This window comes from Halorubrum marinum (assembly GCF_048381195.1).
GTDB lineage: Archaea > Halobacteriota > Halobacteria > Halobacteriales > Haloferacaceae > Halorubrum.
Window position 1 is genome coordinate 1 of the sequence record NZ_JBLWMM010000004.1, and the last position, 57,671, is coordinate 57,671.

Here is a 57,671-nt window from a genome sequence, read left to right on the forward strand (position 1 = left end):
GCTCTCTGAGCGCGAACCGCGAGGTTGGGGAGGCGTGAGGTGCGGTTGCGGTGCGGTACGGGTGGGACTCAAAGGGGCAGTCACCGGCGCTACGCGCCGGTTGCAAGCGAGAGCTCCGCTCTCGCCCTGCCGCGACGACTCGCGCGGCTTGCTGTGCTCCTCGCTCAGTCGCTATCGCTCCTTCGCTGCGGTGCTTGCTGCGCCGTGCTTCGTCCTCGCGGCTGGGGCTTTGGAGGTGTTCACCGCAGAATCATCACCAGTCACTTATAAGCGCTCGATCCCGTACCAAACCACGTATCGGCCGAACCTATTCGGGCCTCGCTTCCCTACACCGAGCCGATGAAGGTGGGGCTCATCTCGGACGTCCACGCGAATCTGCCCGCGCTCGAAGCCGTTCTTGACGACATGCCCGCCGTCGACCGGATCGTCTGCGCCGGCGACGTGATCGGGTACAACCCGTGGCCCGCCGAGTGCGTCGAACGCGTGCGCGAGGTCGCGACCATGACCGTCCGCGGCAACCACGACCGCACCGTCGAGACACCGGAGCGCTACCGCGCCAACCGGATGGCCGAGGCGGGGCTCGAACACGCGAAGGCGACGCTGTCCGACGACCAACTCGCGTGGCTCCGCGGGCTCCCGCGGACCACCGAGTTCGCTGGCGGGCGGTACCTGCTCGTCCACTCACACCCCGCGGCCGAGCGCGAGGACGCGTACGTCCACCCGGAGGAGTTCTCGAACTTGGACCGACACATGGGCGAGTACGACGGAATCGTCCTCGGACACACCCACGTCCAAGGAAAACGGGAGGTCGCGGGCGGAATCGTCGTCAACCCGGGGAGCGTCGGGCAGCCGCGCGACGGCGATCCGGACGCGGGATACGGCGTGCTGGACACCCAGACCGGCGAGGTCGAACTCCACCGAATCGCGTACGATATCGACCGGGTCAGCGAGGCCGTCGCCGACGCCGGACTTCCCGAACGTACCGCCGCGCGGCTTTATAAAGGCGAGTGAAGAGAGACGAGCGAGTGACACGCGAGCGGCGGGAGTCGGCGACCCGCTACGGCCACAGTCCGACGAGGAGCAGGACGTTCCTGACCGCCGCGCCGAGTGAGAGGAGCCCGACCCCGGCGCACATCACCGTCGCGACGAGCCGCCGCGTGCCGCCCGCGACGGCGACGGGGATTCCGATGACGACCATCCCGGCCGCCTTGGTGAGCAGCATCCCGGGAACGAGACCGTAGCGACCGATCAGCGCGCTCCCGACCGGCGACCCCTCGACGTACTCGCTCCCGGCGATCGCGGCGTACGTGGAGCAGACGTCGGCGGTAATACCGGCCGCCAGGAGGACGACGGCCGCGGCGAGTCGGGTTGGCACTGCCACAGCGCACGCGACGGACCGGCATAAGTCTCCGGGGACCGGCCGAACAAAGAGGCGGTGGCGACGGTGACGTGGCTGGCCGCCAAGCGCGCACAGCACGAATCCATTTAAACCGACGCACGCCGTAACACGCACAATGAGTGCGACTGACGACGAGTACGAGATCGCGGTGGTCGGCGGCGGTCCGGCGGGGCTCACGACCGCGCTGTACGGGGCGCGACTGGGCCACGAGACGGTGCTGATCGACCGCGGCGGCGGCCGCGCGGCGATGATGGCCGACACCCACAACGTGATCGGTGTCACGGAGGAGACCTCCGGCAACGAGTTCCTCGCCACCGGCCTCGAACAGGTACAGTCGTACGGCGGCACGTTCGAGCGCGGCTTCGTCACCGACGTCGAACGCACCGACGCCGACCGGTTCCGCCTGACGACGAACGACGCCGAGATCCTCGCGGACCGCGTCGTGCTCGCCACGGGCTTCTCCGATAAGCGCCCGGACCCGCCGCTGCCGCGGACCGGCCGCGGACTCCACTACTGTCTCCACTGTGACGCGTACATGTTCGTCGACGAGTCGGTGTACGTGATGGGTCACGGCGAGGCGGCCGCCCACGTCGCGATGATCATGTTGAACGTCACCGACGAGGTCGACGTCTTGACTCGCGGCGCGGAGCCGACGTGGAGCGACGAGACCGCGGCGCAGTTGGAAGCACACCCGGTCGATATCATCCACGAGGAGGTGACCGGCGTGGAGAACGACCCCGACTCCGGCTGGCTAGAGGCGCTGGAGTTCGGGGACGGAACCCGGCGCGAGTACCGCGGCGGCTTCCCGATGTACGGCTCCGACTACAACACCGCGCTCGCGGAGGGACTCGGCTGCGACCTGACGGAGGGCGGCGAGATCGACGTGGACGACCACGGTCGCACCAGCGAGGACGGCGTGTTCGCCGTCGGCGACATCACGCCCGGGCACAATCAGGTGCCGGTCGCGATGGGACAGGGCGCGAAGGCCGGTCTCGCGATTCACAAGGAGATCCGCGAGTTCCCGCGTTCAAAAGAGGATATCGCCCGCGACGGCCCCGTCGAGCCCGACGAGGTCCCGGCGATTTCGCCCGAGCTCATGGCGACCGCGATCGCTCACGAGGGGCACGCGGGGGGGCCGCGCAAAGAGGTAGACGCCGCGGTCGAGGCCGATCGGTCGGCGGCCGACGACGATTGAACGGCGGCGGACCCGAAACCCGACGATCGAATGCTGACGGAGGGGCGACATCCTCCGATCCGACGGTCGATCCCGCGGCGGTTCGAGCCCGTTGAGAGCGTGCGCTTCCGACGGAACGAAAGCGAAATCATCCTGCGAACTCGCATCGCCGTTACGAGCGGCATAACAATCCCCGCTTCGGTCCCCCGTCTGATCGATGGGGAACCGCCGTAGTACCGTCGAGTTCGCACGTCCGACGTTGAGCACCCGCGGACGATGAGGGATCGACTCCGAGAACTGATCAATGGGCTGATACCGACCGGGTCCGTGGTCCAGCGGACCGTTAAAAGCGGAATTTGGGTCTCAGCAACGAAGGCGGCTGTCCGGTTGTCGCAGGTGCTGATGCTCGTCGTTCTCGCCCGCCTGCTGGCCCCGCGAGATTTCGGACTGATGGGAATTGCCTTGCTGACCCTCTCTGCAACGCGTCGATTCACCGATATCGGTATCAACGCGGCGCTCATCCAGGACTCGGACACGGACGTCGACCGGTATCTCAACACAACCTGGTCCCTCGAAATCGCCCGTGGATTTCTACTTTTCGGGGGGTTGTTCGTCGCCGCGCCGTACATCGCTGGCTTCTTCGACGAGCCGCAGGCGACGAGTCTCATTCGTGTCCTCGGACTGATCCCGCTGTTGTACGGAGTCCGCAACCCCGGTGTCGTGTACTTCGAAAAGGACCTTTCCTTCCACAAGGATTTTATCTTCAAATCGGGCGGAAGCCTGGCACAGTTCGTCGTCGGGGTCGGCTACGCGGTGTACTCGCCGACGGTCTGGGCGCTCGTGTTCGCGACGGTGAGCAAAACGCTGGTAAAGCTCGTGCTGTCTTACGTCCTCCACGGGTACCGGCCGTGGCCCGCCTTCGAGCTTGACGTGGCACGAAAGCTGATCGATTACGGAAAGTGGATCACCGGTGCTTCGATTGTCAGCTTTATATACAGCGAGGGTGACGACGCCTTCGTCGGGTGGTTCCTCTCCGCCACAGCGCTCGGGTTTTACCAGTACGCGTACCGCCTCGCGGATCTGCCCGCCTCCGAGGTGTCCGGAGTCATCTCCAAGATCACGTTTCCCGCGTACTCACGGCTGCAAAACGATATCGATGATCTCCGCGCCGCGCTGCTGCAAACGACGAGGCTGACGGCGTTCATGGCGTTCCCGCTGTCGTTCGGGATCGCGTTGGTCGCTCCGAGTTTCGTACCGGCCGTCCTCGGACCGGAGTGGAACCCGATGATTGTCGCGATGCAGATTCTCGCGATGTACGGACTGTTTCACGCGATCACGCGAAACTTCGGTGCGGTTTGGAAGGCGTTGGGTCGCCCCGACTACATCGTCAAAACCGGCTTACTTCGTATCGTCTGTATCGCAGTCCTCATTTGGCCAGCTACCGCGAGATGGGGGATAGAGGGAACGGCCCTCGTCGTCGTCGGAGTGTACGTCTTCCCGATGTTGCCGATCGACGTCTACCTCGCCGCACAGTTGGTCGAAGCTCGTCCCGCTCAGATATATTCGGAGTACGCGTACCCGTTCATCGCCGCGTCCGTGATGTTTGTGACGCTCCGATACGTCGCCTTCGCTACCGACCTCTCGTCGCTCGGCGAGTTCGTACTGCTCGTTCCGGCAGGAGCAGTCATCTACTTGGCCGTCGCGTTCCTCCTCGAACGTCGCTTCGACTGGGGGATACAGCACAATCTGCGAACGATACGAGACGGAATGAAGAGCTGATGGCAGTTCCGGATCCGGAAATCCGATCAGCTGTCTCAGAACTGATGCCGGAGTCGGTGATAGAGACGAACCCCGACCCGCGCCGGGTGCAGGACCGGGCTCTCTTTCACCTGTTCGAGATCCGTTTTGGCCTGGTTCCGTAAGGCGGGAACGCGTCCGGGCTGAAGCATTTCGTTCGATTCGTTACAGAATACGGGCTTTCCGGTCTGAGAGCGGATCTCGTCCGCCTGTTCGGCGTCGCTTTCGATGAACAGCGCCGCACCGGTGGCGTCGTACACGTCGGATTTGAACTGAGCGTGATTGCCGCGTTCTCGACGAGTCTCCATGTCCGGTACGTCCATCATCACCAGTTCGTCGTATTCGATCCCGTGCTCGTCTAACCACGCTTCAGTTTCGGGACGGTACTTCTCAAGTCTGGCAGTAACGAGCCACCCGATCCGTTGGTTCGGAACGACCTCGGGAGCTACGGTCGACAGAAACTCTCGGTAATTCTCGCCGTCGTCGTTTTCCGCGGGCGTTGGGTCCCGACAGAGAACGCCGTCGATATCCACGCAGGCGTTTTCCAACGCCGGATGATGGAACAGGTTCCACTCGAAAACGCGAGGCGACGGAACGACCTCCGCCCAGTGATCGACGTGCTCGTCGGCCCACGGTGCGATGTATACGGCTCCGTACTCCACGTCGAACGGAAACTCGTAGGACTCGAGTTCCGACTTCGTCTCGATCATCTGAGTTCCCGAGAGGACGGAGTCGTCGACGACGAGGGCCGATTCGAACTCATTGAACGGCCGGACGGTGCCGTACCGATTTCCCGTCATCAACACCCGTTCGTTCTTGAGCCCATCGACGCTCATCATGGGAACGTCCAGTCGAAGGCTCAGCAGGTTCGCGGCGAGGAGGCCGCTCCGCGGAATGCCGACAACGAGATCGATCGTTCCAGACAGTTCCCGTGCGAGTTGATGAACGCTGGCTTTGAGGTCCGTGATGCTCCTGTATTCCATACGCAAAAATACCATATCATTCTCTAATAAAATGACCCGGCTAACGGCTCAAACCGGTCGGCTCTCGATGAGCAGCCCGAAGAGAAATGACAGAGAGCGTATTTACTACGAATCCGCCGGTACAGTGCCTGAAACAGGTTAACCGACATCGAGAACACCTGTTAGAAGCCGTTTAATACGCCTCGACTGAGCGGTCTCCCTCGGTGGCTCCACGAAATTACGTGCTACGGTATAAACGGGACACATCCGGATTTGAGCGCTTCTGTCGTTTGTGTTCGTTCCAGGTATGTGCGTAGTGGCTCGATCGGAGAAGCGTATGCCCCGGCCGGGACCCCCGCGAGCGAAGCGAGCGGGGGGTCGGCTGGGCACGAACGAAGTGAGTGCCCCGGCCGGGATTTGAACCACGGTCGCTCGCTACGCTCGCTCTCTGATTCAAATCCGTCGGCGATTTCTCTCACTTCGTTCGAGAAATGCGCCGGCCGGGATTTGAACCCGGGCCATGAGCTTGGAAGGCTCAGGTCCTACCACTAGACCACCGGCGCGCATCTACACGTAGGCCGAACTGTTTTGATAAACGTTCCGTGTTGGGTCGCGACACCGCCGCCGCTCGCTCACTCGGAGCTGACTACCGCGTAGCAGTTGCCGCTCGAAACGTCGACGTCGACCGGTTCAAGGCGGCTCGCGGCGAGGTCCGCGTCGAACTCGTCAGGCGAGTAGATGTGATAATACCGCGGGACCGTCTCGCCGCCCGGAAGGGTCCAGTCGACCGTCGTGTCGAACCCCTCTACGCGGTCGAAGCGGTCGTGAGCGGTGCTCCAGACGCTCACCAACGCGACGCCGTCGGGTGCGAGCGCCCGCGCGAGTTCGTTCAGGCTTCGGACCCGCGCCGCCCGCGGCGAGAGGTGATGGAGCGTCGCGACGTACACGGCGAGTCCGACACAGTCATCGGCGATCGGGAGCGCGCCGGCGTCCCCGTGAACGAAGTCGGCGGCGTCGGCGAATCCCCGCTCGCGCGCTCGCACTGCGGCCTCCCGAAGTAGCTCGCGGCTCACGTCGACGCCGACGACCGTCTCCGCCCGCTCGGAGAGCAGCTCTGTGTGTCGACCGTTGCCGCAGCCGAGGTCGAGCGCGCGGTCCGCCGATCTCCCGTCCAGGAACGACGCCACTTCAGGCCACGCGTACTCACGCGTCTTCGAGAAGTGGGCGGCGATGCGGTCGTACGTCGACCGGAGATCGGTCGGTGTCGACGCGTCGGGGCCCTCGTCGTTCATGCTCGACCCTCGGCGTTCATGTTCGACCCTCGGCGTTCATGTTCGACCCTCGGCGTTCATGTTCGACCCTCGAAGTCCATACTCGGCTCTCGGCACGTACAGATATAGCTCCGGTGACCGCGGTCGGCGCGGATCCCGCGGCAGTGAGGCTCGATATCGGGAGACTGCACCGGCGACCCGCCTAGACGAGCCCGATAGCGACGAACGTGACGAGCGTCAGCCCGAGGAGGATCACGACGTGTTTCACGCCGTCTCGCACGGAGCCCTCTCCGAGCTGTCCGGCGACGAGCCCGGAACAGATCGCTTGGACGGACGCCGCGTGGAAGAACAGCTGCTCGTAGGCGAACGCGTTGATATCGCCGATCCCGTCCGTGATTCCGCCGGGACCGCTCGCCACCCCGTCGTCCGTCGCTCCCGAGAGACCGCCGCCGGTTCCGGAGACAGCCGCCTCCTCGATGGCGGGGATGAAGGAGACGGACAGCGAGGCGATGATCCCGAGGAAGACGAGAAAGGAGATGTAGATCACGATGAGGTACGTCAGCATGACCTGTCTGCGCTCGCGGCGGAGCGCCCACGTCGCTCGCGCCTCGTCCGCGGCGATCCGGAGGACGGGACCGATGTCGCCGCTCGCGCGCATCGCGTTCGTGATGAGCGCGACGGCCCGCGACGCCATCGGCGACCGGATCCGACGCTCCAGCCGATACAGGGCGGTGGCGACGTCGGCTCCCCAGTCGATGTCTCGCCGGGTGCGTTCGAGATCCGCCGTCAGCCCCTCCAGGTTCGAGTCGGCGACCCGTCGCACGCTCCCGACGACCGAAGTGCCCGCCTCGTTGACGCTCGCCAGCCGGTCGAGGAAGTCGGGCACCGCGGACTCGACGCGTCGCATGCGGCGCTTCTGTACCTCGTACACGAGCGAGTAGCTCGCGAGCACGAGCGCGGTCGCGACGACGACGGGCGTGTCGATCTGCGCCGCCACCTCGACCGGCGACCCGCGCGCGATCGGGAACGCGAAGACGAGGAGTCCGATCAGCGCGAGCGGGACCGTAACGAAAAACACCGTCCGGGGCGCCGCGAGGACGCTCTCCACCGGCGACGTGAGCCACTCGCGGGCGCGGCGGACGCGCAGGTACGCGTCGAGGCGCTCGCGGCTCACCGCCCATCGGTCGGCGTCCCCCGCTCGTCCGGACGGATCGCTCGTGTCGCCTGCGAGTCCACCGTCGGGCCGGACGCCCGCGGCGACCGCGTTCGCCGAGGCGGTCCGGCCGTCGGCGTCGCTTCCCTCGTCAGCGCCGTTTTCGGCGTCGGCATCGTCTCCCGCGCCGGTGTCATCTTCGAATCGGGTCGCGGTCTCCGTTCCGCCGACGCCCTGCGTCACGCTGTCGACGTAGACGACGAAGCCGAACGTCGCCAGCGGCACCCCGAGGTACACGACGACTCGCAACAGCGGTAGCGTGTCGTCCAAGACGAGGCCGATCACGACGAGAATCGTGATGAAAAACAGCGGTCCGGCGACGAGCGCCGTGACGTACGCCTCCGCGAACGTCGAGAGGAGTTCGAGGTACTGCTGCTGTTTCGACTCCGCCTCCTCTTGGTAGAGTTCGTACTGATCGCTGAGAAACGTCGATATCGACTGGCCGGTGCCGAGCACCGACGCGAGGTTCTCCGCGAAGTCGGCCAGGTCCTCGCTGGGCGTCCGGCGCGCGGTGCGCTGGAGCGCGGTCAGCGCGTCGGTGCCGAACGCGTTCATGTCCCGAACCGCGACCGACAGCTCCGTGGCCGCCTCGCCGTACACGTCCTCGTTCTCCGCGAGGGTGTCCATCACGCGCGGGAACGCCATCCCCGACCGCGAGAGCGCGTACATGAACGCGACGGTCCGCGGGAGCGTGGCGTCGATTTCGGCGGCTCGGGCGTGTGCGCGCTGGTTCAACACCTCCCATCGGCCGTAGTAGGTGCCGACGGCGAGCGCGGACCCGAGCGTCGCCGATGCGACGGTCAACAGGAGAAACAGCTCGAACAGACCGAGCTCGGCGAGCCGGGCGACGCCCGCGAGGAATCCCACGGAGGCCGGGAGCGACTCGCGGATCGCGGCCTCGCCGATATCGAGCGCCGACAGCAGCGCCCCCGCGGCGTACACCCCTATGACGCTTCCGGCGACGCCGAGCACGCCGGCGTACAGGATCGTCCGCGAGGCGTACTCGCGGTGCGTGCCGCCCACGTGGGCGGCGTGCATCCGGTCGCGCTGGCGCTGGCGACGACTCCCGTCCCTGCCGACGTAGTCGCCGAACAGCGTCAGCGCGAGCCGGGCGACGAGCAGGTCCGCGCGCCGAGAGGCGAGCGGGAGCACGAGCGCCACACAGAGGCCGAGCGCGGTAAACAGCGGGACGTACGCGAGCATCACCGGGCTCCGACGTCCTCGTACGCGCCGGGCGCATCTGTCCGGCCGTCTGCGTCGTGTTCGCCCGTTCGGCCGTCGGTACCGGACGCGCCCGACTGATCGTCTGCCTCGCTCACGTCTGCCGTCTCGTCCCGGTCTTCGAGCCGGTCCATCACCCGATCAGGGTCGGCGTAGTACTCGTTGACGAGCGCCGTGAAGGTCCGGTAGTCGGTGATGTCGAGGTGCCGAAGGAGTTCGAGGAACCGCTCGCGGCGTCGGAACTCGGTGAGAAGTTGCGATCTGGACCAGCCGCGTTCGTCGGCGATCTCCGCCAATAGCGAGGAGTCGTTCCGGCGGAACTCGTCCGTCTCCGGCCGCCACTCGAACGCCGACGAGTAGTCGAGCTCGCCGGTTCGCTGGTCGATCCCGCCGATCTCGCCGATCGTCTTCGCGCGACGCACGCGCTGGTCTCCCGAGCGGGTGAGGGTCTGGATCGAGAGCATATCGAGCGACTGGACCATCGCGCGCGGCACGTTGATCGGCTCGTTCTCCAGCCGGTTTATCACCGTCTCGATCGAGTCGGCGTGCATCGTCGAGAACGTGGTGTGGCCGGTGTTCATCGCCTGGAAGAGAGTGATAGCCTCCTCGCCGCGGACCTCGCCCACGATGATGTACTCGGGGCGGTGGCGAAGCGCGGAGCGCAACAGGTCGTACATGTCGATGTCCGTTCCCTCGTAGCGTCGTTCGCGGGTGACGGAGGAGAGCCAGTTGTCGTGGTATAGGGAGAGCTCGCGGGTGTCCTCGATGGTGAGCACCTTCGCGCGCGGCGGGATGAACATCGACACCGCGTTCATCGAGGTGGTCTTCCCGGAGGCGGTCCCGCCCGCGAAGATGAGGCTCTTGTTGTGCTCGATACACAGCCAGAAGTACGCCATCTGCTCGATCGAGAACGTGCCGTACTCGACGAGGTCGACGGGCGTGAACGGCTCCTCGGCGTACTGTCGGATGGTGAACGCGGACCCGCGGGGCGTCACCTCCTCGCCGAGCGCGAGCTCCGCGCGGGAGCCGTCCGGCAGCGTCGTCTCCACGATGGGATCGCCGACGGAGACGTGTCGGCCGGACTGCTGGGCGAGTCGGATCACGTAGTTGTCGAGCGCCGCCTTCGCGAACGAGACGTTCGTCTCGATGTCCGTGTACTCCTCGTGATACGCGAAGATCGGGAGGTCGTAGCCGTCACAGGAGATGTCCTCGATGCGGCGGTCGTTGAGCAAGGGGTCGATCCTGCCGTAGCCGCAGAAATCGCGGTAGAGGTAGTACAAGAGGGCGTAGAAGGTGTCCATTCCGGCATCGACGCCGTACGCTTCGAGGAGTCCTTCGAGCTCCGAGCGCAGCGTCTCCTCGTCGGTCCGACCGGTCCCTCCGCGGTAGAGGAGGGGATCGCGGATGTCGTCGACGACGCGGTCGAGGAGCTCGCGCTCGAACGCGTCCAGATCGGGCTCGACCGCGTAGTACCGGTGTTTGCTCTCGGCGTCGTCGTAGGCGATCACCACGTACGCGTATGGGGCGTTCACCCAGTACCGGTCGACCTCTCGTTCGCCCGTTGGGACCGAGAACGACGCGAGCGGTCCGTCCTCGTCGGGGCGAAACGGACGCACGTCCACGTCCGACCCTTGCAGCATCTCCCACGTCCGCGAGAGCCGTCGCCGGAGGGCTTCGATGTGGTCTCCGATATCGCCGCGTGCGTCACTCGCCATCGTCGTATACGAGCCGTATGCGGCGCGGTGGTTTAAATTCCACCCGACGATTATCAGCATCGACATCGGGGATGACGAGCGACACAGCGCCGGGGTGTTGTCCCGACGCCCGTCACTCGCCCGACCCGGCGGGCCGTCGCTCCGAGTGCCCGGTATTCACTCCGAACGCCCGTTACGTTGATAGGCGCCCGTCGCAAACGATGTGGTAGGCAATGCGGCGTGACTACTTCGATCTGACCGTCGAGGGTGTCGGCGAGGGCGCCGACAGCCGAGGGCCCCCCTTGGTCCGTATCGACTTCCACGGACCGGAGGGGTTACTGCACGATCGCCTCTCCGGGAGCGACGGCGACCTCCTCGACGCGAGCGAGGTCGACGTGGCGTTCCGGTTGCGAGAGCCGCTCGCAAGCGCGGACGAACCGGAGGGCGTAGTAGCCGTGACGAACCGATACACCGGCGATTTCATCCTCGAACTCAACGAGACGGCCACCGACGTGCTCCCGTTTATCCACGCCGCACGCGACGTCGCCGGTGACGAGGACGCTCACTACCGCGTCGAGATCGACGTCAAGGGGGATCGACTCGTCGCGTACGAGAAGCACACGTTCCTCGTGTACGACCACGAGGGGAACCTCCTCCGCAACGAGAGCCTGATTCCGTCCGGCGTCGAGCTCTGAGGGCGTCGAGCTCTGCGGGACGTCAGGCGTCCATCGATACGCAGTTTGTAGCGCGTTTCAGGTCCGTACAAGGGATTCACGGGGAGATCCGGGTAGCGGAGACACAGACCGTCCCTTCAGAGACAGGGACGTAGCATAAGCCTCTTCCTCGCTTTTTTCCACCGAGTAGCAGTCAGATCACTCCCTCATGACTCCGCCTGACTCTCCCCGAGAAGAAGATGAAGATCTGCGTACGGCTGTCGCGTCGGACGCGTACACTTCGAAGATTCCCAGTGACGCTGATAGATCACCCACCGTCTGTGTCGTGGAAGCCGTTTCGGAGGCTATCGACACCGATTTGACCGAGTTGCAGCCCCTCTACGACGCGATCGATCCAGATGCCCTCGATCAGCTCATCGGACCGCCACACCGGTTTACGGGGGGCCGTATACGGTTCAGATACGAGGGATGTACCGTCACCGTTGACGCAGATGGGTGGATTGCTGTTTCGTCAGGACTGAACGACGGGGCGTGACGGGGGTGACAGTTCGGCCGGTCTCCGAATCGCGGTCATTTCCCTCTCGTCGGGTGAGACTTGGTGGAGTGTTCGAACATGAACGTGAGAATCTTGCGCTCGGCCGCGAAGATGTGTTCTGAAAAGGTAGCGGAGGTGATCCCGAACTCGTTAGCAACGTCTTGTCCCGTGCAGTCGCGCGGCCACTCGTAATACCCCATCTCGAATGCGGTCTGCAGGATATTCCGCTGTCTCTCAGTCAGACTGTCGAGAATTGGCTGCTGGACTGTAGAGGGAGTCACCATCGGCGTGTGCGTCTCTCTCGTTCGTTTAGCGACAAGTTCGAAATCGGGATACTCCTCAAGGAATCGTTCCGTAACTGCTGGCGGATCGTACCGCAACGGAATCTCGGCGACGATGCGTCCCCGGCCATCGACACCTTCGACGGTTTTGGGGAGCGATCCGAGTTCAGCGAGCCGATACGCGGGACAATCCCCCGAGACGATAAATTCGAATAGACCGCCGTCGTCGTATTCGCTGAGGAGTCTGGTTTCGACGGTCTCGTATGAGTCTGCGTGGCGCATAACTCGAGCGGGAGGCGCACCTAACACGTTGAAAAACTCCGCGTACTGTGCCTCCTGACGTGGGACGATATTCGCGAGTTCGACCCGGCAACGCTCTTGTCCGGACACGCCAACGAACGGATACACTTCGTTCTGCACCGTGAGTTCGACCTCGACCACTGAATCGGCCCGGTCGTCTCTCTGATCTGTTATACTGCTCATTGCAAACGATACCCAAGCAGCGTGTTAAGTCCTTTTGGAAATGATAAATCATCTTGTAGTTTCTGGGTGTCGCTACTCCGTCCGTACAGGAACAACAGCGGGCGATAGCGGGAGCGAGCGTTGCAGACCGGCGACGGTATCATCGTTACGCAACTGCGAGCGGGTGCGGCAGCTATTTATCAGAGACGAGGCGGTGGCGCGCCCCGGTAAGCGACCTCGAGGCCGCTCACCGACGGTGCGAGGGAGTCGCGGCCGCTTATCAACGACCGCGACGAGGCTGGGGCTTTGGGGGCTTTCAGCGCAGGGTCGTCGATCACAGAGGACCAGCCGACAGCAACGCCCGAATCCGATCGATAAACAACCACCGAACCGACAACCACCGAACCGATCTACTTCACCCACTCCCGCTCTCGACCACCGGACGATCGGCAACGAACGGTCGAATCAGTTGCGACGCGTCTGAGGAGTGGGATTTCACCGAATCCACGGCGCTATAGGCTCACGTTGTCGGTGACGAGCCGAACGTCGTCGCCCGGATGGAGGCCGAACCCGCCGTCGCCGCGTCCGTCGTTGACGTCGCACTCGACGTAGCCGTGGCTCCCGACGGTCACCAGCTTCTCGCCCGGACCGACCGCGCCGAACGTCTCGGCGACGGGGGTGAGTTCGCCGTTGACTCGGATCCAGTCGCGGTCCCGAAGCAACGCTCCCGGCACGTTCGTGATCACGTTGCCGAAGCGGTCGATGACGAGCACTTCGCCGTCGACGGCCACCGGGTCCCCCTCGTCGTCGCGCTCGACGCTCGGGTCGGGTAAGACGAGGTCGACGGGGTCGGCCGCCGGGGAGAGGTCGTCCATCGCCGCGAGCGCGTCGGCCACCGTATCGGGAGTCCGCGCGGCCGGATCGTCGTCAAGCGTCGCGTGGATCCGGGCCGCAGTCGGCGCGAACACGTCGCGGCCGTGGAACGTCGCGCTCGCGGGATTCTCGACCTCGACGACGAACGACTCGACGTCGGGGTCGGCGGCGTTCTGATCGTCGTCCGCAGACGAGGCGAGCGCTCGGGCCGGCGGCATCGCGAGCCCGTTATCGGGCGCGACGATGACGTGTGTACCGGCGCGGACGACGAGCGCGTCGCGGTCGGTCCCGACCCCGGGGTCGATGACGGCGCAGTGGACCGCGGGCGGGAACTCGGGGAGGACGAACCGGAGCCAGAAGGCCGCCGCACGCGGATCGCCACGCGGGAGATCGTGGGCGACATCGATCAGTTCGGCGTCCGTGTGTCGGCGGATGACCCCCTTCATCGCGGCGGGGTACGGCGAGCCGAAGTCCGAGGTGAGCGTGAGCATACGCGTACTGCAAGACGGCAGGCGGTTAAAAGGCGGTGGGGTACGGGCGAGGGCGTCGAGGGCGTGCGTGTCTGTCGGGAAAGCGGGTTCCGAGGGGCTACGCGTCCATCGGAGGGTCGGCGTTCGTGTCGGTCTCAGCGATCCGGCGGATGCGCTCGACGCCGTCGACCTCTTCGATGACGTTGGCGACGGTCTCCGGCACCAGCTCCTCCCAGTCGTGGCCGTGGATCATGCGCTCGCGGAGCTCGGTGCCTTCGAGGACGTCCCGACGGAACATCGGCGACCCCCGTACCTCGACGCCCGCCTCCTCGAACAGCCTGACGACGAGCGGGTTGTTCGAATACGCGATATCGAATCGCGGGGCCATGCTCTGGACGTGGCCCACCCAGACGGAGTTTCGGTCGAGGTCCTCAATGGGGACGACGTACGTGGTGATATCGATGTTCTCGACGGCCTTCGTCACCATCATGACGCGCTCGCCCGCGGTAAACGGGTTCCTGGTGGTGTGCGAGTCGCCGGCGGAGCCGATCCCCAACACCAGCTCGTCGACCTCCGAGGCGATCTCTTCGACCATGTGTCGGTGGCCGTTGTGGAACGGCTGGTACCGCCCGATGTAGAACCCGCGCATGGATCCACGTTGCGTGACCATCATTTATAAACCCAGTGGGAACCCACGTCTGCCGATATCAGACATCTTGGCCACTCTATCCCACGGTTCGTGAATACCAGACCGATCGACCGCGGGGAGAAAGTATATCAGTAGCCGACCCCTCGTTTTTCGTAGCGATACCCGATTCTATGAGTAACGAAAAGGACACGAACGACCCGCCCGCAGACGACCCCGAGACGCCGGACGAAACCGGCCCCGGGGCGTCCGACGCGGCGGGGAACGGTGAGGACGCTTCGGGCGACGGCACTCCCGCGTCCGGCGAGCGCGACGGTGACCGCCCCGACGTGCCCGCCGCCGACTCCGACGGTGTCGACACCGACGACACCGACTCGGACGCCGAGCGCGACACCGACTCGGACGTCGAGGGCGCCGACAACTCGGACGTCGAGGGCGCCGACGACTCAGACGACGTCTGGGACGACGGGGTCGTCGTCGACGACGCGCCGAGTCCGGGCAGCCCCGGACCGAACGGAGAGGAGGCACACGGCGCCGCCCCCGAAGGGGTCACAGAACTGAGCGACGATGGCGACATCGACGAACCGATAGACGACGGCGGCATCGACGACCTCGGCAGTTCGGTCGAGGTCGAGGGCGCGGAGATCGACGAGGACCCCGACGAGGACGACCTCCTCGGCGGCCTCAAGATCGACACCACGGCCGAGCTCGAAATCCCCGACCGCCTCGTCGACCAGGTGATCGGGCAGGAGCACGCTCGCGACGTGATCATCAAGGCGGCCAAGCAGCGCCGCCACGTGATGATGATCGGCTCGCCCGGGACCGGGAAGTCGATGCTCGCGAAGGCGATGTCCGAACTGCTCCCGAAAGAAGAGCTGCAGGACGTCTTGGTCTACCACAACCCGGACGACGGCAACAAACCGAAGGTCCGGACCGTCCCCGCCGGGAAGGGCGATCAGATCGTCGACGCACACCGCGAGGAGGCGCGCAAGCGCAACCAGATGCGGTCGCTCTTGATGTGGATCATCATCGCCGTCGTGTTGGGCTACGCGCTCATCATCGTCGGCCAGATCCTCATCGGCATCATCGCGGCCGGGGTCGTCTACCTCGTCTTCCGCTACCTGAACCGCGGCTCGGACGCGATGATTCCGAACCTGCTGGTGAACAACGGCGACACGAAGACCGCGCCGTTCCGCGACGCCACGGGCGCGCACGCCGGCGCGCTGCTCGGCGACGTCCGCCACGACCCGTTCCAGTCCGGCGGGATGGAGACGCCCAGCCACGACCGCGTCGAGGCGGGCGCCATCCACAAGGCGAACAAGGGCGTGCTGTTCATCGACGAGATCAACACGCTCGACATCCGCAGCCAGCAGCACCTCATGACGGCGATCCAGGAGGGCGAGTTCGCGATCACGGGCCAGTCCGAGCGCTCCTCGGGCGCGATGGTCCAGACCGAGCCCGTCCCGACCGACTTCGTCATGATCGCGGCGGGGAACCTCGACGCGATGGAGAACATGCACCCGGCGCTGCGCTCGCGGATCAAGGGCTACGGCTACGAGGTGTACATGGAGGACACCATCGAAGACACCCCGGAGATGCGGCGGAAGTACGTCCGGTTCATCGCCCAGGAGGTCGCGAAGGACGGTCGCCTGCCGGAGTTCTCGGCCGAGGCGATCGAGGAAGTCATCCTCGAAGCCAAGCGCCGCTCCGGCCGGAAGGGCCACCTCACCCTCTTGTTCCGGAACCTCGGCGGACTCGTCCGCGTCGCCGGCGACATCGCCCGCGGCGAGGACGCCGAGTTGACCACCCGCGAACACGTCCTGTCCGCGAAGGGGCGTTCTCGCTCCATCGAACAGCAGCTCGCCGACGACTTCATCGAGCGCCGGAAGGACTACGAGCTGCAGGTCTCCGACGGCTACGTCGTCGGCCGCGTCAACGGCCTCGCCGTGATGGGAGAGGACTCCGGGATCATGCTCCCGGTGATGGCCGAGGTCGCGCCCTCGCAGGGGCCGGGCGAAGTCATCGCCACGGGACAGCTGAAGGAGATGGCACAGGAGTCGGTCTCGAACGTCTCCGCGATCATCAAGAAGTTCTCCGACGAGAACATCTCGGAGATGGACATCCACATCCAGTTCGTGCAGGCGGGCCAGCAGGGCGTCGACGGCGACTCCGCGTCCATCACGGTCGCGACCGCCGTCATCTCCGCACTGGAGAACGTCGGCGTCGACCAGAGCCTCGCGATGACGGGATCGCTGTCGGTGCGCGGGGACGTGCTCCCCGTCGGCGGCGTGACCCACAAGATCGAGGCGGCCGCGAAGGCAGGCTGCACGCGGGTCATCATTCCGCAGGCCAACGAGCAGGACGTGATGATCGAAGACGAGTACAAGGACATGATCGAGATCATCCCGGTCTCGCACATCAGCGAGGTGCTCGACATCGCCCTCGAGGGCGAAGCCGAGAAGGACTCGCTGGTCTCCCGACTCAAATCGATCACCGGCTCGGCGCTCAAGGAGGGCGGCGTCTCCAGCCCCTCCAGCCCGAGTCCGCAGTAAGCGAGCCGTTCAACGGTTTCAACCGATTCGACCGCTCACTTCGATTCTCCAGTAATGCCGGATTGGGTGACGTTCGCGGCCGCGACCGTCGCCCTGACGCTGCTGTTACTGTTTCTTACTCGACGCTCACAGCAACTGCTGGAGCAGGCTCGGATCGTCGACCGCGGACACGACACGAGCGATCCGATCGCTGGCGATGAGACTGGAGCCGTCGCGGACCGCGAGAGCGACCGAGATAATCGCGGTGGTGGCGGTATCGACGGCACCAACGGCACCGACGACACCGACGACACCGTCGTTGCTGTCGAGCACGCTCCGACAGCCACCGAGGGAACTGAGGAGTCCGAGGCACCCTTCGCCGAAGGGGCCGCAGAACCCGGATTCCCTTCCCCCGAGCGGCCCGTCCTCACCACGGAGGCGCTCCTCGCGAACGCCGCGCTCTCACAGCTGTTCGCGCTCTCGGTACTCGTCGCGATCGCGTGGTGGACCGGAGTCCCGGCGGCCGCGTTCGGGCTCGGGGCTGGCGACCCGCTTCCGGTCTCCGCGGCTGTCGCGCTGGGCGCAGCCGCCGGCTCCGTCCTTTACGCTGGCAACGAGGTCGCTGCGGCGCTCGGCGCGCGGGTCGGCGTGTCGACCTCGGAACGCCTTCGCGAGGCGATGGCCCCGGACGACGCTCGCGGGTGGGGGGTGCTTCTCGGCGTCGTGCTGCCGATCGTCGCCGTCTTCGAGGAGGCGCTGTTTCGCGGGGCGCTAATCGGAGCGGTTGCGATGGGTTTCGCGGTCGATCCGTGGCTCCTCGCTGTCGCGTCGTCGGTCGCGTTCGGGCTCGGACACGGCGCGCAGGGACGGCTCGGTGTCGTCGTGACGGGGGCGTTAGGATTCGCACTCGCAGCGATTTACGTCTCTACCGGGAGTCTCCTCGTCGTGATCGTCGCCCACTACGTCGTCAACGTCGCGGAGTTCGTCGTGCGCGAGGGGTTCGGTTTCGACCCGCTGGGTGCCGGAGCGTGAGACTCGACGACGGACGACGGGATGCGGCCGCCGGACGCCGCACCCTTCCCACCCCTTTTTACTGTGGCGGGCGCTATGTCCGCCGATGAGCGGGAAACCTACCGTCGGCGAGTACATGACTCGCGACGTCGAGACCGTCGGACCCGACGAGACCGTCGCCGCGGTCGCGCGGCGGATGGCCGACAGCGACGGGCACAACGGGTTCCCCGTGACGGAAGGTCGGCGTGTCGAGGGATTCGTCTCCGCGGCCGATCTGTTGCTCGTGGACGACGACGCCCCCGTGTTCACGGTCATGTCGACCGACCTCATCGTCGCGCATCCCGACATGAAAGTGACCGATGCCGCCAGAGTCATCCTCCGATCAGGAATCCAGCGGCTTCCGGTCGTCGATGACGCCGATAACCTCGTGGGGATCATCTCAAACACCGATGTCGTCCGCTCGCAGATAGAGCGCGCGACGCCGAGCAAGGTGGGAAAGCTGATGCGGACTCTCGAACAGATACACGGCGTCACGCTCACCGAAGAACGCCGCGAAGTCCGGCTCACCGACCTCATACCGACGCAGGCGCGGGTGTACGCCGACGAGTTGGAGGGGCGTAAGTACGAGCTAGAGCGCGGGCTCGCGGAGCCGCTCGTCGTCATCGACAACGGCGGGAAGCTCCACCTCGCCGACGGGCACCATCGGGTGATGGCCGCTCACGAGGCGGGCATCGAGACGATGGACGCGTACGTGATCGTTCCGAACCACACGCTCGACCTCGGAATGGCCAAGACCGCGGAGAAGGAGGGACTCTACGACATCACCGATATCGAGATCGTCGATTACGCGCGCCACCCGCTCGTCGAGACGACGAAGCGGCTGCAGTGAGTGTGGGTGCAGTGAGTGTGGGTGCAGTGAGTGTGGGTGCAGCGAGTGTGGGTGCAGCGAGTGTGGGTGCAGTGAGGTTCCGCTTCGTCTGCTTCGGTCCTACCGACTTCCGTCCCCCCTCCGACGACAGATTTTTGTGAGTTGCCAGAGAACATATCAATATGGGAACTCGACTCAAATCGGCACTCTCCAGAGCAAAGTACGCGGCCGTCGGCGCTGCGGTCGGTGCCGCGGTCGGCGGACTGATCAGCCGGAACGCGGCGAGTACCGGCGGCGCGCTCGGCGGGCTCGCGGGCGCGACGCTCGCCGACGTCCGGAGCGATCCGGAGGGGTTCCTCTCTGCGCTTCGGTCCGGCGATGACGACGAGGCTCTCGACGCGGAGGACGGCGAGTCGGCGGCCGCCGCAGCCGCGGAATAACCCCGAGGGCGCCGGAGCGACACCCGGCCCTCGTCTCTTCTGACGTGACTCGAGCGGAGCGCGACGCGGACCGAACGGACTCCGGCGCGTCCCGAACTGGACGAAGCGACTCGTTCGGGAACGCATATACGACCGGCCCGAGTAGCGACGCGTAATGACTGACACCGACGCGGACGGGGACTCGGCCTCGGACGCCCACGGGGCGTCGGACGAGAACGCGGGCTCGACCGCCGGGTGGTTCGCTGTGGACGCCACGGAGGCCGACGGCGACGAGGCGTCGCTCCGCCGCCGGATCGCGGCCGGTTCGGCCGACGCACCGCGAGACTGGCCGCGGCTCGCGGTCGACGCCGGGTTCGCAGACACGGGCGACGACTACTACGACCGGCTCCACGCGGCGACCGTGGACGCGACGCGCGAGACGGTTCGAGAACGCGAGCGCGCCGACGACCAGCAGCTGGTCCACGCCGTGCGGGCGATGGACGACTGCGAGCGCACCGCGAACGAACTGGCCGAGCGCGCTGCCGAGTGGGCGGGGAGCCTGTTCGACGACGCGGCGCCGGGAATCGACGGTGCTCGCGCGGTCGCCGCCCGGGATCCGGACGGCGAACTCGAGCGACGGGCGGTGTCGCTCGCGGAGCGCGTGGTCGACCTCGCGGCCGAGCGCGACGCGCTCGCGGAGACGATCGACCGGCTCGCGCCCGCCGTCGCACCGAACCTCGCGGAGATGGCGGGACCCGAGCTCGCGGCGCGGCTGATCGCGTTGGCGGGCGGATTGGAGTCGCTCGCGAAGAAGCCCTCGGGAACGGTGCAGGTGCTCGGCGCGGAGGACGCGCTGTTCGCGCACCTCTCCGGACGCGCGCCCTCGCCGAAACACGGGATCATCTACACGCACGAGTACGTCCGCAACACCCGGCCCGACGACCGCGGCTCGGCTTCGCGAGCGCTCGCGGGCAAGCTGACGCTCGCGGCCCGCGTCGACCACTACTCCGGCGAACGACGCGAGACGCTCCACGAGGAGCTTCGCGAGCGGATGGCAACGATCCGGGCGCGGGCAGAGGCAGAGACGGATACGGATACCGAGACGGACGACACTGCAGCAGATCCGGAGGGTGACCGATGAGCGGGCCCGCGCTCCCCGCGGGCGTCGAGCGCCGCGAGTTCGACGGCGAAACGCGGCTGGCAACCCGGGGATCACCGGTGTACGGCGAGCCGACCGCGGACGGCTGGCGCGCGTGGGACCCCGAGCGCTCGAAACTCGGCGGGATGTTCGAACTCGGACTCGACACCGGCCTCACGGGCGGCGAGACGGTGTTGTACCTCGGGGCCGCGAGCGGAACGACGGTGAGCCACGTCGCCGACTTCGCGGGCCCGACGTACGCGGTGGAGTTCGCCCCGCGCCCGGCGCGTGACCTAGTCACTGCTGCGGAGCCCCGCGACCGGCTCTTTCCCCTTTTAAAAGACGCCCGAAAGCCCGAGACGTACGCGCACGTCGTCGAATCGGACGTCGACGCCATCGTGCAGGACGTGGCGACTCGCGGGCAGGCGGAGGTAGCGGTCAGGAATCGGCAGTTCCTGGCCGACGACGGACGCTTGGTGCTCGCGATCAAGGCGCGCAGCGAGGACGTGACGGCGGATCCGACGGCAGTGTTCGAGCGGTCGCTCGACGGGCTTCGAGCGGAGTACGAGGTCCTGGAGACGCAGCGACTAGACCGGTTCCACGAGGATCACCTCGGCGTGGTGGCGACGCCGAAGTAGTCGGTCGCGGCGGGCGACGGGGATCGTTCCGTCGCTCACCACGTCGGCGGCGTGAAGCCGGCGTCTTCGAGGATGGGCTTCCAGCGCTTCTGCACCGAGAGCCGAGAGACGTCCATCGCGTCGGCGATCGCGGACTGCGAGCGCTCCTGTCCGCGGATGAGGGCGGCGGCGTAGAGGCTCCCGGCCGCGGCGACCCGCTTGCCGTCTTCGGTGTCAGGCGCGCGCGAGAGGAACAGATCCGTCGCGGTCGAGAGCGTCTCGTCGTCGAGATCGAGCGCCGCGCAGGCGTCGTCGAGCCGGTCGATCCACGCGGCGTTGTCGACGCGATCGCTCGCCCGATACATACTCGTTCGTAGCGCCCACCGGTATAAAAAGTCGGCGCGGACGTCGGCCCGCTCGCTTCGCCGTGGTCGCCGCTCTCAAGTCGTCCGCGCCCCTACCGCTGGTATGTCGACGCAGGCGTGGACCGAGACCCGCGTTCGCGAGCTTCACGACGCTCTCGTGGACCTGTACGAGCCGGTGGACCGAGCGGCCGAACACGGCGCGGATCCGACCGCCGAACCCGGCGAGGGCGTCCGGCAGCTGGTGACGACGATCCTCTCACAGAACGTCGCCGACGCGAACACGAGTCGGGCGGCGGCGGCGCTGTTCGACCGCTACGACGACTTCGCGGCCATCGAAGCGGCGGACCACGACGAACTGGAGGAAACGATTCGCGTCGCGGGGCTCGCGAACCAGAAGGCGGCGCGCATTCAGCGCGCGCTCGCCGCGATCCGCGAGGAGACCGGCGGGGCGTACTCGCTGGCGTTTCTCGACGCGGTGGATACGGACGCGGCGAAGGCGTGGCTCACGGACATCAAGGGCGTCGGGCCGAAGACCGCGAGCGTCGTGTTGAACTTTCACTTCGGGAAGCCGACGATGGCCGTCGACACCCACGTTGAGCGCGTCTCGAAACGGTTCGGGCTGGTGCCGGAGTCCGCGTCGAATCAGGCCGCCCACGACCGCCTCGACGGGATCGTCCCCGACGAACTGATCTATCCGCTACACGTGCTGTTGATTCGGCACGGGAGAGAGCGCTGTTCGGCCCGGGGGGCCGACTGCGCGAACCCGGTGTGTGAGGCGTACTGCGACTGCGAGTATTGTTTATAACTCGGAGAGGCCGTGATGGACGCCGCCGGCGCCTCCGCCGATCCAGCATAACCCGTCGACAGTGGACCGTCGGTGAACACATCCGAAGCCCGACTGCGAGTCGTCGCGGCTGTCCCTTTGAGCCTCGTCCCGTGCCGCAACTCCCCCTCACGCCTCCCCAGCCCGGCAGTCGCCCTACGTGTTGCTCCGGGCGACTGATTCCAGCGAGGGACCGAAGGCCTCTCTGACGGCCGGCGCGTAGCGCCGGCGGCCCCGCGTGGGCCGCTCACGGCCGTTTATAAGCGGCCGCTGACTGGCATACGTCGCCGCATTCGTGATATGTCGCCGTCGCCGGTCCGTTAGGTTCTTGACTCGGTTGCGTCTACCCTCAGTCGCGCGCGGGTTGCCGAGCCAGGCCAAAGGCGTAGCGCTTAGGACGCTATGGTGTAGACCTCCGCAGGTTCGAATCCTGTCCCGCGCACTGAGGAGCGTAGCGACGACAGAGCAAGGGCGGTTCGAGTCCTACCAGACGCGCGCAGCGAAGCGAGCACGTCTGGTTCCGGTCAAATCTAGTCCCGCGCATGCTGCCTCGAACGAAGTGAGCGAAGAGCAGGCCGATTGGAGCCCACGAGCGGCACAGACCGAGCGAGAGAACCCTCCTTACCACACGCTCCCACGATACTCGAGTTGTAAGTGATCGACCGTCTCCGGCGGAATCCCCATCTCCTCGAACATCTGCCGGAAGACCGCGCGAACGTCCTCCTCCTCGAACGACCGGTACGCGCGCGTCTGCGCGTCGACCTCGACGCCGCCGTGGTAATCGAGGTGCACGCGGTAGGTGTACCCGTCCGCTTCGTGCGTGACGGTCGCCCGCGAGAGGACGAACTCGATGCTACCGAGTTTCTCGTCCGCCGCGTAGTACTCGCGAACGTGCCAGCCGGACCCGGGCGAAGAGCTCTCGTTGACCGTCGTCGCGCGGGTGGGTAGCTCGTCGTAAACGCTCCGGAAATCGACCGGTTCCTCGACCCTGATGCTCGGCGTGCTCGCACCCGGCTCGCTGGGATCGCCGGTGCGGACGTCCTCTTTTACTTCCTCGACGTAGCTCTCCGCGGTGGCCTCGTCCATCTCGAACAGCAGCGTGAGCCGGTCGACGATCCACTCGTCCGGCGGGAGGTCGTCGACGGTGAACTCGCCGCGATTGTCGTCTGCAAAGAACGTCACGACGGTGACCCCCTCGGCTGCGTAAAAGGTCGCCCACAGCCGCTTCGTCTCCGAGTGGTCGAAGACGACTCTGAACGCCTCGTACTCCGGTCCGAGTTCGGCGTCGAGCTCGTCGATGCCCTCCGGATGGAATCCGCTCGACCCGACGCGCTCGACCGCGTATCCGGCAGCCGCTGCCCGATCGAGGGTGTCCTCGTACTCGAGGTCCGACACGGTGACGCCGTCGGACGAGTACGACGCCACGTCGGATCCGATCAGCACCCCGGCGAAGACCGCGTACGCGGCGACGCCGACGATGACGACCCCGACCAGGGCGACCGCGGCCCATCGTAATGCGTTCATACCGAATGACATTTTGTGCGAGGCTATAGGTGTATCGTCGACACCGCCGAGACGGACGCCCTCCGCCGGATGAGCGAAGAGCGGCTGCGATCGAACCGAGCTCCGGTCAATTGTTACCGGAGTCCGGGCACGTGCACAAACCCGGCCGCTATCGCGGAACACCGTCAGGGATGGCCGTTGTGAACCGGATTAAACGGGTACGGGACGACGCACGGGTATGGATACCGAGTTCGCGTACTGGGTCCCGAACGTCAGCGGCGGGCTGGTCGTTTCGGACTGGGAGACGGAGACGGACTGGACGTACGACTACAACCTCGATCTCGCCCGCACGGCGGAGTCGGTCGGCTTCGAGTACGCGCTGGCGCAGGCCCGCTTCTTCGGTAGCTACGGCGCGGACAAACAGCTGGAGGCGCTGGCGATCGCGAACGCGCTCGCGGCGCAGACCGACGACCTGCACGTCATCGGCGCGGTCCACCCGGGGCTGTGGGAGCCCGGCCCGCTCGCGAACTTCATCGCGACCGCCGACCGCATCAGCGACGGGCGGTTCTCCATCAACGTCGTCTCCGGCTGGTTCAAAGGCGAGTTCACGGGATTCGGCCAGCCGTGGCTCGAACACGACGAGCGGTACGCCCGCTCGTCGGAGTTCATTCAGGTACTGAAAACGCTGTGGACCGAGGATCGAGCGACGTACGACGGCCGGTTTTACACGATCGGCAAGGACATCGACGGTTTCGAGGGCGCCCCGCTCGAACCCAAACCCGTTCAGGACCCGTACCCGCGGGTGTTCCAGGGCGGCAACTCGCAGGCGGCCCGGGAGATGGCCGCGAAACACTCGGACGTCCTCTTTATCAACGGCGGGAGCCTCCAGGAGATCCGCGCCGTCATCGACGACGTCGAGGCGTACGCCGAGGCGTTCGACACGGAGCCGCCGCGGTTCGCCGCGAACGCGTTCGTCATCCAGCGCGACACCGAGTCCGAGGCCAAGGCGGTCTTGGAAGGAATCATCGAAAGCGCCACCGACGAGGCCGTCGACGCGTTCAAAGAGCAGGTGAAACAGGCCGGTCAGTCGTCCGCGGAGGGCGACGGGATGTGGGCCGACTCCGAGTTCGAGGACCTCGTCCAGTACAACGACGGCTTCAAAACGGGGCTTATCGGGACCGACGAGCAGATCGTCGAACGCGTCCGGAAGCTCGACGCGATCGGGATTGACGTCGTTCTCACGGGCTTTCTCGACTTCGGCGAGGAACTGGAACGCTTCGGCGAGACGATCATCCCGGCGGTCGAGGCGGCCGACCCGCTCGACCCCGAAGCTGTCGACGCCGTCGACGAGATCGAAACGATCGGCGGCGCGAAGGTGGCCCGGTAATGGCCGACCGAACGCTTCTCGGGATCGTCGGCAGCGTCTCCGTCGACTCCCGAACGCGGACCGCCGTCGAACTCGCGCTCGACGCGGCCGCCGCCGCGCACGACGCGGAGACCGAACTACTCCACCTCGCCGACTACGACCTCGCGACCGCGGACGGGCGCGGCGTCGACAACTACGAGGGTGACACCGCCGACGCGCTCGATCTGATCGTCGAGGCCGACGCCTACGTCGTCGGGACGCCCGTCTACCGCGGGTCGTACTCGGGCGCGCTCAAGAACTTGCTCGACATGGTGCCGCGCGGGCAGTGGCAGGGCGACGTCGCGCCCTTCGAGAACGCGGCGGTCGGGCTCCTCGCGACCGGCGCGACCGACCATCACTTCCTCGCCGTCGACCAGGAGCTCCGCCCGGCGTTCGCCTTTTTCGGCGCGCACACGGTCGGCGGTGCCGCGTACGCGACCGCCGACCACTTCGAAGAGAACGAACTCGTCGAGGAGACGGTCCGCGAGCGTCTCGCGACGCTCGGCGAGGCCACCGTCGAGCTGGCGGCGGCGATCGACGAGGCCGAGGCGCTCGGATCACTCGGACCGGCGATCTGAGTCCGGGTCGCCGATTCGCTACTCTTCGTTCGCAGTCGACACCCGCACCACTTGCTTGCCGATGTTGTCGCCGTCGAACAGCCCGAGGAACGCGTCGGGAGCGTTCGCTAACCCCTCCACGATCGTCTCCCGGTGGTCGAGTTCGCCGCTCGCGACCCACCGACCGAGTCGCTCGCTGGCTTCGCCGAACCGAGACGCGAAGTCGGTCACGAGCAATCCCTCCACCCGGGCGCGCACCGGAATCAGCCCCGGGAGCTTCCGCGGGCCGGTCGGGACCTCCTCGGCGTTGTAGTGGGCGATCTGCCCGCAGACGGCGACGCGCGCGTCGAGGTTCAGTTCGGTGAACACGGCGTCGGTGATGGGGCCGCCGACGTTGTCGAAGTAGACGTCCACGCCGTCGGGCGCGGCCGAATCGAGCGCGGCGTGGTAGTCGTCGGTCGTCTTGTAGTTGATCGCGGCGTCGAAGCCGAGGTCTTCGGTGAGCCACGCCGTCTTCTCGTCGGAGCCCGCGAAACCGACCACGCGGCAGCCGTTTCGTTTGGCGATCTGGCCGACGACCGAACCGACCGCGCCCGCGGCGCCCGAGACGACGACCGTGTCACCGGGTTTCGGCTCTCCGATCTCCAGCAGGCCGAAGTAGGCGGTCCGTCCCGGCATCCCGAGCGCGCCGAGGTGGGCTTCCGGCGGTGCGACGCTCGGATCGACAGGGGCTACGTCGTCGGCGTCGAGGACGGCGTAGTCGCTCCACGTCCCCTCGCCCGTGACGAGGTCGCCCGCGTCGTAGACGTCGCTTACGCTCTCGACGACCTCGCCGACGACGCCGCCTTTGAGGGCGTCGCCCACGTCCCACGGCTCGGCGTACGACTCCGCGTCGCGCATCCGGCCGCGCATGTACGGGTCGACGGAGAGGAATCGGGTTCGGACGAGGAGTTCTCCAGGACCCGGGTCGGGAACCGTGGTCTCGCGGAGGTCGAAGCAGCCCGGATCCGGTTCGCCTCGCGGTCGCTCGGCGAGGATCCACTCGCGGTTGGTGGTTGTCACGGTCGCGATTGGAGCCGCGTTCTCAATAGGGTTTGGGCGGGGCAGGCGACGGCGAAGCGAGCGAACCGGACGCACTCAGTACCCTCTTAATACTCGATAGCACCGGAGTATCGCTCTAAGACGAGCACGACCGCCGCGCCGGCGACCGCCGCGAGCGCGAACCGTGGCGCGGCCGCCTCCCACGTCTCGCCACTCTCCCCTAGCCGAATCGATACCTCGACGAGGGGGGCCCGGAGCGCACCGACGATCAGGCTCACGAGGAAGGCGATCGTCGCCGCCCGCGCCCGCGAGAGGGCGTACTTCACGGCGTGGGCGATCGTGAACACGCCGACGACGCCGCCTCCGAGGAACGTGACGACCGGTGGGACCGTCTCGACGAGCCCCTCGACTCCGTTACCGAGCGCCAGCGCCGCGAGCCCGTCGACGAACCGACTCACGGTCCCGGACATGTACTCGTACTGTCCGAGCACGACCAAGAGGAGTGAGCCGGAGACGCCGGGGAGGATCATCGCGCTGACCGCGACTGCGCCAGCGACGAAGATAACCGGTAGGGAGCTCGACAGGGCGGTCGAAGCGTATCCGGACGCGAGAAACGCCACCGTGAAGCCGGTGAACGCCGCCCCCTTGCGGCGGGGCGTGTCGAGCTCGACGTCGCCGAGGAGGACCGCCGCGCTGGCGGCGATGAGCCCGAAGAAGAACCCGTACGTCGCGACCGGCCGCGTCGCGAGGAGATAGCTGACGCCGCTCAACACGACGACAACCGCGGTGCCGATCCCGGCGAGCAGCACGGCGAGAAACGCGCCGTCGGTCTCGTGGAACGCGGCGCGCGCGTCGGGGAGGTTCTCGGGCCGAACGCCGGCGAGCACGCGCGCGATGCGGTCCGGGTCGATCGCCGTGACGGCCGCGATCAGCCGCTCGTAGATCCCGAGAATGAGCGCGATGGTGCCGCCCGAGACGCCGGGGACCGCGTCGGCGCACCCCATGGCGATCCCCTTCAGATACACCGCCACCCAATCTCGGAGGTCGGTCATGTGACTATCGGTGCGTTACGCGCCCGCGCCGTCGATGGCGGTTGCGCTCGCGACTACCGGGTCAGCGGCGACCAGCGAGTCCGTCTCGTTGGCGGTGTCGTCGCCGTCGTCGCCGTCGTCGTTCCCGCCAGTGTCGCTCCCGTCCTCGGTTCCGGTACCCTCGTCGTCGGCCGGGCAGTCGGGGTCGCCGGCGGGGCAGTCGATGACCGCCTCGTCGAGCTCGACGGTGGCCGGAGCGTCGTCGACGCCGAGCACCTGTCCCTCGGTGACCGCGAGCTCGCCGACGCGCTGGGTCGTGGTGAGGTCGTCGTCGGTCGACGGCTCGGTGGCGACCTCGTACTCGCCCGTCGCGCGAACGCTCGTGTTCGTGTACCCGTCTTCGGGGCCGAACTCGTCGTACCCGGTCGTCGAGTACGGGAGCGTGAACTCGAAGTTCCCGTTCGCGTCGGCCTCGGCGTACTGCGTGTACTCGAACGTCTCGCCGGAGGGTTTCTCCATCTCGACGGTCGCTTCGACCTCCTGGCCGGGCTCCGCGCCCGAGCCCTCGACCGTCGCGCCGGGGACGCGCTCGAACGTCTTCACCCAGTCGTCCTGGAACGCCGCGAGCGTCCCCTCGCCGAAGATCCGCTCGACGTCGAGGCCGAGTTGCTGGACCAGGCTCACCTGGAACGCCGATGGCGACTGACCCTGCGCCTCCGTCGCGTGGACGAGCCGGTAGCCTTCGAGGGCCTCGACGCGCTCCTCGGGGAGCGCGCCGACGCCGCCGATCTGCGAACCGGGGTTCTCGTCGACGTAGGCCTCGGCCTCGTCCATCGTGTCGAACTCCTGCACGAGGTTCGAGGGATCGGCCGGGAGCACCTCGATCTCGATCGATTCGCCGCCCGCGGTCTGGGCGGTCCGCCGGTCTGGGCTCACGACGACCGGTTCGGGGTCGACCGCGCTGCCGTAGTGCTCGTACAGCCGGATCATCTGGCTCTCGTGGTAGCGCTGGGTGTTCACCTGCGTCAACGTCTGGAAGCCGCCCTGCTCCGTTTCCTGATAGATGACGCGGTTGAAGTCCTCGCGCGTCTCGTCGCCGGAGTAGAACGTGACGGGCGCGCCGAACTTCGAGTTCGGCGAGGCCATCTGGCGGTCGACCATCACGTAGCGGGTGTCCGCCCCCTCGTCGCTCTGGCTCGCGAGCACGTCGGCGGCCTCGTCCTCGCTCGGCGCGAGGAGGTAGTCCGCCGCGGCGCGCGCGTTCTGCTGGAAGGGGTTGGCGTTCGGGATCCGCTCGGCGCGGGTGGTGATCCAGTGGCCGTAGTCCCACCACGACTGCACGCCGTACGCGCCCTCGGGGTAGTCGAAGTCGTCGTCAGCGGGACGCTCGTAGGTGCCGTACAGCTCCATCGGGTTGTCCGCGCCTTCGAGTTCGCCCGGGTGCGGGGTCTCGTCGTTCATCCACTGGAGGCTCTCGTCCCACTCGACGACGTTTCCGGGGCCGGTGCCCGCGCCCGCCGCCCAGACGGGGGTCGCCATGGCGACCAGCGGGACGAGGAGGATGAGGACCACGGCGAGCGCGCCCATCACCTGCCAGCCCTCGACGTCGCGGGCGTTCGAGAGCGAGGGGAGCGAGAGGACGTCGAGCGCGAGCTGGAGGAAGTACGCCGCGCCGACCGCGACGACGACGGCGAGGTAGTAGTTGAAGCGAACCTGGGTGAACGCGGCGCTCGCGATGAACGCCGCCCACACGACGAAGTACAGCTCCTCGGTGTCGTACTCGACGAGGAACGTCGCGCCGACGAGGAGGCCCGCGGCGAGCACGAGCCCCACCACCTGCCAGCTCACGCCGACGATACTTCCTATGGCGTCGTAGAGGCCGGGCAGCGCGTAGACGGAGGCGATGATCGCGAGCGCGACGCCGCCGTAGGCGGTGTGACTGGCGTCGTTAGAGCGCCACAGCGGGCGCGCCACGATGATGAGCACCGCGAACAGCGCGAGGAAGAAGGCGAGGCCGTACTGCGAGAGCACGAAGTCGGCGAAGGCCGTATTTTGGAGCGGTGGACTGGCTTCACCGATGGTGCGAGTAGCGGCACCCGCTGAGAATCCGACTGTGCGGAGAAGATTATCAGTGATAGTCGACCATAACGACGGGATAGCAAGCCAGACGACGCCAGCCGAGGCCGCTATCATCCCACCGACAGCTGGCGGATAGGTTGAGACGTCACGGTCTCGCGATTCCCACTGGCGGGCGAGCCACGCGAGGAAGACGGAACCGAGTGCGACGCCCAGCGGGAGAACAACTTGCGTGAGTGAGTATCCCGTGACACCGAACGAGAACTCGTCAAGCGGGATAACTTGCATCAGTCCCGCGACCGTCATCGAGACCGCCCCAGCGAAAGCGATCGGTTCGGGGCTTCGGTCGTGGAATACGTCGCTCGTAATCTTGACCGCAAGGAAAATACCCGTGAACCCGACCATGAGTACGCCGGGCTGCCACGTCCACATGTAGAGGCCGAGTGCGACGCCGGCCGCGGCAGCGTAGAGTGAAGGACGCTTGAGCGCGACCCAGTCGCGGTCAACGAATAGTTCCCAGACTGGGGCCTCCCGTTCGGCGACCGCGAAGGCGACGAGGAACGCGAAGACGGCGACTGCTTGGAAGAGGATCTCACCGGCGTGGTGATCGAAGAAGCCCACGAGGGTGTAGCTGAAGAATGTGCCGGGGAGCAGGGCGAGCACAATGACTGCGGAGACGGCACACATTCTGCCGACGAAGCGTCGAGCGATAAGGTATGTCGGAATAGCAACTGCAGCACCAAATAGCGGTGCGATAATTAACATGACCCGCATCGCGGGATCTTCGCCTCCGAACAATGGAGAAAGGGCAAAAATCAGAACCGCACTGATCCGATCAAAAAGCGTCCCAAAGACCCCCTGAAACACGCCATACGGGAATCCCGACCAGGGATCAAACGGCATAGAATAGGGAAAGTGTTCGAGAACGTACGAGGTTTCGCGATAATGATACCACGCATCGTTTCCACGAAAGTATACGTCATCTCCTCGAATGAACTCGCCATAGTTCTGGACTCGTGTCCAGAACATGAATGTAACAAGTACTACAAGAACAGGGATATGATACCACTGTTCAATTTTGGCCAACACCGATCGAGATGGCCCTCCAGTGGAGGAACTCCGTTCGCTCATTATCTAGAATCATTTTGGAAAATGCGCATAAGCCTTGTCATATACTCACCATCCAGAGGCAGCGAAAGTCCTTAGTTCCGTGTCTGAGACTCGCGTCTGAGACGATATACGTGGGCGTTAGGGCACCCGTCCAACAATAACGTAACCAAAGGGGAACAGACGGAACGCTCCGAAATTTTTCAAAATTTCATATGCTGAATGATACTTCGGAATTGCCTCTTTTGGATATGTGATACCTTTCGACGTGATGATTTCAGCACCGGCATCACGCACCCACTTCTCAAGCTGGGATCGTGATGGGATATGAACTTGCTTTAACGTTGTGTGTCCTCGCCTAATTGCAAGTTGTTTGCCACCGGGGAGCCAGTGGATAAACGGCAGACCGGTGTGGAGTTCAAGAGGGAACTGACCGTTTGGGACCTGAAGAAACACAGTTCCACCGGGCTTCGTGCAGCGAACCATCTCGTTTACAAGTCTATCTCGGTTTGCTGGCGGCAAAACATGCTCAACGACGCTAATTGCCGCACAGAGCTCAAACGAATCGTCTTCGTAGGGGAGTTGTGTCCCGTCAGCGATAAGACTATGATCGACAATATTCGGGTAGTCTTGAGGGCCGATATCGAGTGCGTGAACCTCTTCATAACCTTCGCCAAATATTTCCGTGTTGTGGCCACTACCTGCACCGATCATCAGACAGCGATCACCGGACAGCGGCCCCACAGAGCGTTGTGCGATGTCATAAAGATATTTCGCACGAGCTGTGAAATTCCGTTCCGTTAATGCGACCATCGGGTACATATTACGAGTTGTCCGTTTAGATGTATCCCTTCCGTCACGGTAGGCGCAGATCGGTTTGTCGGTAGAAACGCTTATTCGAACTACTCAAAATTAGTTACACGGATGAAAGTCTCCGTCGTCGTTTGCACCTACACGATGGATCGGTACGACGTCTTCATGGAGGCGGTCGATAGCGTCCTCGCGCAGACGCACGAATCGATTGAGCTTGTGCTTGTAATTGACGGAAACCCAGAAGTGTATGATCGGGTTGTTTCCGAGTACGGAACACGAGAGGACATTGTCATCCACGACAACGACGAAAATCGCGGGATTTCTTACAGTCGGACAAAGGGCGCAGAGTTGGCCTCCGGTGAGATCGTCGCGTTCATCGACGACGACGGGGTCGCGGAGCAGGACTGGATCGAAAAGCACGTCGAGACGTACGAGGAGACAGGTGCGGTCGCGGTGGCGGGATACGTCGCCCCCAACTGGCAGACGGAGAAGCCCGACTTCTTCCCCGAGGAGTTCTACTGGCTCGTCGGCTGTACGGAGCTGGGCTTTGCCAAAGACGGCGAGGAGATACGGAACGGGTACGGCTCGAACGTGTCGTACAAGCGGGACGTGTTCCTCGACGTCGGCGGCTACGACGTGAACACGGGTCGGAAAGGCGACCGGCACATCCAGGCGCACGAGGCGCCCGTGGGGATACGGATTCGCGAGGAGTACGGGCAGGGCGTCGTGTACGTCGCGGATGCGGTTGTTCATCACACCCTGTTCGACTATCGGGGCGAGTTCCGGTGGTTAGTGTTTCGGTCGTTCTGGCAGGGGTTCTCAAAGCGCGTGATGGAGCTGCTGTATCCCGGGGCACAGGGGAATGAAAGTGCGTATTTGAGGGATCTGGCGATCAACCGGATTCCGAGTCGCATGAAGCGGGCCGTGTTTGGACCGTCACTCGCGGAAGTGAAGCGGATCGTCGCGATTCTTTTGTTCACGGCCGCGGTGGGACTCGGGTACGCCTACGGGCTCACGAAGCGGGACGTGTTGCGGGAGGAAGTGGACTCGTCAGATGCAACCGCGGATACATCTCTCGACAGCTAATCGTCTGCCAACGTATTGGTGGGTGATATTTCGAGCAAAGACACCAACTGACCGCCATTTGCTTCCTATATTGAGGTCGATGCCTCCGATCGGTACCCACCCCACGTTTTTGACCGGCCTTGTTGATTACTGTGACGCTTCGGTATAGATTTCGAGAAGTCGATCGCCAATCCGGTCCCAGCTCACCTCACGAACAATTTCACGGGCATCTGATCGGCTCCCACTCTCAAGGACACGGTGTAGATGGCCAACAAGGTCTTGTTCAGTCGTACCGACCCCGGAGAGGGTGATGTCCTTTAGTCGCTCGTGAACGTCGCCAACGTCAGTTGATATGACGGGCACATTACACGCCATCGCTTCTTTCACCGTGTTCGGCGATCCTTCGTGATCTGACGTCAATAAGACCGCATCCGCTGCGTTGATGTAGTGCACAACTTCCTTGTGCGGTACGCCCGAAATCGTGTGGAGTGTAATTGTGTCACCCAGCTTCGACTCTGTTTGCTCGACCACCCGTTTCGCCAGTGGGTAGTTCTTCCGCTCGTAGTCCGGTGAGTACGGGAACAACACATGTATTCCCTCAATATCCCATCCAACGCGCTCACGCGCTTCGGTCCGATCGGCCGGGTAGAATCGTGTCAAATCGATGCCGCTCGGAATGATATGGGCGTCCTCACGCCCCAACATTTCCCGCATCTCCTCGCTGCGAACCGTGACCGCGTCGGCTCGCCACGCACAGGCTTTCGTCACCAATCCATCGAACCCTATCACGTCTGATCCCCAGAGCGTCAACACTACCGGCAACTGGAACTGTGTTATCGCGTACGGTGCCGTGAGCCCATAGTTTGCGTGGATCAGATCGTAGTCCCCGCGACGGAGCTCCCGACGAACCTCTGGGACAAACTGGAGATACTCTTTGATCCCACGTGTTCGACCCAGATCACCATCTATCTGCTCGGCACCCGGCACCACAAGTACCGTGCAGTTGACATCCTTCTCTTCTAGCGTCTCGATTTGCTGTGTGAAGAATATCTCCTTGGAGGTGGTAAGATGAAGCACATGGAGATTGTCCCCAGTCGACATTGAACGTATCGAGTGGCTCTACTTCTGTCCCCCGGTTATACTCTTTGGTGCGTCTCGAAACAGGCCAAGACACGCGTTCTGGCTGGCCGCCCCTTTTCGAGTAGTTATCCTACTATCGGGAGAGGAAATCGATCCTGTTCGCCCATCGCTTCAGTGCCATCTTTGAATCAATATTCCGCTCACAAAGTATTTCCCACCCCGCCGATACCGCCTATCCATGCAAGCAGTCGTACTCGCCGCGGGCAAAGGCACGCGCCTCCGACCGCTCACGGACGACAAACCCAAAGTGCTCGTCGAGGTCAACGGCACGCCGCTCATCGAGGACGTGTTTAACAACCTCATCGATGCCGGTGCGAGCGAGCTTATCGTCGTCGTCGGCTACAAGGCCGAGCAGATCATCGACCGCTACGGCGACGAGTACCGAGAGACGCCGATCACCTACACCCACCAGCGCGAGCAGCTCGGCCTCGCCCACGCCATCCTCCAGGCCGAACCGCACATCGACGGCGACTTCATGCTGATGCTCGGCGACAACGTGTTCCGGGGTAACCTCGACGACGTCGCCAGTCGCCAGAAAGAGGACCGCGCGGACGCCGCCTTCCTCGTCGAGGAGGTGCCCTACGAGGACGCCTCCCGCTACGGCGTCCTCGACACCAACGAGTACGGCGAAATAACTGAAGTCGTCGAGAAGCCCGACGACCCGCCGAGTAACCTCGTCATGACGGGCTTCTACACGTTCACCCCCGCGATCTTCCACGCCTGTCACCTCGTGCAGCCCTCCGACCGCGGCGAGTACGAGCTCCCCGACGCGATCGATCTCCTCATCCAGTCCGGACGTACCATCGACGCGATCCGGCTGGACGGATGGAGAATCGACGTGGGCTTCCCCGAGGACCGCGACCGCGCCGAGGACCGACTCGACGAACTGGCCGAGGAGGACTATGACGCGGAAGGAGAAGTAAACGAAGCCGTGGTTGACGATTGAGCGTCTGACCCTCAAGAGGGACAACGATAGCGCAACTGCTCACCAGGCATCTTCGAATGATTATTGAGACCGCGCTCGTCGACACCGCCGACCAGCGCGAACGGTACGTCGGCGTCTCCTCGCCCACCTGCTGGACCGCTCCCAGTGGCCCGCCCAACTCCTCGGATGCAGTCCGGGCGTCGACCGCGTTCCACGATCCGACGGCCTAGTTGAACGGATTCTCAGCGGTATCCAACCGGGTTGGGACAGTCGCCGGTGACAGAGCGGTTTGCCCCACACCTCATACCGAACGAACACGAAAGCGGAGAGATAGACCGATCGGAAGTTAACACATATATCCGACGATCGTGTACTCCTGTGGTGTATGCAATTCTGTGACGAGTGCGGGTCGATGATGCACACGGAGGGCGATAGGTGGGTGTGTCGCTCCTGTGAGCACGAGGGGCCGCGGGACTCGCAAGCGGAAGCGGCGATGGCGACCCGAGACGGACAGCGGGACGACGGGGCACCCGCCGTGGCCGACGCGACCCGGGGCTCCACCGAGACGATACGGGAGCCCTGTCCGGCGGACGACTGCGACAGCGACCGGGCCGCCTACGAGATGCTGCCGAAGCCGGGCGGATCCTACGAGGTCCGGCTGTTCACCTGCGTCGAGTGCGGCCGCAAGTGGCGCGACTCCTGACGGCGCCGACTGCACGGAGATCCGGAGGCGCCTCTCGAACGGACGACCCGACGAGGAGTAGCCGACCGCGCTCTCGAGACCCGTCTACTCAACCGTCACGCTCTTCGCCAGGTTCCGCGGCTTGTCGATCGGACGCCCCTTCTCGTTAGCGACGTGATACGCGAACAGCTGCAGGTAGACGTTCGCCACCAGCGGTTCGACGACGCCGACGTCGGGCACCTCGAAGGCGACGTCCAGCGTGTCGAACTCGCTCCCCGCGGTCACACACCCGAGCGCGGGCGCACCGCGCGTTTGCGCCTCGGTGACGTTGTTCATCGTCTCGCGAGCGCGGCCGCCTTCCGTCAACACCGCGAGCACGGGCGTGTCGGGCGTCACCAACGCGAGCGGGCCGTGCTTGAGCTCGCCCGCGGCGAACCCCTCGGCGTGGTCGTAGGAGATCTCCTTGAGCTTCAGCGCGCCCTCTAAGGCGACGGGCACGCCCAGCGCCCGCCCGACGAAGAAGAACGCCTCGCTGTCTCGGTACTCGCGTGCGGCCTCCCTGACGGCCGCCTCCTCGTCGAGCACCTGCTGGACCGCGCCCGGCAGCCCGCGCAGGTCCTCCAGTACGGTCCGGGCGTCGGCGGCCGCCAAGGCCCCGCGGTCCCGCCCGACGGCCACCGAGAGCATCGCGAGCGTCGCCACCTGCGAGGCGAACGTCTTCGTCGCGGCGACGCCGATCTCCGGCCCCGCCCTGATAAACGCCGTCCCGTCGACCTCTCGCGTCACCGTGCTTCCAAGGGTGTTCGTCACGGCGAACGTCCGCGCGCCCGCGGCGTTCGCCCGGCGGACCGCCCCGAGCGTGTCCGCGGTCTCCCCGCTCTGGGTCACCGCGACCACCAGCGTCCGGTCGGGCGTGCGTCCCGCGCCGAACTCGTACTCGCTGGCGATCTCGACGGTCGTCCGGACGCCCGCGTACTCCTCGAAGAGCCGCGCCGCGTACCGCCCCGCGTAGTAGGAGGTGCCGCAGGCGACGATCCGGATCTCCTCTAAATCGGCGAGGAAGCCGGGCGGGAACGAGACGTCCAGATCGACGTCCCCGGCGTCGACGTCCAGCCGTCCCGCGAGCGTCTGCCGAAGCGCCTCGGGCTGCTCGTGGATCTCCTTGCGCATGTAGTGGTCGTAGCCGCCCTTCTCGGCGGCGTTCGCCTCCCACGTCACCGTCTCGATCTCGCGTTCGACCGGCTCCCCGTCGGCGAAGATATCGACGCTCCCGGGCGCGATCGCGGCCACGTCGCCGTCCTCCAAGTACGTCACGTCACGGGTGTGTTCGAGGAAGGCCGTCACGTCGCTGGCGACGAACGAGGCGTCCTCGCCGCGACCCAACACGAGCGGGCTCCCCCGTCGCGCGACGACGATCCGGTCGTCGCCCTCCCGCACCGCGCAGATCGCGTAGCTCCCCTCCAGTCTGTCCTCGACGCGCTGCACCGCGGCGAGCAGGTCGGACTCGGCGTCGCCACCGTCGTCAGCAGCCGACGCCTCCGTCTCACCCGACAGTTCCTCCTCCAACAGGTGCGGGATGACCTCCGTGTCGGTGTCGCTCGTGAACGCGTGGTCCGACAGCTCCGCTTTGAGCGTCTCGTGGTTCTCGACGATCCCGTTGTGGACGACCGCGACGTCGCCGACGCAGTCCGTGTGCGGATGCGCGTTGGCGTCCGTCGGCGGCCCGTGCGTGCTCCACCGCGTGTGACCGATACCGTGGGCCGCGTCCGGCACCTCGGGCACGGTCAGTCCGTCGACTTCGCCCGAGCGCTTCGCGACCGTGAGCCCGCTCGTCTCGCCGACGAGCGCGACGCCCGCGGAGTCGTAGCCGCGGTACTCCAAGTTGCGAAGCCCCTGGTGGATCACGTCGCCGACAGCGAGTCGATCGCCGCCGGTCTCCTCGTCCGCGTCCTCGCCCGCGCCCCTCGTAACGCCCGCGCCGACGTAGCCGATGATTCCGCACATGGTTATCCCCTCCGGACGACCGCGCCCGACTCGACGCGCCCGTCGATCACGACCCCCGCGTCGGTCCGCACGTCGTCGCCGACGACCGCGCCGTCGGTCAGCGTCGCCCCGCTACCGACGACCGTGTTATCGCCGACCACGCCGCCGAGGTCCACGTCTCGGTGCACCACGTCGCCGACCACCACGGTCGCCGGTTCGCCCGCGACAGTCGCGTTCGGGCCGACCCGCGCGTTGCCCGCGACGATCGCGTCGCGCACGACCGCGCCGGCACCGATCACGGCGTCCGGGAAGACGACCGCGTTCTCGACGACCGCCCCCGGCTCGATCGTGGCATTGCTCCCCACCGCCGTGTTCCCGCCGATCGTGACGTTGGGGCCGACGCGGACGGTCTCAGCGACCGCCACGTCGTCGGCGACGACGACCGACGGGCCGACGTCCGGACCCGCGCCGTCTTCCGCCGCGACCCCGTCGCCGCGGTCAGCGACCGCTCGGTCCACCAGCGCCGCGTTGACGGCCAGCAGGTCCCACAGGTTCGACACGTCGAGCCAGCGGCCGTCGTACGTGACCGCGGTCACCGTATCCTCGCTCGCGAGGCGGTCGAGCGTCGACGTGAGCGCCAGTTCTCCCGTCGTATGCGTCTCCCGAATCGCGTCGAAGACGGCGGGCGAAAAGCCGTACACGCCGGCGTTGATCCGGTTCGTCGTCACCGGCCCCTCGGGCTTCTCGTCGATGTCGGTCACGCGGTCGCCGTCGAGGCTCACGACCCCGTACTCGCGCGGGCGGTCCGCCGTCGTCACCGCCATCGCAGGGGCAGCGCCCCCGCGAGCCAGATCGAGCACGCGAGCAACGATCGACGGGTCAACGACCCGGTCGCCGTTCAGCACGACGAAGGACCCGTCGACGACCGATTCGGCCTGCAACACGGCGTGGCCCGTGCCGAGTTGGGTCGGCTGCTCGACGTACTCGACCGCCACGCCCCAGTCGTCGCCGTCGCCGAAGTGGTTCCTGATGCGTTCCTGTCGGTAGCCGACGACGAGCGCGATGCGGTCGATACCGGCCGCGGCGACGGCCTCGACGACGTGTTCCAGCAGGGGGCGGTTCGCGACGGGAACCATCGGCTTGGGTCGCCGATTCGTCAGCGGCTCCAGGCGGCGGCCCTCGCCCGCGGCGAGGATCACCGCGGTAACGGGATCTCCGGTCATGCGAGAACGGTCGCCCGCCCGGGTGTTAAAATGCTCGCGGTCACTCCTGGCGGTACCAGACGTCGACGTGGCAGTCGGGGCCGTACGACTTGCCGACGACGTCGATCGAGCCGTCGCCGGTGAGGTCGACGGCCTTGGCCTCGTGCGTCGCGACGCCGCGGTCGATCTCGACGCGATCGAATCCCTCGTCGGTGTTCCGGTAAACGAACATCCGCGGCTGGTCGGTCCCGTCCGTTTCCATCTCGGCGACGAGCAGGTCAGGGCGACCGTCGTCGTCGAAGTCCGCGATCTGGAGCGTGTGCGGGTTATAGAGGTCGTCGTCGAGCGTCGTCACGGACCAGTTCGGCGGGTCGAAGACGCCCACGCGACCCCGTCTGTCCCCGTGGTACGGGAGATCGCCCTCCGTCAACGCGATCTCGCGCTCCGCGTCGCCGTCGAGGTCCGCGACGGCGACCCGGGTCCACTCCCAGTCGTCGCCGAGGCGTTCGCGGTCCCAGTCGCCGGTCGAACCGTCCCGTCGAAACACGTTCGGTCCGGCCACGAGCTCGGTGGTCCCGTCGCCGTCGAGGTCCGTGACGGCGACCCCTTCTACGTTCAGACCGTCCGCGACCACGTGTCGAGAGGAATCGGGCCACGGCGAGACCATCGGATCCGGCGGCACGTCGTAGTAGCACACCGTTTCGCTCCGCTGTGAGAGGATCACGACCTCCGGGTCGCCGTCGTCGTCGACGTCGGCGATCGCCGTGTCGTGGTACTTCCGAAAGTCGTCGGTGATCAGGTGTCTCTCCCACGGCTGCCGCGGGTTCGGCGGGATATCGAACCAGTAGAGCTCCGATCTGTTATTCTGTCCGACGACGAGTTCCTGACTCCCGTCTCCGTCGATGTCCCCGATCGAGGCGCCGACCGAAAGTCCGGGGGCCTGTGCGACGTCGTGGCGCTCCCACCCGGGGTTCTCGTACCAGAACACGTTGTATTCGAGCCGTTTGATCAACGAGCCGACGACCGGGAGGAGTCGGAGTTTGATCTCCTTGCCGAACACGTCGACCGGTTTCGTCGATCCCATACCGCCGACCAACACGTCCGGCCGACCGTTACCGGTGAGATCCGGGGTAAGACAGAACCCGAGACGACCGCACGGAGGGTTGTCGTCGATGCGTTGGTGTTGAAAATCCACGGTGATTTTTTCGAGTCTCCCATACTTGAGTAAGAAGGTGTTAAATTCGGGTCACCTCGCGATTCAGAGCCAATACGGCGGCGACTGCTACCCATATCTGACCGCTGGCCCGAATCAGCCTCTCGGTCCGTTTAGATCCACATAACAATACCTGACATTCGCCTCATCTCTCGTGTGATGACCGAACCAGCGACCGCTCACCGACCGATACCCGGGGTCGACCTCGCGTCGGGAGACACCTGATGGGGGCAAGATCGCTGTCGCGGAGAGGATCGCCGATCAAGGTTGCGAGACCCATCGTCCGGAATACGAGTTCGGGCGGCGCCAGCCGGATCCTCCGATGTCGATGAGCGACGCCGATCCCGGCCGGATCACGGTGCTGATGTGTCCGGATTACACCGACTCAAACCCGTATCAGTCGGAGTTGATCGCGGCGCTCGACGACCGCGAAGTCGACGTGACTCCCGTGGACAGTAACGGGGCGCTTCCGCTGCTCTCAGCCGTGCGGGCGAACGGAGTTCCGGACGTCTTCCACATCCACTGGCTCCACCGCTTCGTCATCACGAATCGCCGGTTTCCGGCACCGCTGGCGCTGTTGCTCGGCGTCCGACTCTGTCTCGAACTCGTCGTCTTGCGCGTGCTGGGCGCTCGCCTCGTGTGGACGGTCCACAACCTCCTCGACCACGAACGCGCCGCGCCGCGGAGCGAACGCCTCGTGAGGGGTGCGGTCGCGCGCCTCGTCGACAGGCTCGTCGTCCACTGCGAAGCCGCCGGGCGTTCGGTCGCGGACGCCTACCGGCTCCCGGACCGGGTCGCAGACCGGATCCGCGTCGTCGACCACGGGAACTTCGCGGGCGTCTACGAGAGCGACGTGTCCGAGTCGACCGCCCGGGAGCGACTCGGTCTGCCGCCCGACGTGCCGGTCTTGTGCTTTTTCGGGCTGATACGACCGTACAAGAACGTTCCGCGGCTCGCGGAGACGTTCAAATCGATTCCGAAGGACGCGCGACTCCTCGTCGTCGGGAACCCGTGGAACGATGACATCGAGCGGCGCGTCCGCGCGGCCAGCGCGGGCGACGACCGGATACACACCGTCCTCCAGTACGTCCCCGCCGACGAGATTCAGCTGTACATGCGCGCAGCGGACGCGGTGGTGTTGCCGTTCGACTCGGTGCTCACCTCCGGCAGCGCGATTCTCGCGATGACGTTCGGCCGCGCCGTCATCGCCCCGTCGATGGGGTGTCTCCCGAGGCTGATAGCGCCGGACGGCGGCCTGCTGTACGACCCCTGGGATCCGGAGGGGCTTCGAACCGCGCTCGACCGGGCACTCGACGACCGGGAGCGGCTGGTCGAGATGGGACGGCGGAACGAGGAGGCGGCGCGTCGATGGGACTGGGACGAGATTGCCGAGCGGACGCGTGACGCGTACGCGCTGAACGTTTCCGGAGGACGCGAGGTCGAATAAGACCTACATAACGAAGCCAGCCCACACGATACCGGATATCAACCACCGGTTCACGCGCAGATCCGAGTATCCGACCCTCCGGTCGCAGAGTACGGGGAGTCACTCGCCGAACCACTCGCTAGAGGTTTGGAGATAATCGGGTTGCCAGGAGCGGTCGGACACACAAATGAACGGAACGCCATCCGGACGAGTGCTCTCGTGGGATATCGTCGCGGTTCTCGGCTACGTCGCCGTAGTGGTACTGCTTCAAGAGATTTCGCTACCGTCGATCATTCAGATACTCGTGGTGGCACCCGTTCTCCTGTTCTTCCCCGGATACGCGCTCACGACGGTGCTGTTTCCGGGCCGCCCGAGCGACGACCGAGCCGGAGGCGGGCTCTCGTTTCCCCGGTACACCACGGAGAGGGCCGAGGTGTCGCGGCTCGGCCTCGTCGAGCGCGCCGCGCTCTCTGTGGGGCTGAGCGCCGCCCTGCTCCCGCTTTTCGCGTTCGTCTTCGACGCGGTGCTCGGGAGAGTCGCGGGACCGGTGATCCTCGTCGCGGCCGGGCTCTCGGCCGTCATGGTCATTCTCGGCGGGGTTCAACGGTCCCGACTCCCCGAGAGCGTCCGCCACGAGGTTCCCATCGAGCGGTGGATCGACCGGGCGTCGGCGGCGGTTTACGACGAGTCGTCGAGGACCGCCACGGTCAACGTCGTGCTCGCCGTCAGCGTGCTCCTCGCGGTGAGCGCGGTCGGGATCGCGTTCGCCGCGCCACAGCCGGGCGCGACGTACACCGAGTTCGCCGTCGGCACCGAACAGAACGGCGAGTTCGTCACGGACGGCTACCCGGACGACCTCGCGGTCGGAGAGACCGCGGAGACGGCGGTGTTACTAGAGAACAAGGAGCGAACGACGACGGAGTACCACGTCGTCATGCGGTTCGAACGGCTTCAGGGTGGGACGGTCACGGCGGCCCAAGAGGCGGGCGGATTCACCGTGACGCTCCAACCCGGCGAGACCGCGATCGAGACGCACACGGCCGCACCGTCGCTGACGGGCGAGAACGTTCGGCTCAGGTTCCTCCTGTACTTGGACGAGCTGCCGGCGAATCCGACGCCCGAGACCGCGTACCGCTCCGTTCACGTCTGGACGGACGTCAGATCCGGCGGGAACTGACCAGCGACGGGTCCGGCCGCAGGCCCGCTGGCGACGCCGATCTACCCGTCGTATCGGTCATGAAGCCGTTCATAACAAAGACCACATGGCCACTGTAACGGGTATGACTTGGTCGAATCTACGGCCCGACGGAGCCACCTGATGGACGAGACCGAACGCCGAGACACGGCCGAACGATCCGAACCGCTAGAACGATCCGAACCGCTACCTGCGGCGAGCACGCCGGGCGATCGGCGCCACACCGGATCCGCTGTGGGAGGGCTCCGAGCGGGCGAGCGGCCCGCCGAGAGCGCCAGCTGGAGCCTCGGCGGGGACGCGTCGACGGAGAGAGTATGAACGGGACGACGGCGTGGCTCGATCTGATCAGTCCGTCGCATCCGTTCTTTTTCCGCGGACTGCTCGAGGGGATGTCGGACATCGCCTTCCGGACGACCGTGAGGCGGAAAACCGAGACCATGGCTCTCGCGCGCGAGTCCGGGTTCGACTTCGAACCGCTCGGGCGCGACTTCGACAACGTCGCTCTCCGGACGGCGGCGGTCCCGCTTCGGACGGTCCAGCTGTCCGTCCAAGCTCCGAAGACAGACGTCTCTCTGTCGGCCCGCAACGCGATGTGCGTGCTCGCGTCGCGGGCGAGAGGAATTCCGTCGATCCACTTCACCGACAACGACATCACCGCGTACGTCGACGCGCCGCTCGTCGAACGCGCGTTCTGTCGATTCAGATCGGCAGCGACACACCACGTCGTTCCGGCGGCGTTCCAGCAGTCGGAGCTGACGCGGTGGGGCGCGGACCCGGAGCGGATCCACACGTACGACGGCTACAAGGAGGACGTGTACGTCGCGAACTTCGAGCCCGACCCGTCGTTCACGGACGCGCTTCCGTTCGAGAACTACGTGGTGGTTCGCCCCGAGGCGCTCGGTGCGGCCTACGTCGACGAGGAGCGGTCGCTCGTCCCCTCGATCCTAGAGTCGCTCGCGGCGAGGGGCACGAACGTCGTGTACCTGCCGCGCAGGCCGGGTGATCGGCCACACGCGGAGCCGTACGACGAGGATCGCATGTTCGTTCCCGACGGAGCGCTCGACGGGCTTCAGCTCGCGTGGCACTCGGACGGTGTCCTCACCGGGTCGGGAACGATGGCCAGAGAGGCCGCGTGTATGGGGAAGCCGGCGGTCTCGTTCTTCCCGGATCGGCTCCTCTCGGTGGACAGATCGATGGTCGAGGACGACATGCTCGTTCACTCGCGTGACCCGGAAGAGATCGCCTCGTATCTCGCGTCGGTCGGGACGGACAAGCGAGCTCCGGATCGGGAGCGGTCGTCCCGCGTCCGCGAGGAGGCGGCGTCGCTGGTTCGGGCGCTGATCGAGAACCCCGAGAATCCGGCGCTCGATTCGCTTCCGGGCCCGATCGCGCGACCGACTTCGGCAGGCGCTAATCGGTAGCGAATCGGCGATCGATAGCGAATCGGCACGAGGCCTGATCGAGAGCGGATCCGAGGAAACGAGTTCATAACTTATTGGGGTCGGTTGCACCCCCACACGAGATGGGTCAGGACGCACGCGAGACGGGCGCTGACGGTATCACCGATTGGGACGAGCCGACGGAAACCGCTCTGAGTGTCCACGACGGGTCGGAGGAACCGTCCGCGCCCGTCTCGAGCGACGTGGTACACGTGGTCCGAGACGCGGACGGGGACACCCGAACCGTCGCTGGCTACGATCCGAACGTCGTCCTCGAAAACGCGCTCGCGTGGGCGTTCGACCGCGACTACGCCGGCTACGATCCCTACGACGGACTGAACAGTCCGCTCCTCTCTGCGGTGTCGAGACACTGGCTCCTCAGACTGCTGTCCATCCACGGCGTCCGTGCTTTCCCGGTGAATCTCAGACCGTACCTGGGCGTTCCCGAGGAGCGGAACCCGAAGGGGATCGGACTGTTCGCCAGCGCGTATTTGAATCACTACGAGCGGACGGGGTCCGATGCCGCGCTCGAGGCGGCCGAACGGCTCCTCGACTGGCTCGTCGAAAACCGTTCGCCCGCGTTCGAACGGTCCTCGTGGGGGTACAACTTCGACTGGCAGAACTCGACCAAGTTCTTCCTCCCGGCGAACCACCCGTGCGGGGTCGTCACCGTGTTCTGTGCCAGACCCTTCCTCCGCCACCACGAGCTAACGGGATCGGAGCGCTCGCTCGAACTCGCTCGCGACGCGACCGCGTTTCTCGTCGAGGACATCGGAACCGAGTCCGTCAACGGCCACGACGTGCTGACGTACACGCCGTACGACTCGTACGTGGCCGTCAACGCGAACGCGCTCGCGGCCGACCTCCTGTGGCGCGTCGGCACCGAGGTCGATGACGACGCGCTGGTCGAGCGGGCGCGTGACCTGTTCGAGTTCGTCGTCGACGCCCAGACGGACGACGGCGGGTGGCGCTACTCCGTGCCGGCGTCGGACTCGCATCTCGGGTACGACAACTTCCACACCGGGTTCGTCCTCGAGAGTCTCAGCGAGTACGCCCGAGATCAAGCCGCCGATCACCCCGCCCGAGAGGCGTACGAACGGGGGATGGAATTCCACCGGGAGAATCACTTCGAGGCCGACGGCGCGCCGAGGTTCGAGGACGACCAGTCACGCCCCTACGACGTTCACGCCGCCGCACAGGCGCTCATAACGTTCACCCAGAGAGGCGATCCGGACGACGCCGCGCTCGCCCGTACCGTCCTCGCGTGGACGTTGGACTGGTTGTACGACCCTGAGGGGTACTTCTACCGTCGAGTCGGGCGGATGGGGGTCGACGAGACTCCCTACATTCGCTGGAGTCAGGCGTGGATGTGTCTGGCGCTGTCGGAGTACGTGAACGACCGGCACACGGATCATGGTCCAACATAACCGACGGACGAGGGGCGTCGTTTCGGGAGCAACGGCGTCTGTTTCGAGGACAGGGGCGTCTGCTTCGACGGTCGGTCAGCCGATCGGGTGGCGGACCCGCGTCCGAGAGAGAAGTCGAAGGTTCGGAAGCCACCACTCGAATCGGCTGAGACACGTCGCAGACATCGCACTTCGGTCGGTTAAATACGGATTACGGTCCGTAGCGAGGGTATTACTTGGACGAGACGGACCGATATGAGATCATGAATACCCCTGGATTGGTGAAAAGGGCGGCCGAAAAGTACCAGAGGGAGGGAGTACGTCCGGTCTGTCGATCGGCAGTCAAACAGGCAAAGACCGTCTTTCGCAGCGACGCGCTATTTAAGATGGTCACCGCGGCGCGGTATCGCGCGCAGCGACTCCGATACGACGCGGTCGCGGACCCGTATACCGTGATTCACGTCGAGACGAACGACATCGAACAGTTCAACGAGGAGATCGGGACGAACTGGGGGCTCGGGAGAATCGAGAGCGGTCACTGGGACGCCGCGCAGAACTGCCGGCCAATTCGCTCGTCGACACACTATCAGGGGCTCAAACAGCGGTTCGAGGAGGGGTACGACTGGAAGGACACGGTGTACTATCAGCAGCGAAAACACTCGATAGCGAACGACGACGAGAACCGCCTGGAGTACGTGGAGAAGCTCTACGAGGACATACGCACGAACGGATACCGCCCCAATTACGAAGCCGTCCACGACGCTCCCGACTTCGATGGACGGCAGAGTCGGTTTCGACACCTCCACTCGCTCGAACCCTTGGTTCTGATCGCGAGAGACGGGGAGACGTACCTGGCCGAGGGATTTCACCGGCTGGCGATAGCGAAGTTGGTCGGTGTTGCGGAGGTCCCCGTTAACGTGCTTGCGAGACACGAGGAGTGGCAGCACGTCCGCGAAGCCGTTCGCCGACACGGCGGAAACGCCACGGCGGCTGGCTTGGGCCGGTACGCGGATCATCCCGATCTGCGAGACGTGACCAACGAGGTCGAACGGTCTCGGTGAATCGATGCTGAGCGGCATCCGAACGGGCCGACCGAATCGGACCGACGCGAGTCGTCATTCGAGCCGCACTGACGCGATTAACACGTCGATAACAATCCCCGTCGAACTCCGAGGTGCGCTCAATGGGCATACATGCGGGACCGAGCCGTGGCAACTCGGGTGAGGTGTGGCGGAAGCTACTCCTCTCTGTCGGGTTCGCCGCCGTCGCCATCGGCACGGTTGTCGCGTGGCGGTCGCCGCCGACGGGCTACGAGGTGTCGGTGTATGCCGGGACGCCGCTGATCTTCTGGATCGGTGCCTCGATCGGCTTTCTCTCTGCGGCGACAGTCACGCTGGCGTCGTGTCGCGACCGGGTCGCCGGAGTGGCGGTGGGGCTCGGAGCGCTGACCGCCATCGCGATCGGCTCACTCCCGGTCATTCGCAGTTACCGGTTCTACGGTCGCGGCGATTCGATGACCCACCTCGGCTGGGCCGCCGATCTGATGGCGGAGCAGATGCGGTTCGGCGATCTGTTTTATCCCGGCGGACACAGCACGACCGTCCTGTTGACCGATTCGATGGGACTCCCCATCGAGCGCGGAATGGTCCTCTTTGCGGCGCTGTACTTCGCGCTCCACGTGACCTTCATCCCGCTCGCTGCGAAGGCGCTCTTCGAGGATCGTCGCCTGACCGTTATCGCGGCGTTTTCCGGGTTCATGGTGTTACCGGTGAACCAGATCAGCAGCGGGCTGTACTTCCACGCGTATTCGATGGCGATGTTGTTTTTCCCGGTGTTCTTGTACGCGCTGGTGAAACACCTCACGAGCAGACCCAAGAACGGACCGGTGATCGGACGCATCGGCGCGTGGAATATCGTGGTTGCGATTCTCGGACTCGTTCTGGTGCTCACCCATCCGCAGCTCGCGTTAAACGTCGTTATCCTCCTCGGAACTCTCGTGGCGTTACACCTGGTCCTCCGGAACCGCTTCGATCTGTCCGTCTCGGAGCTCCGCCCGGTCTACGGCGTGTTCATTCTCCTCGCCGTCTGTTGGGTGGCATGGGTGCTCCAGTTCGGCCGGGTGTTCGGCGTCGGTGAACGAGTCCTGTTCGCGACGTACGACACCCTCTTCGGCGCGGCACAGGCCGGTGGCGGGAACGTCGGGAGCCAGGTCGACTCGGCGCGGTCGGTCGAGGCGACTCTCCTGGAGCTGTTCGTGAAGCTCTTTTTAGTGCCGGCGGTGTACGCGTCGCTCGGAGTCCTCGCGGTCGTGGTGTCGCTTCAGCGTCCCCTCGGCGATACCGATCGACGCACACGGTCCGATGAGATCGAACGCAAGGGTCGGTCCGTCGTCACCTACTTCGGGCTGGCGGGCCTCGTTCTCGGCCCGTTCTTCGTGGCGCATTTTATGGGTCCGGTTTCTCATCTCTTTTTCAGGCACTACGGGTTCGCGATGGTGTTCGTCGTCGTTCTCGGCGCCGTCATGATTCATCGTATCGGGGCGCTGATTCCGGCGGGCCGATGGTTGAGCGCGGCCAAGCCACTCGCGCTCGGACTCCTGGCCGTCGCGCTGGCGTTGTCGCTGCTGACCGTCTTCGCGTCCCCGTACATCTACAACGCCTCAAACCACGTGAGCGACCAGCACATGAGCGGGTACGAGACGGCGATCGAGTACCGCGGCGAGGATATCCAGTGGAGCGGCATTCGGCGAGGCCCGGGCCGGGAGTTCGACGCCTTAGTTCCGGGCGTCGGACTGTACAGCCGCCCCGCGGTTAGTACGGATACGACCACCAGAGGAGACGACGAACTCCGGTTGCTACTCGCGGGAGGGGCGGACGAGGTCAGATATCTACCCGTATCAAGGTCCGACGTCGACCGGGAGGTGACCGCGTATCGAGAGCTCCGCTACTCGGAGCCGACACTGGAGTCGATCGGCAGTCAGGCCGGAGTCCACCACGTCCACGACAACGGCGAGTTTGATCTCTACTACGTTACGCCGCGAAATAACGAAACGACGGTGGGCGAGACCGGATGACCGGACTGAAACTCGGCGGCATCGGGGACGGGGTCGTCCACGCGACGCGCGGACTGGCGACCGGTACGTGGAGTCGGACTCGCGGGTTCGAGCAGCTCGGATCGATCCCGGCGTCGGACGCCGTCGCTCGGCTCTCCGACGCGCCCGTCGCTAGGGCGGTGCTCGACCGCGTCACCGGATCGGTCACGACGACGAACCTCTGGCCGATCGGAGACGATCGGCTGCTGGCGACCGTCGGAAACGACGTGTTCCGGTCGACCGACCGCGGACGGACGTGGCGGCCGGTCCATCGACTTCCCGAGTCGTCCGGCCCGATGGGGGTGCTCCCGACGGCCGTCTGTCGTCACGGCGGTCGCATCTACCTCGCCGAGTACCCGCTCGGCGGCGAGGCGGCGAAGGTGCTGGTCAGCGAGGACGGGCGACGCTGGTCGACGTTCGCGCGTCGGTCCGACGTGAGACACTTCCACGGGGTGTTTCGCGATCCCTACACCGGTTCGCTCTGGGGGACCACGGGCGATACCGACGACGAGAGCGCGATCGGGCGGTTCGTGGACGGCGAGTTTCGGGCTGTCGGCACGGGAAGCCAGACCTGGCGGGCCGTCGAACTGGCGTTCACGCCGGACTCGGTACTGTGGGGCATGGACTGCGCGTACGCCCCGCGGATCGAGATCCTTCGCCTCCCGCGTGAGGAGATTCCGCCCGCCGACGAGACGCCAGCAGAACAGCCCGTTCCGGAGGTCGTCGGGACCGTGGACGCGCCGGTGTTCTACGCGGAGACGATTCGAGCGGACGGAACGACGTGGGTGGTGTTTTCGACTGCAGCAACAACGGGAACGGACAGCACCGGGCCTGGGACCGACAGAACTCGCACCGGCTCGGTTCAGGTGGTTGCCGCCTCGCGGCGGTCCGGATACGAGCGATGGTACCAACCGCTCACTCTCGGGCGGTCATCCACGCTCGGTGCGATGGTGCCTGCGATCCCGACCGCGAACGCCTACGCGTTTCTCGCGACAACTCCGGAGGGGGAATTACTGATAAACCCGTTCAATACGGATCGAAATCACGGGGAGATTCTCGTCCGTCGGCCTTCATCGTTCGCGGAAGCGCCGCGACTGTCGGCCGATAGCGGTGACCGCGGATGACGGAGGACGGACCCGTTTCACACGATAGTCGCGGTTCATCGACAACAAACGGGTTTAGAGGGCTCTGTTGAACCCGAAACAAGGGAGATATCCGAACTCGGGTCGGTCAGTACAGGGAATGTACAGACCATAGTAGGTCTCTATCTCCCCTACTTCTGTTGGAAACTCCCTGGTAGATACAGAGGTAGTCCCCAACAGAAGGACACTAGACGTATTCAGTGATGTCTTTGGCGACAGCTATTGCACCCGTGATCACTCCTGAACGGTCCCGAATCGGTGCTGCTGAGAGGCTCAACCGAATACGGCTGTCGTCCTTCGTGTTCCGCCGGATTTCGTAGTTTTTGAGCGTCGCTCCGCCAAGCACACGCTTGAACTGCGTTTCGAACTCAGTTTCTTGAGCATCGGTGTGTAGCCTGAGATCCTGAATCTGATCACCAACGACGGACTCTGCATCGCACCCAAATACGGTTTCAGCGGTCTTGTTCCACAGCTCGATTCGTCCGTCCGCATCCAGCGCAATAATCAGGGCTGGAGAGATGTCGATGATTGTTTCGAGTCGCTCGGTCATCTCCCTGAATTCTTTCTTTCGTTGGACGCGGTCGGTAACATCATGACTGATGATGAGATGTTCGCCGGGCACAATATCTGTTACCGCGGAGTATTCGATCTGCCGGGTTACCCCATCACCGCCGTCGATCGGGATTCTGTCCCGGTCAACACCACTCTGCTGAAACTCTCTCCAGGCGGTATCGAAATCAACTTCTACTGGAATGAACTCCGAGAGATGCCGACCCAGTAATGCCCGCTGGTTCACGCCGTACACGTGTTCTGCAGCAGGGTTCGCATCAACCACTCGTGCATCATCGTTTACGAGCAGCATCGCGTCGAGAGACTCCTCAAACGTGGCTTCGTACTGGTCACGAGCACGAGTGAGTTTCGCCAACCGCTCTTGTGGATTCGTTGCGGCTCTCCGTGGGATTGAAACGGTCATCGTTGTCCCCGCTTCAGAAAATAAAGCGGTGATCTCTCCATCGTGATTCGAGATGATCCAGTGAGTCAGCCAGAGTCCCAATCCACTGCCGTGAGTAAGTGGAGTTTCTGCCCCTGTTTCGAGCACTTCTGCCTCTTCGTCATCGAGTCCGGGTCCGTTATCTCCGATGTGTATCTCAACGGCGTTCGGAACAGTTTCGATAGCGACGGTAATCTGTGGGTGCGTCCCGCTGTGTTTCGCAGCGTTCTCAAGCAGTTCTCGGAGCGCGCGTTCACAACTCGGGAGGAGCCCCACCGTAATTTCCGATTCGGATTCGATACTCACTGCCGCGTTCGGATAGTCCTGACAAACACCGTTCACGACATCTTCGACGAGCGAAACCACATTCGCTGTCTCTCGTTCGTGATCTGCAGCGACGATTTCGTCAAGCTCCCGAGCTTTTTCCGTAAGCTCGATGAGATTGTCGATGTTTTTCAACACCGTGTCTCCATAGCTGTCGTGATCCAGCCGTTCAGCCATGAGCTGTGTATATCCCCGAATAATACACATGTCATTTCGGAGATTGTGTCGGAGAACTCGGTTGAGAACAAGCGCGAGGTTTGCATATTGCGTGAGGGTGGCCTCGTGTTGTTCCCGTTCGAGTTCGCGTTCGAGGAGTCTGGCGATGAGTTCCGCGAACATCGTCTCCTCATTGCTAAACGATTCTTGCCGCGGTTCGTCTGCCACGAAACAGACGGTTCCGTATGACTCTCCATCAACAACGAGGGTGGTTCCGAGATAACAATTGAGGCCGTGTGATTCGAATGCGATGTCTGTTTCCCATCCTTGATTTGACGCATCGTGAAGAGCGATTTGCGAGTCCGAATCAAGCGTGCGTCGGCAATACGTCGCTCCGAGGTCAAGTTCCAATCCCGTGGGAAACGCTCCGCTATCTGGGTCAGTACTCACGGTCGCTTCCCAGTGGTCTGTTTCCTGATCGATACGAGTGAGATGGCCGTTATCTGCCTGTAAATACTCCGCACCGAGTGCGAGTGCCTCACGTCCCTTCTGTTTGAATGGGATATCCTGCCGAACAATATCGTACAGTTGCTGTCTCGCCTCACGAGACGTAACTGAATCCCCAGTCACAGCTAATCCCCCACGCATCCAGCCGTTTGACAGACTGTTTCATACCTCACGACCGGGAGACGACGATATAGATCCATTCTGTAATATTACTAGTTAGAAACAAATAAAGAATGTGGTGAATAAATATGCACCACAGTTAGCGTATACTACTTTTCTGATTCGCGAAAGGGATGTCGGCGAAGACGCCGCGTAAGATCACGTGAATCCACGGGACGTGACGGTTGAATCATCCACAGGGTAACCAGTGCCGACCGACGCCGAGCAGGAAGTACAAGTAGCGATGTATCACTCACACCTGCTCAAACTCGAAGATTATGAGTACATCAAATGCGACGAAGACACGACTGAAATCCTCAAGGGGCCGCAATTCGATGAGATTCGCCCGCGACTCGAATTTTTAGCGTCCAACCGTGCCGAGTGAGCGGCGAAGCGGACGATAGTCTTCGTCACCGATATAAACGCAGTCGCACACCCATCTACACATGTGTCCGTCGTCACCCACATCATCAAACAATGCGTTGAGTACTGCCGTAATTGAGGCTGTTGCCAAGGAAATGGATGGCGACCCTACTGAACTACCCGAGCAGCTATACGACGTGATCGACTCCGACGCCTTGGACTCGCTATTCACCGGTGGGAATTCAATGGGCGGCACAGTGACGTTCGCCTACTGTGGGTACACTGTTACTGCCACCGCAGACGGCGACGTGACCCTCGAAGAATAGACGCTCGTCACCTCGGCGCCACTACGTCCTCACACGCCAGACACTCGGCCTATACGCCCCGATGCTATCGTCTTTCTCGTATTCGACAACGGCGCCACGTCTCGGCATCAGAATCTCGATTCCCTCGTCGGCTAGTAGGTGTTTCCCGGGCTCTTGTCCTGTTCGTCCATATTCGATTATACTTGAAGAATAGGATTTTAACAGAGCCGTCGAGAGCTATCGTGGTGTTTCACATCTCACAACTACGACTGCAGTATTCGACGCTCACTGGGACGACCCGGATCGCTGCTCCGCCTAGGTGTCGCCACAGAAACGTTCGACGTTGATATTCAAGGCGTCACCTACACTATCAACCAACTGAACGGCGTCTCCGCTGACATCGATGTTCGAATTCTCGACGAGCACGTCGAGACAGTTGGTGATCGTGACTCCGTTGAGAGTTCCGTTGAGAGCCTGAATACAACAGTTCGAGACTCTTGATCCGTCTCGGTTGGCATGTATTTCGCAGACGGAGTTCCGGGTGTGTTCCTCGGCGGTGACCCTCACGTCGAGATTCTCTAACGTGACACCTCGCGGTTCCTTGGCTCCGGGTTGGCTGGACTGAATCCAGAGGGTCGGCGCCTTCGTGTCGTTTCGAATTCGACAGTTCCGAACGGTGAATCCGCCGGGATTACTCTTGACTGTGTTCGTACACCTGATCATTCCCCACAGTGAGCCGGCGTTGTCAGGCGTAACCGAGATGTCTTTATAAATGAGATCGCAGTTTCGGATTATCAACCCCGAGTTTCCCTTGCGGGTGTCGATCACGATGCCAGCAGCTTGATGCGGTTCGGTTCCGCCGGTTTCGTTGAGCTTGGAGTGGTCCTGCTCGACGTGCGCCCCGTCGATGACCGACGTTTTCGTCGGGTGGTCACCGCCTTGGAAGCGGAGGCTCGACACGTCGCAGTTCAGGAAGTACCCGCCTTTGACCGTGACTACCCCGTCGTTGTTCGTCGAGCGCATCGCGTTGTGCCCGCACTGCTCGAAGTGGACGTCCTCTAAGCGCAACTCGCCGACGTGCGTCGGCTGATGGCGCATAAACGTGGTGCCGGGCGTATCGTTCGTCGACGATCTGTGACCTCCGAGGTAACTGCCCTGTCTCCCCATCGTGATCCGGCGAGCGATACTGACGCCCTCGGTCGTCGCACCGTTTTCACTGTCAACGTTCATCCGGAGCAAGGACCCGGCCGATTCGGCCTGTGAAGGAATGAAACCGAGCCATTCGAGGTCGACGGCGATTCCGTTATCGTTGGCGTCCAGCAGAATGGAGACGGACGTGCGTTTGTCGTCCGTCAGTTGGATGGAGAAGTTGGCTAGGACGACGTCCTCTCCGCCCTTCTGATACACGAACCAGAATCCCTCCTCGTCGGCAGCGTTGGGGAAGTGGAACTGGACGTCCCTGTGTGAATCGCCGAGCCCGACGATACCGAACCGCGACGGGTTATGCGGCGGGTCGGTCGCCGCCTCCTCGGCGACGGTATAGTCGCCGGGAGGGAATTCGATACGGGTCCCCGTTTCGAACGCCTCGGCCAACGCGTCGTCGATCGGGTCCTCGCCGGACGGGTCCATACCGAGGTCGTCGACCGCGTTCACGACGCGGTCGAATTCGATGTCGTACACGTCCGGATCAACGTTGCTGGTTTCCTCATCGGGTTCCGGAACACCTGGGTCCTCCGTATCGTCGTCGATGTCGTTACAGCCGCTGAGTGCGACGAAACCTGCCGTGATGGCTCCGAGGGCCTGTCTCCGGCTCAGGTGCGCCATTTGGTTCCCTAGGGTAGCTAAACGTATTGTTAGACTGTGCCTCCCAGATAAATACGGAACTAACTAAGCGCTCTACAGTCCACTGCACGAGCAGTGACGACGACCGACGATCAGTTCGGGAGCGGGGCGCCGTTGGTGAGTGCCATTATCCCGACATACGGTCGCCCGGAGTACCTCGAACGGGCGGTACACAGTGTCTGCGAACAGACCTATCCGTCCATCGAACTGATCGTGGTCGACGACAACTCGCCCGAGCCCGCGGCCGAAACCCTGAGTAGCGTGGACACGGACTCCGTTTCGACCGTGCGATGCGTTCGCCACGACGAGAATCAGGGCGCGAACGCGGCCCGGAACACCGGGCTCCGCCAGGCCGACGGCGCCTTCGTCGCGTTCCTCGACGACGACGATCGATGGCTCCCGGAGAAGACCGCCAGACAGGTTCGCCGGTTCGAGCAGGGGCCGGACGACCTCGGAGTGGTCACGGCGGGCAGTCGGATCGTCGACGAGAACGGAACGCAGATCGGCGTGAAACGGTCGTCAGTCGAGGGAGACGGTGTCAAAGCGCTCCTCAGAGGCGGCATCGTCGGATCGTTTTCGCGCGTCATGGTCCGGGCGGACGCGATCTCGCGGGCGGGCCTGCTCGACGAGTCGCTCCCGAGCTGGCAGGACCGAGAGTGGTATCTCCGACTGGCGAAACACAGTACGTTCGCCTCGGATAGGTCCGTTCTCGTCGAACGCCGGATCGACGCGGGCGGCCGCATCAGCGACGATTTCGAACAGAAGCGGGACGTGTCGTACCCGAGGTTCATCGCGAAGCACCGCGAGTTCGCCGCGGAGCAGGGACCACTAGGCGAGCGACAGTTCATCGGGGGACTCTCACGAACGCTCGGGTTCTCAGGGCTCTCGAACGGCTACTACCGAGACGCGATCAAGTATCTCCTCGTGTCGCTCGCGTACTACCCGTTCGACCCGAAGACGTATCTCTACCTCTGTCTGGCCGTCGGCGGCCCGTTCACGTTCAAGCCGGCGAGTCGACTAAAGCGGAAGCTGAGCGGGTCGGCCTTTAGTAAGGCGAACTGACAACCACGTATCGGCCGGGGGTGATGTGGCGACTCAGGTACGATAGCGCCGGATCGTCCGACAACGCTGGTATCGCTGCCAAATAACAGCCCACAGAGGCTATTCGGACGCGGTTCCGTCGCGTCTCGTTCGGCCGCAGGGTGGGAGCGCGGTTACTCCTCGTCGAACTGGAGGTCCGCGGTCCCCTGGACGCGCATCATCGTCACCTCGCCGCTGAAGCGGTAGCCGTCGACGTCGTCGGCCACGGATCCGATGACCATGCCACCACTTATCACGTCGTCGGCCTCGGTCGAGCCGAGGTCCGGCGATTTGTGAAGGCTCCCCGAGACGGAGAACTGGTAGGAGGTCTCGTTCTCCAATCCGTCGACAGTGAGCCAGTTGGTGAGGAACGGATCGTCGTCGCCTCCGAGGCGTTCGTCGTCGACTTGTCTCCCGTCGAGGTAGACCGCGGCTCCACCGTCCAGAGAGAACTCGGCGATCTCGCCGTTGAACAGGAACGTTACGCTCTCTGAGGACACTTCGCCGGTGGCGCTGTTCCCAGAGACCGAGTCGGCGCACTCCGTTTCGCAGGTCGGGTCGGCAACGATCTCCCCGTCGACGGTGAACTCGTAGGTGGACTTCGGTCCGGTGCCAGCGACCCGAAGGGCGTGTTCGTACTCGAGGTCGACGACTTGGTCGCGGGCGATCTCCTCGCCGTCCCGCTCGAATCGGACGTCGTCGCCCGCGGAGTAGCTCACGATGCTACCGACGTAGTCGAACGCGTCGACGCCGCCGCGGATCCTCCCGGCGACCCGGACGGTACCGTCGTCGAGCGTCTCGACCGTGCTGACGGTACCGTACTCGCTCAGTTCGGTGTTTTCGCGCGCGTCGCCCTCTACGATGAACTCGTAGCTGGCGTACGTGCTGTTGTCAATGCCGTCGATCACGAACGAGTGCCACTTGCCGTCCGCGGAGTCGCCGTCGTCCGCGGAATCGTCGGTCGAGTCATCGTCGGTCGAGTCATCGTCGGTCGAGTCGTCACCGGTGGAGTCGTCGTCGCTCGTGTCGTCCGTCGAGTCGTCGGTGCCGGATTCGCCGTCGACGACTTGGTCGCGGGAGATCTCCTCGCCGTCCCGCTCGAATCGCACGTCCTCTCCGGAGGTGTAGCTCACGATGCTACCAATGTAGTCGAACGCGTCGACGCCGCCGCGGATCCTCCCGGCGACCCGGACGGTACCGTCGTCGAGCGTTTCGACCGTGCTGACGGTGCCGTACTCGCTCAGCTCGGTGTTTTCGCGCGCGTCGCCCTCTACGATGAACTCGTAGCTGGCGTACGTGCTGTTGTCAATGCCGTCGATCACGAACGAGTGCCACTTGCCGTCCGCGGAGTCGCCGTCGTCAGTGGAATCGTCGGTCGAGTCATCGTCGGTCGAGTCATCGCTGGTCGAGTCATCATCGGTCGGGTCATCGCTGGTCGAGTCGTCGTCGCTGGTCGAGTCGTCGTCGCTGGTATCGTCCGTCGAGTCCCCGTCAGTCGAGTCGTCGGTGTCGGACTCGCCGTCGACGACCTGGTCGCGGGAGATCTCCTCGCCGTCCCGCTCGAATCTGATGTCGTCGCCCGCGGAGTAGCTCACGATGCTGCCGGCGTAGTCGAACGCGTCGACACCGGAGTAGATCGCGCCGGCGACTCGGACGGTGCCGTCGTCGAGCGTCTCGACCGTGTTGACGGTGCCGTACTCGCTCAGTTCGGTGTTTTCGCGCGCGTCGCCCTCAACGATGAACTCGTAGTCGTTGCGGGTGTCCCTATCGATGCCGTCGATCACGAACGAGTGCCACTCGGCGTCAGTGGAGTCACCGCCGTCCGCGGAATCGTCGGTCGAGTCATCGCCACTCGAGTCGTCACCGTCCGTATCGTCGTCGCCCGTCTCCTCGTCGGACGAGTCCCCGCCCGAGCCGTTCGGGAGGGGACAGCTGTCGTCGTGGGTGACGTTCCGGACGTTGCCCGTCGAGTTCGTCAGCTGGACGGCCTCTCCGGTGACGTTGATGTTCGAGTCTTCGACGACGACGTCATCACAGCCCTCGAACACGATCGCGTCG

At 64.6% G+C, this 57,671-nt stretch carries 48 protein-coding genes and 2 tRNA genes (1 of these 50 running past the window's edge); 28 read left to right on the forward strand and 22 right to left on the reverse strand.

The annotated features are described in order from the left end of the window. The first annotated feature begins 339 nt into the window (after window positions 1-339). Window positions 340-1,011: a metallophosphoesterase family protein gene (locus tag ACNSN4_RS06545; RefSeq protein ID WP_418284991.1), complete on the forward strand. Its 672-nt coding sequence runs from the start codon at window positions 340-342 to the stop codon at window positions 1,009-1,011. Window positions 1,012-1,057: 46 nt separating this feature from the next. Here the strand turns inward: ACNSN4_RS06545 and ACNSN4_RS06550 are convergent, their stop codons facing one another. Further along, the gene (locus tag ACNSN4_RS06550) at window positions 1,058-1,375 is read right to left on the reverse strand and encodes a hypothetical protein (RefSeq protein WP_418284992.1); all 318 of its coding nucleotides are present in this window, start codon (window positions 1,373-1,375) and stop codon (window positions 1,058-1,060) included. A 139-nt stretch (window positions 1,376-1,514) separates the two neighbouring features. Here ACNSN4_RS06550 and ACNSN4_RS06555 point away from each other — a divergent pair, with 139 nt between their 5' ends. Together ACNSN4_RS06555 and ACNSN4_RS06560 are read left to right on the forward strand one after the other, a co-directional pair. Beyond that, a complete protein-coding gene (locus tag ACNSN4_RS06555) occupies window positions 1,515-2,594 on the forward strand; it encodes an NAD(P)/FAD-dependent oxidoreductase (RefSeq protein ID WP_418284993.1) in 1,080 nt (359 codons plus the stop codon). A gap of 255 nt (window positions 2,595-2,849) precedes the next feature. After that, complete coding sequence (locus tag ACNSN4_RS06560) at window positions 2,850-4,352, forward strand: lipopolysaccharide biosynthesis protein (protein ID WP_418284994.1); 1,503 nt, start codon at window positions 2,850-2,852, stop codon at window positions 4,350-4,352. Window positions 4,353-4,387: 35 nt separating this feature from the next. On the opposite strand, the gene ACNSN4_RS06565 is transcribed toward ACNSN4_RS06560, so the two are convergent. The 5 genes from ACNSN4_RS06565 to ACNSN4_RS06585 form a co-directional block, all read right to left on the reverse strand. Beyond that, complete coding sequence (locus tag ACNSN4_RS06565) at window positions 4,388-5,353, reverse strand: phosphoribosyltransferase family protein (RefSeq protein WP_418284995.1); 966 nt, start codon at window positions 5,351-5,353, stop codon at window positions 4,388-4,390. 471 nt (window positions 5,354-5,824) lie between these two features. Continuing rightward, a tRNA-Gly gene (locus tag ACNSN4_RS06570) sits at window positions 5,825-5,895 on the reverse strand. Window positions 5,896-5,964: 69 nt separating this feature from the next. After that, window positions 5,965-6,624 (reverse strand): class I SAM-dependent methyltransferase, encoded by a 660-nt coding sequence (locus tag ACNSN4_RS06575; RefSeq protein WP_418284996.1) that lies wholly within the window; start codon window positions 6,622-6,624, stop codon window positions 5,965-5,967. A gap of 181 nt (window positions 6,625-6,805) precedes the next feature. Next, window positions 6,806-9,019: a type II secretion system F family protein gene (locus ACNSN4_RS06580; protein ID WP_418284997.1), complete on the reverse strand. Its 2,214-nt coding sequence runs from the start codon at window positions 9,017-9,019 to the stop codon at window positions 6,806-6,808. Then, complete coding sequence (locus ACNSN4_RS06585) at window positions 9,019-10,752, reverse strand: type II/IV secretion system ATPase subunit (RefSeq protein WP_418284998.1); 1,734 nt, start codon at window positions 10,750-10,752, stop codon at window positions 9,019-9,021. The genes ACNSN4_RS06580 and ACNSN4_RS06585 overlap by 1 nt, the downstream gene beginning before the upstream one ends. Window positions 10,753-10,964: 212 nt before the next feature. Between ACNSN4_RS06585 and ACNSN4_RS06590 the strand changes: the two genes are divergently transcribed. Further along, window positions 10,965-11,426, forward strand: a complete 462-nt coding sequence (locus ACNSN4_RS06590) for a DUF5793 family protein (protein WP_418284999.1) — start codon at window positions 10,965-10,967, stop codon at window positions 11,424-11,426. A 187-nt stretch (window positions 11,427-11,613) separates the two neighbouring features. Then, window positions 11,614-11,940 (forward strand): DdfA family disk-determining factor, encoded by a 327-nt coding sequence (ddfA, locus tag ACNSN4_RS06595; RefSeq protein ID WP_418285000.1) that lies wholly within the window; start codon window positions 11,614-11,616, stop codon window positions 11,938-11,940. A 35-nt stretch (window positions 11,941-11,975) separates the two neighbouring features. Here the strand turns inward: ddfA and ACNSN4_RS06600 are convergent, their stop codons facing one another. The 3 genes from ACNSN4_RS06600 to ACNSN4_RS06610 form a co-directional block, all read right to left on the reverse strand. Further along, window positions 11,976-12,704 (reverse strand): helix-turn-helix domain-containing protein, encoded by a 729-nt coding sequence (locus ACNSN4_RS06600; protein ID WP_418285001.1) that lies wholly within the window; start codon window positions 12,702-12,704, stop codon window positions 11,976-11,978. Between the two features lie 491 nt (window positions 12,705-13,195). After that, a complete protein-coding gene (locus ACNSN4_RS06605) occupies window positions 13,196-14,047 on the reverse strand; it encodes an SAM hydrolase/SAM-dependent halogenase family protein (protein ID WP_418285002.1) in 852 nt (283 codons plus the stop codon). 97 nt (window positions 14,048-14,144) lie between these two features. Continuing rightward, on the reverse strand, window positions 14,145-14,675 hold the full coding sequence (locus ACNSN4_RS06610; protein ID WP_418285003.1) for a nicotinamide-nucleotide adenylyltransferase: 531 nt from the start codon (window positions 14,673-14,675) through the stop codon (window positions 14,145-14,147). 170 nt (window positions 14,676-14,845) lie between these two features. Between ACNSN4_RS06610 and lonB the strand changes: the two genes are divergently transcribed. From lonB to ACNSN4_RS06640, 6 genes are all read left to right on the forward strand, one after another. Then, window positions 14,846-17,224: an ATP-dependent protease LonB gene (lonB, locus tag ACNSN4_RS06615; protein WP_418285004.1), complete on the forward strand. Its 2,379-nt coding sequence runs from the start codon at window positions 14,846-14,848 to the stop codon at window positions 17,222-17,224. A gap of 54 nt (window positions 17,225-17,278) precedes the next feature. Beyond that, a complete protein-coding gene (locus ACNSN4_RS06620; protein WP_418285005.1) occupies window positions 17,279-18,235 on the forward strand; it encodes a CPBP family intramembrane glutamic endopeptidase in 957 nt (318 codons plus the stop codon). Window positions 18,236-18,320: 85 nt separating this feature from the next. Next, window positions 18,321-19,103 carry a CBS domain-containing protein gene (locus ACNSN4_RS06625; protein ID WP_418285006.1) on the forward strand — a complete coding sequence of 261 codons (783 nt, stop codon included), beginning with the start codon at window positions 18,321-18,323 and terminating at the stop codon, window positions 19,101-19,103. Between the two features lie 161 nt (window positions 19,104-19,264). Continuing rightward, window positions 19,265-19,522, forward strand: a complete 258-nt coding sequence (locus ACNSN4_RS06630; RefSeq protein ID WP_418285007.1) for a hypothetical protein — start codon at window positions 19,265-19,267, stop codon at window positions 19,520-19,522. Window positions 19,523-19,676: 154 nt separating this feature from the next. Then, entirely contained in the window at window positions 19,677-20,642 is a 966-nt protein-coding gene (locus tag ACNSN4_RS06635; protein ID WP_418285008.1) for an NOP5/NOP56 family protein, read from the forward strand. Next, window positions 20,639-21,277 (forward strand): fibrillarin-like rRNA/tRNA 2'-O-methyltransferase, encoded by a 639-nt coding sequence (locus ACNSN4_RS06640; RefSeq protein ID WP_418285009.1) that lies wholly within the window; start codon window positions 20,639-20,641, stop codon window positions 21,275-21,277. The genes ACNSN4_RS06635 and ACNSN4_RS06640 overlap by 4 nt, the downstream gene beginning before the upstream one ends. 35 nt (window positions 21,278-21,312) lie before the next feature. Here ACNSN4_RS06640 and ACNSN4_RS06645 read toward each other — a convergent pair whose 3' ends face one another. After that, window positions 21,313-21,621, reverse strand: a complete 309-nt coding sequence (locus tag ACNSN4_RS06645) for a transcription initiation factor IIB family protein (RefSeq protein WP_418285010.1) — start codon at window positions 21,619-21,621, stop codon at window positions 21,313-21,315. A gap of 103 nt (window positions 21,622-21,724) precedes the next feature. Here ACNSN4_RS06645 and ACNSN4_RS06650 point away from each other — a divergent pair, with 103 nt between their 5' ends. Next, window positions 21,725-22,426 (forward strand): endonuclease III domain-containing protein, encoded by a 702-nt coding sequence (locus tag ACNSN4_RS06650; protein ID WP_418285011.1) that lies wholly within the window; start codon window positions 21,725-21,727, stop codon window positions 22,424-22,426. 375 nt (window positions 22,427-22,801) lie between these two features. After that, window positions 22,802-22,886: transfer RNA gene (locus ACNSN4_RS06655), tRNA-Leu, on the forward strand. 179 nt (window positions 22,887-23,065) lie between these two features. Here the strand turns inward: ACNSN4_RS06655 and ACNSN4_RS06660 are convergent. Next, on the reverse strand, window positions 23,066-23,968 hold the full coding sequence (locus ACNSN4_RS06660; protein WP_418285012.1) for a hypothetical protein: 903 nt from the start codon (window positions 23,966-23,968) through the stop codon (window positions 23,066-23,068). Window positions 23,969-24,185: 217 nt separating this feature from the next. Between ACNSN4_RS06660 and sfnG the strand changes: the two genes are divergently transcribed. Together sfnG and ACNSN4_RS06670 are read left to right on the forward strand one after the other, a co-directional pair. Then, entirely contained in the window at window positions 24,186-25,334 is a 1,149-nt protein-coding gene (gene sfnG, locus ACNSN4_RS06665; RefSeq protein ID WP_418285013.1) for a dimethylsulfone monooxygenase SfnG, read from the forward strand. Continuing rightward, window positions 25,334-25,930 (forward strand): NADPH-dependent FMN reductase, encoded by a 597-nt coding sequence (locus tag ACNSN4_RS06670; protein ID WP_418285014.1) that lies wholly within the window; start codon window positions 25,334-25,336, stop codon window positions 25,928-25,930. Before sfnG ends, ACNSN4_RS06670 begins: the two co-directional genes overlap by 1 nt. Window positions 25,931-25,948: 18 nt before the next feature. On the opposite strand, the gene ACNSN4_RS06675 is transcribed toward ACNSN4_RS06670, so the two are convergent. The 4 genes from ACNSN4_RS06675 to ACNSN4_RS06690 all read right to left on the reverse strand — a co-directional run bounded on the left by ACNSN4_RS06675 (window position 25,949) and on the right by ACNSN4_RS06690 (window position 31,977). Then, entirely contained in the window at window positions 25,949-26,971 is a 1,023-nt protein-coding gene (locus tag ACNSN4_RS06675; RefSeq protein ID WP_418285015.1) for an NADP-dependent oxidoreductase, read from the reverse strand. Between the two features lie 86 nt (window positions 26,972-27,057). Beyond that, window positions 27,058-28,002: a DUF368 domain-containing protein gene (locus ACNSN4_RS06680; RefSeq protein ID WP_418285016.1), complete on the reverse strand. Its 945-nt coding sequence runs from the start codon at window positions 28,000-28,002 to the stop codon at window positions 27,058-27,060. Window positions 28,003-28,017: 15 nt separating this feature from the next. Further along, window positions 28,018-31,188, reverse strand: a complete 3,171-nt coding sequence (locus ACNSN4_RS06685) for an oligosaccharyl transferase, archaeosortase A system-associated (RefSeq protein WP_418285017.1) — start codon at window positions 31,186-31,188, stop codon at window positions 28,018-28,020. A 117-nt stretch (window positions 31,189-31,305) separates the two neighbouring features. Further along, complete coding sequence (locus ACNSN4_RS06690) at window positions 31,306-31,977, reverse strand: class I SAM-dependent methyltransferase (protein ID WP_418285018.1); 672 nt, start codon at window positions 31,975-31,977, stop codon at window positions 31,306-31,308. A gap of 111 nt (window positions 31,978-32,088) precedes the next feature. Here ACNSN4_RS06690 and aglG point away from each other — a divergent pair, with 111 nt between their 5' ends. Beyond that, entirely contained in the window at window positions 32,089-33,063 is a 975-nt protein-coding gene (aglG, locus tag ACNSN4_RS06695) for a glucosyl-dolichyl phosphate glucuronosyltransferase (RefSeq protein WP_418285019.1), read from the forward strand. A gap of 126 nt (window positions 33,064-33,189) precedes the next feature. On the opposite strand, the gene ACNSN4_RS06700 is transcribed toward aglG, so the two are convergent. Beyond that, entirely contained in the window at window positions 33,190-34,143 is a 954-nt protein-coding gene (locus ACNSN4_RS06700) for a glycosyltransferase (RefSeq protein ID WP_418285020.1), read from the reverse strand. Window positions 34,144-34,360: 217 nt separating this feature from the next. Between ACNSN4_RS06700 and aglF the strand changes: the two genes are divergently transcribed. The 3 genes from aglF to ACNSN4_RS06715 all read left to right on the forward strand — a co-directional run bounded on the left by aglF (window position 34,361) and on the right by ACNSN4_RS06715 (window position 35,810). Further along, window positions 34,361-35,128, forward strand: coding sequence for a UTP--glucose-1-phosphate uridylyltransferase AglF (gene aglF / locus ACNSN4_RS06705; RefSeq protein ID WP_418285021.1), 768 nt, complete (start codon window positions 34,361-34,363; stop codon window positions 35,126-35,128). Window positions 35,129-35,184: 56 nt separating this feature from the next. Beyond that, the gene (locus ACNSN4_RS06710; RefSeq protein WP_418285022.1) at window positions 35,185-35,337 is read left to right on the forward strand and encodes a hypothetical protein; all 153 of its coding nucleotides are present in this window, start codon (window positions 35,185-35,187) and stop codon (window positions 35,335-35,337) included. Between the two features lie 155 nt (window positions 35,338-35,492). Then, on the forward strand, window positions 35,493-35,810 hold the full coding sequence (locus ACNSN4_RS06715; RefSeq protein WP_418285023.1) for an RPA12/RPB9/RPC11 RNA polymerase family protein: 318 nt from the start codon (window positions 35,493-35,495) through the stop codon (window positions 35,808-35,810). A gap of 84 nt (window positions 35,811-35,894) precedes the next feature. On the opposite strand, the gene glmS is transcribed toward ACNSN4_RS06715, so the two are convergent. Genes glmS through ACNSN4_RS06730 form a run of 3 tightly spaced genes read right to left on the reverse strand, consistent with a single transcriptional unit; the run spans window position 35,895 to window position 40,169 of the window. Further along, window positions 35,895-37,793, reverse strand: a complete 1,899-nt coding sequence (glmS, locus tag ACNSN4_RS06720) for a glutamine--fructose-6-phosphate transaminase (isomerizing) (RefSeq protein ID WP_418285024.1) — start codon at window positions 37,791-37,793, stop codon at window positions 35,895-35,897. A 2-nt stretch (window positions 37,794-37,795) separates the two neighbouring features. Next, window positions 37,796-38,995, reverse strand: a complete 1,200-nt coding sequence (locus tag ACNSN4_RS06725; protein ID WP_418285025.1) for a sugar phosphate nucleotidyltransferase — start codon at window positions 38,993-38,995, stop codon at window positions 37,796-37,798. 40 nt (window positions 38,996-39,035) lie between these two features. Continuing rightward, window positions 39,036-40,169: an FG-GAP repeat domain-containing protein gene (locus tag ACNSN4_RS06730; RefSeq protein WP_418285026.1), complete on the reverse strand. Its 1,134-nt coding sequence runs from the start codon at window positions 40,167-40,169 to the stop codon at window positions 39,036-39,038. A gap of 346 nt (window positions 40,170-40,515) precedes the next feature. On the opposite strand from ACNSN4_RS06730, the gene ACNSN4_RS06735 reads away from it, so the two are divergent. The 7 genes from ACNSN4_RS06735 (at window position 40,516) to ACNSN4_RS06765 (ending at window position 49,868) form a co-directional block, all read left to right on the forward strand. Then, complete coding sequence (locus tag ACNSN4_RS06735; RefSeq protein WP_418285027.1) at window positions 40,516-41,634, forward strand: glycosyltransferase; 1,119 nt, start codon at window positions 40,516-40,518, stop codon at window positions 41,632-41,634. Between the two features lie 166 nt (window positions 41,635-41,800). Then, window positions 41,801-42,790 (forward strand): DUF1616 domain-containing protein, encoded by a 990-nt coding sequence (locus ACNSN4_RS06740; protein ID WP_418285028.1) that lies wholly within the window; start codon window positions 41,801-41,803, stop codon window positions 42,788-42,790. Window positions 42,791-43,122: 332 nt separating this feature from the next. After that, complete coding sequence (locus tag ACNSN4_RS06745; protein ID WP_418285029.1) at window positions 43,123-44,229, forward strand: DUF354 domain-containing protein; 1,107 nt, start codon at window positions 43,123-43,125, stop codon at window positions 44,227-44,229. Between the two features lie 101 nt (window positions 44,230-44,330). Further along, complete coding sequence (locus ACNSN4_RS06750; RefSeq protein WP_418285030.1) at window positions 44,331-45,674, forward strand: hypothetical protein; 1,344 nt, start codon at window positions 44,331-44,333, stop codon at window positions 45,672-45,674. A gap of 365 nt (window positions 45,675-46,039) precedes the next feature. After that, on the forward strand, window positions 46,040-46,714 hold the full coding sequence (locus ACNSN4_RS06755; protein ID WP_418285031.1) for a ParB N-terminal domain-containing protein: 675 nt from the start codon (window positions 46,040-46,042) through the stop codon (window positions 46,712-46,714). Between the two features lie 122 nt (window positions 46,715-46,836). Then, the gene (locus ACNSN4_RS06760; protein WP_418285032.1) at window positions 46,837-48,726 is read left to right on the forward strand and encodes a hypothetical protein; all 1,890 of its coding nucleotides are present in this window, start codon (window positions 46,837-46,839) and stop codon (window positions 48,724-48,726) included. Continuing rightward, window positions 48,723-49,868 (forward strand): beta propeller repeat protein, encoded by a 1,146-nt coding sequence (locus ACNSN4_RS06765; protein ID WP_418285033.1) that lies wholly within the window; start codon window positions 48,723-48,725, stop codon window positions 49,866-49,868. The genes ACNSN4_RS06760 and ACNSN4_RS06765 overlap by 4 nt, the downstream gene beginning before the upstream one ends. 205 nt (window positions 49,869-50,073) lie before the next feature. Here ACNSN4_RS06765 and ACNSN4_RS06770 read toward each other — a convergent pair whose 3' ends face one another. Next, entirely contained in the window at window positions 50,074-51,987 is a 1,914-nt protein-coding gene (locus tag ACNSN4_RS06770) for a PAS domain S-box protein (RefSeq protein ID WP_418285034.1), read from the reverse strand. Between the two features lie 482 nt (window positions 51,988-52,469). On the opposite strand from ACNSN4_RS06770, the gene ACNSN4_RS06775 reads away from it, so the two are divergent. Next, on the forward strand, window positions 52,470-52,712 hold the full coding sequence (locus ACNSN4_RS06775; RefSeq protein ID WP_418285035.1) for a HalOD1 output domain-containing protein: 243 nt from the start codon (window positions 52,470-52,472) through the stop codon (window positions 52,710-52,712). Window positions 52,713-53,006: 294 nt separating this feature from the next. On the opposite strand, the gene ACNSN4_RS06780 is transcribed toward ACNSN4_RS06775, so the two are convergent. Then, window positions 53,007-54,515 carry a hypothetical protein gene (locus tag ACNSN4_RS06780; protein WP_418285036.1) on the reverse strand — a complete coding sequence of 503 codons (1,509 nt, stop codon included), beginning with the start codon at window positions 54,513-54,515 and terminating at the stop codon, window positions 53,007-53,009. A 93-nt stretch (window positions 54,516-54,608) separates the two neighbouring features. Here ACNSN4_RS06780 and ACNSN4_RS06785 point away from each other — a divergent pair, with 93 nt between their 5' ends. Further along, on the forward strand, window positions 54,609-55,595 hold the full coding sequence (locus tag ACNSN4_RS06785) for a glycosyltransferase family 2 protein (protein ID WP_418285037.1): 987 nt from the start codon (window positions 54,609-54,611) through the stop codon (window positions 55,593-55,595). Between the two features lie 152 nt (window positions 55,596-55,747). Here the strand turns inward: ACNSN4_RS06785 and ACNSN4_RS06790 are convergent, their stop codons facing one another. Then, window positions 55,748-57,671, reverse strand: partial view of a hypothetical protein gene (locus ACNSN4_RS06790; RefSeq protein ID WP_418285038.1) — the 3' portion only. 1,415 nt of this gene lie beyond the right edge of the window; 1,924 of the gene's 3,339 nt are visible here — the last part of the coding sequence; the start codon falls outside the window, past its right edge; it ends in the stop codon at window positions 55,748-55,750.

Coding starts and splice junctions, on each gene's coding strand:
- ACNSN4_RS06590 (WP_418284999.1), top strand. CDS start 10,965: ATGCGGCGTGACTACTTCGATCTGACCGTCGAGGGTGTCGGCGAGGGC.
- ACNSN4_RS06710 (WP_418285022.1), top strand. CDS start 35,185: ATGATTATTGAGACCGCGCTCGTCGACACCGCCGACCAGCGCGAACGG.
- ACNSN4_RS06605 (WP_418285002.1), bottom strand. CDS start 14,047: ATGCTCACGCTCACCTCGGACTTCGGCTCGCCGTACCCCGCCGCGATG.
- ACNSN4_RS06545 (WP_418284991.1), top strand. CDS start 340: ATGAAGGTGGGGCTCATCTCGGACGTCCACGCGAATCTGCCCGCGCTC.
- ACNSN4_RS06725 (WP_418285025.1), bottom strand. CDS start 38,995: ATGACCGGAGATCCCGTTACCGCGGTGATCCTCGCCGCGGGCGAGGGC.
- ACNSN4_RS06715 (WP_418285023.1), top strand. CDS start 35,493: ATGCAATTCTGTGACGAGTGCGGGTCGATGATGCACACGGAGGGCGAT.
- ACNSN4_RS06585 (WP_418284998.1), bottom strand. CDS start 10,752: ATGGCGAGTGACGCACGCGGCGATATCGGAGACCACATCGAAGCCCTC.
- ACNSN4_RS06640 (WP_418285009.1), top strand. CDS start 20,639: ATGAGCGGGCCCGCGCTCCCCGCGGGCGTCGAGCGCCGCGAGTTCGAC.
- lonB (WP_418285004.1), top strand. CDS start 14,846: ATGAGTAACGAAAAGGACACGAACGACCCGCCCGCAGACGACCCCGAG.
- ACNSN4_RS06680 (WP_418285016.1), bottom strand. CDS start 28,002: ATGACCGACCTCCGAGATTGGGTGGCGGTGTATCTGAAGGGGATCGCC.
- glmS (WP_418285024.1), bottom strand. CDS start 37,793: ATGTGCGGAATCATCGGCTACGTCGGCGCGGGCGTTACGAGGGGCGCG.
- ACNSN4_RS06560 (WP_418284994.1), top strand. CDS start 2,850: ATGAGGGATCGACTCCGAGAACTGATCAATGGGCTGATACCGACCGGG.
- aglG (WP_418285019.1), top strand. CDS start 32,089: ATGAAAGTCTCCGTCGTCGTTTGCACCTACACGATGGATCGGTACGAC.
- ACNSN4_RS06625 (WP_418285006.1), top strand. CDS start 18,321: ATGAGCGGGAAACCTACCGTCGGCGAGTACATGACTCGCGACGTCGAG.
- ACNSN4_RS06775 (WP_418285035.1), top strand. CDS start 52,470: ATGTGTCCGTCGTCACCCACATCATCAAACAATGCGTTGAGTACTGCC.
- ACNSN4_RS06580 (WP_418284997.1), bottom strand. CDS start 9,019: ATGCTCGCGTACGTCCCGCTGTTTACCGCGCTCGGCCTCTGTGTGGCG.
- ACNSN4_RS06645 (WP_418285010.1), bottom strand. CDS start 21,621: ATGTATCGGGCGAGCGATCGCGTCGACAACGCCGCGTGGATCGACCGG.
- ACNSN4_RS06660 (WP_418285012.1), bottom strand. CDS start 23,968: ATGAACGCATTACGATGGGCCGCGGTCGCCCTGGTCGGGGTCGTCATC.
- ACNSN4_RS06610 (WP_418285003.1), bottom strand. CDS start 14,675: ATGCGCGGGTTCTACATCGGGCGGTACCAGCCGTTCCACAACGGCCAC.
- ACNSN4_RS06700 (WP_418285020.1), bottom strand. CDS start 34,143: ATGTCGACTGGGGACAATCTCCATGTGCTTCATCTTACCACCTCCAAG.
- ACNSN4_RS06600 (WP_418285001.1), bottom strand. CDS start 12,704: ATGAGCAGTATAACAGATCAGAGAGACGACCGGGCCGATTCAGTGGTC.
- ACNSN4_RS06555 (WP_418284993.1), top strand. CDS start 1,515: ATGAGTGCGACTGACGACGAGTACGAGATCGCGGTGGTCGGCGGCGGT.
- ACNSN4_RS06565 (WP_418284995.1), bottom strand. CDS start 5,353: ATGGAATACAGGAGCATCACGGACCTCAAAGCCAGCGTTCATCAACTC.
- ACNSN4_RS06765 (WP_418285033.1), top strand. CDS start 48,723: ATGACCGGACTGAAACTCGGCGGCATCGGGGACGGGGTCGTCCACGCG.
- ACNSN4_RS06780 (WP_418285036.1), bottom strand. CDS start 54,515: ATGGCGCACCTGAGCCGGAGACAGGCCCTCGGAGCCATCACGGCAGGT.
- ACNSN4_RS06735 (WP_418285027.1), top strand. CDS start 40,516: ATGAGCGACGCCGATCCCGGCCGGATCACGGTGCTGATGTGTCCGGAT.
- ACNSN4_RS06750 (WP_418285030.1), top strand. CDS start 44,331: ATGGGTCAGGACGCACGCGAGACGGGCGCTGACGGTATCACCGATTGG.
- ACNSN4_RS06670 (WP_418285014.1), top strand. CDS start 25,334: ATGGCCGACCGAACGCTTCTCGGGATCGTCGGCAGCGTCTCCGTCGAC.
- ACNSN4_RS06650 (WP_418285011.1), top strand. CDS start 21,725: ATGTCGACGCAGGCGTGGACCGAGACCCGCGTTCGCGAGCTTCACGAC.
- ACNSN4_RS06630 (WP_418285007.1), top strand. CDS start 19,265: ATGGGAACTCGACTCAAATCGGCACTCTCCAGAGCAAAGTACGCGGCC.
- aglF (WP_418285021.1), top strand. CDS start 34,361: ATGCAAGCAGTCGTACTCGCCGCGGGCAAAGGCACGCGCCTCCGACCG.
- ACNSN4_RS06635 (WP_418285008.1), top strand. CDS start 19,677: ATGACTGACACCGACGCGGACGGGGACTCGGCCTCGGACGCCCACGGG.
- sfnG (WP_418285013.1), top strand. CDS start 24,186: ATGGATACCGAGTTCGCGTACTGGGTCCCGAACGTCAGCGGCGGGCTG.
- ACNSN4_RS06755 (WP_418285031.1), top strand. CDS start 46,040: ATGGTCACCGCGGCGCGGTATCGCGCGCAGCGACTCCGATACGACGCG.
- ACNSN4_RS06620 (WP_418285005.1), top strand. CDS start 17,279: ATGCCGGATTGGGTGACGTTCGCGGCCGCGACCGTCGCCCTGACGCTG.
- ddfA (WP_418285000.1), top strand. CDS start 11,614: ATGACTCCGCCTGACTCTCCCCGAGAAGAAGATGAAGATCTGCGTACG.
- ACNSN4_RS06685 (WP_418285017.1), bottom strand. CDS start 31,188: ATGAGCGAACGGAGTTCCTCCACTGGAGGGCCATCTCGATCGGTGTTG.
- ACNSN4_RS06575 (WP_418284996.1), bottom strand. CDS start 6,624: ATGAACGACGAGGGCCCCGACGCGTCGACACCGACCGATCTCCGGTCG.
- ACNSN4_RS06760 (WP_418285032.1), top strand. CDS start 46,837: ATGGGCATACATGCGGGACCGAGCCGTGGCAACTCGGGTGAGGTGTGG.
- ACNSN4_RS06740 (WP_418285028.1), top strand. CDS start 41,801: ATGAACGGAACGCCATCCGGACGAGTGCTCTCGTGGGATATCGTCGCG.
- ACNSN4_RS06690 (WP_418285018.1), bottom strand. CDS start 31,977: ATGGTCGCATTAACGGAACGGAATTTCACAGCTCGTGCGAAATATCTT.
- ACNSN4_RS06745 (WP_418285029.1), top strand. CDS start 43,123: ATGAACGGGACGACGGCGTGGCTCGATCTGATCAGTCCGTCGCATCCG.